The following is a 57,671-nucleotide window of genomic DNA, read 5'->3' as shown; positions in this document are numbered from 1 at the left end:
GTGTAGCAGTGATTCTATTTGGGATTGCTTATCCTAATTTTCAGAGGAGAAGACTCTCTTCTCATACTTAACTTTTTAAAATTCATGAAAAAAGATGTCCAAAAAGGTCAGACCCAGCAGCACCACACAGTTTATCGTGTTACTCACACTTCATCAAAACTGTATGTAGTAGCTATAGGGTCTTGACCTTTTACTTAGGGGGGACATCCCCTCTCTTTTATGTTTGTTGATTTTTATACTCATCATGTATGCACATACCATTCAGATTATTTAACTTTTTGAATCCAGTCCATAAAGTTATTCATTACTGTATCTAAGAATTGAATCGTCGGTTCATGGACTAGCTTTCCAGATTCATCGATTTTTTCATGTACAGCTCCAATAAATACTTCGTTTCCAGGCAAAGTTAATGCAGAAACTCCAGGTGAGTTTAAGATTTGACGAAGTTGCATTTGAGCACGAACTGTACCTAGCGCACCCGGAGAACATCCAACAATCATGACTGGCTTATTCACCATTACTTTATCTCCTCTTGAAAACCAGTCAATTGCATTTTTCAAGAAACCTGATATGGAATGATTGTATTCTGGTGTTGCAATTAAGATTCCATCACTATCAATGATTTTTTTCTTAATGTCCGTGACTACGGACGGCGGATTTAACTCCTTATCTTCATTGTACATAGGAAGATCTTCTATTGGCATAATTTCAATTTCAATCTTGTCCGTATATCTTTTTTGCATAAAATCAGCGATTTTTTTATTATAAGATTCTTTACGATTACTTCCTACAATTGCCACTACTTTCACAATAAAACCCTCCTATCTTTGTAGCTAAGAATAGCCGAACCAAAACGATACAGTTTCACACGAGAATGACGAGAAAGTGGGTTTAACTGTGATCATTTCTGATCATCTTTTTAAATTGTTCCAAACATCCTAAACAATATTCTTTACTCGTCGTTAGTAGTTTGTCTCACATCTTCTACTTTAAATCATGTAAATGACTAAGATTTTACTCTGCATTGAGTGTGAAAAGAGCCGAAATCATTACCTTTACGACAATTTTATTGCACAATAAGAGCTCACCAAGTAACATTACCTAAACTTTATGTATATGCTATAGGACGAAAAAATTGATTTGATGCGATTTACTCATTTTTAAATTAGACTTCCTTTTGAATAACTCTTATTGGATGACACATACTACAACCGAACGTTTTTTTTCATACAAAGAGGAGGTTTGAAAATTGATGCAAAACCAACAAGAACCTATGCACCAAAATATGCATACGGGCGCTGTACCTCAACAACTGAATCATGGCGGCCATGAACTGTTCGATGTTCATGAAGTATTATCAGGAACCATAGGTACACTCAATCAATATATGCTTTTACGCCAGCATGTAAAGGATCCGGAACTCATGGATATGTTGGATCGCCAATATCAGTTTATCCAAGATGAATACAATACTACAGTTGATTGTTTTACGACTGGTGGGAATCCAGCGAAACCGACACAAAGTTATAAAATGAAACAAGGCAACGACTTCATCTTTGGTTTAACACCAACCCAACCGAAGAAACCGCTGCAATCTGTAACAGAAATTACTGATGAGTCCATTTCCGGATTAATGCTCGGAGCTGTAAAGTCATCTGCGGCCATGAAAGCAATGGCCGCTTGTGAAGTGACAAATCCAGTAGTCCGTCGGGTCCTTGCAGATTCGGTTCCCAACTGCATTGAAATGGCTTATGAAATTTCCATTTATCAAAATAAACATCATTATTATCAGGTCCCACAACTGGCAAAACAAGATATGCAGCAAATGCTAAATGCATTCGCACCAGCTACTGCTACTCTGCCACCTCAAACGTCAAATTATAATTTGCCGCATTAACAACATGTCTTAAAGGGTCTGATCTCACACTCTACATACCGTTTATGTGTGATTTACACGTTAAATAAACGATATGTAGAAAATGTGGGGTCTGACCTTTTCTTCATGGGAACCTCATTTGTCTAGCTAAAGCTGCCTAATCGTCTCCATTATTGAATAGCAAAGTAGCCCGTTATTCCTTTAAAGCATTTGAAGCTGACTTCATAATAAGTCAGCTTCCCTAACTACAAAACACAGTATAAAGTACGTGTACGTAACACGATATACTGTGTGTAGAATACGATGTGAATTTTTTTCTTATTCTTTTAATAAATATTCCACTTTATCAATTGCTTCTTGTAATTTTTCACTATTTACGTGATACATCTTTTTCGCTTCTTTATTTTCTGTTCCAAGTGCGAATAATTCGAGGTCTGCTTGGCATTTTTTCATAGTTGCGAGTAATAACGGTTTTTCTTGAGGTGGTGGCACCTGAAGTTTATCATCATATAGATCGACGGTTAATTGTCCATACGTATCAACTTGTCCAAGAAATACATTTTCAAGGAGTACGCCGATTTTTTCCAGCTCGATTTGTAACCAAAGTCTACTTCGCCCAGCAGTAGACAGTGGTTCATTCAGTACTTTTCCATCCATAATAACTGTCTGGGATTCTTTAATCGGTGCAATAGAAAAGTGTAAATCCTTCGCAGTCAATGGCTGATTTTCTTTCTTTAGTAATACACTTAGATCTCCGGTGGCCTCTAATACGGCAAATTCTACATCGGCGACCTGAAAAACTTGATTTTTTCGAAGACCTTTCAACAGCTCATCTGTCGTGTATCTTTCCTTTTTCAAGTTGTCTTCCATAATCTTGCCATCTTTAATCAAAACGGTTCCTTTTCCTTCGAAAATGTTACGAAAGGATTTGCTTTTTAACGAAATAAAACTAGCTAAAAATGGGATCACTGAAATAGTTAGAATAGATAATACCCCTAAAAAAAGACTTGGTTCAAGCCCAATAACAACCGCTGCTCCTATACTGCCTATCGCAATCCCAATGACGTATTCAAAAAAAGACAGTTGAGAGATTTGCTTTTTCCCGAACCATTTTGCCACTAAAAATAGAACAACGATAAATAGTAAGGAACGTACAATTACAGCTAACCAATCTGGCAATTTTTCACACCTCCTACAAACTATACTTTAAAACCCTTTGTATTGTGTTTCCTCTACTTCCATCTCAACAACTCGTTTTTGTATGTCAGCCACTACACCATTCACAATGACCCTCGTCTCGCGAAGCACACGTTTCGCTTCGTCATCTGGGGTCCGTATCGCTAAGCTGAATAAATTCGCTTCAATTCCTTTGAGACTAGCTAGACATTGTTTCACTTCTGATCCGATCGTCATGACATAATGCTCCTTTTCCTTTTAGCCATAGTGATGTAATCACAGTTCCTATTCACTTTCATACTCAATCGACACCGCATGGGCAATACAAGGAATCGTTTCTTTTTGCAAAAAGCTAAGAGGTGATAATAATGCGCCTGTTGCTACTACCAACAATCGTTTAATTTCACCTTTTTTCATCCGATTCAACAGATGGCCATAAACAACTGTGGCTGAACACCCTGCACCGCTAGCCCCTGCTAATACTGGTTGTCCTTGCCGGTAAATCATTAACCCACAATCCTGGTACAGATTGTTATCGATTTTTATACCATGGTTATTTAATAAATCTAGTGAAACTTCATGGCCAATTTGACCTAAATCTCCGGTAACAATAAGGTCATAATAGGATGGATCAATATTACGTTCTTTTAAATGGGCTTCAATCGTATCAACAGCTGCTGGCGCCATTGCGCCTCCCATATTAAAGGGATCAGAAAGCCCCATATCAATCACACGCCCAATCGTAGCTGATGTAACTCTTGGACCAACTCCTGAATCACTTAATAGTGCTGCTCCAGCACCTGTCACTGTCCATTGAGCAGTAGGGGGTTTTTGTCCGCCATATTCAGTTGGATAACGAAACTGCTTCTCAACAGCCGAATTATGACTGGAAGCCCCAGTTAATAAATATTTGGCCCCTTTTGAATTAACGAGGAAGGCTCCCAATGCCAGCCCTTCCATGGAGGTAGAACACGCGCCAAATAATCCAAGATAGGGTGCCCCAATCGTTTTACTTGCAAAGCTAGTTGGCGTAATTTGATTGATTAAATCTCCAGCGAGCAGAAACTGGATTTGCTCTTTTTGAAGTTCAGCTTTTTCCATAGCCTTTTGACAAGCTTCTTCCAAGAGTACTTTATGTGCTTTCTCATAGGAATCTTGTTTCAGCCACAAATCTCCATGAAGAAGATCAAAGTCGTTCGTAAGTAATCCTTCTGCTTCAAATGGACCGCCGACAGTTCCTGTAGAGATAATAACCGGCCTTTGATCGAAAACCCATGTCCGCTGGCCTCTTAGCATACTAAGTCAACCCACTGAATCTGAATTCTCTTCCGATACTCCTGTCGAACAGGTATTAATTGCTTATTTTTCTGATTAAACATACCAACAAACGCCTCTTTCCACACAATTGTCGCTTCGATTTTTATGCTAAAAAAAGAGGTGGTCCTAAAAGGGTCTAACCCCACAAGATTTGTGGGGTCTGACCCTTAAACTTAGGACAGCCTTTTTTCTACTTATCGTTATTGTTTATATTGAGGCTCTTCTTCGATGATTTGTTGAACGCGTGGCGAAAGAGTATCCACAATCGTTTGTGTTTGTTGCGCTGCTTGTTGATACATTTGTTTAGCCTGTTGATTATCCGTTGCCAATGCAAATGTTTCAAAACTAGCTTGAATACCTTTTAAACCCGATAATGTTTGTTGTACTTGATTAATAACAGTCATATAAAAATCCTCCTTTGGTTTAATCATTACAAATAATAGAATGCTTTATCTAAGAACTTTTTATGAGTCCCAAATATAACCACGAAAGAACACTTGACTTTTCACCATACGATAAAGCGCCTTTTTTAATGGCTGTGTTATACAACGCTGGTGATTTTTGGATCACTTTAGTCAGATAACCAAAAAGCATAAAAAAGCCGAACCAAAGACATCGTATCAATCGACGCCTGATTCAGCCTTTTACTTTTACTTTTACTGTAAATGATTTATTTTATTTTCAATTTCACTAATAACCTCATTTGCGGATAATCCGCTCGCTTCAATAACCGAACCCTTAGCCGAAGCCTCTTGTATGCCCATCATATTTGAATCTAGTCCAGTCACAACACAAAAGTCTACGTTTTGTGCGTCAGATTCCTGTTTTAATTCAACAACATCATAGCCCTTTTCACGTAACGCTTCGGAAATATTCGTTAATGATCCCTCAACACCGATTTTTTGCATAGTTACACCTCCTACTTGCTAAGCTTTCCTTTTTTATGCCTATGTATGTATACATTTCTTATCAAATTGAAAAGTGTGTCAGGCAAAGTTCCGCCGAATATCTTCTAAAAAAGTTCGAACCGACGGAGCTAAATAACGATTTCTCATAAACGTTAAATAAACAGTCCTTTCTAATGCTTTAGAATCAATTATTTTATGGACAATCGAATCATCCTTTGGACCAGATAAATAATGTTCGGGGATAATAGTAATCCCCAGATTTTCTCTCACTAATGATAATGCTGTTTCAAAACGTTCAATTTCAAATTTTATCTTCGGAGCCGCTTGTTCAAGTTTAAAGGCTGTTAAAATATCTTCTCTCGTTTGAAATCCTTCCTTACTAATAATGAAAGGTTCTCCTTCCAACTCTTTTAAATGAATGGATTCTTTCTGTGCCAGAAGGTGATTCCTGTGCATCACCAATACTAATCTTTCATTATATAATGGGAAAGATTCAAAATCTTCTTCGCGAATATACTGGTTAGTAATGATTAAATGTGTATGATATTTCCTCAGCGAATCTTTCACAGCTTTTCCACTTAGCACTTCTATCAGCTTAATATTTATAGTAGGGAAACGACCTTGATAGTCATGGATCACTTTTGGAATCCAATGCTTTACTGACTCGATCATGCCAATGATAAGTTCTCCGCTGCCAGTCAGCTTTACTTCTTCCATTTCTTTTTTCAAAATGTTCATTTGGGAAAGAAGCAGAATCGATTTTTCATACAAAATTTTACCAGCATCCGTCAATTCAATTTTTCTTGTACTTCTTTCAAGCAGTGGCGAGCCGACCTCATGCTCCAAATTTTTTATAGCATTACTTAAAGATGGTTGTGAAATATGTAGTTTTTGTGCGGCTTTAGAGTAGCTTAGCTGATCGGAAATCGTAACAAAATAATGCAATTGCTTAATGTCCAAAACAATCTTCCCTTCTTATTTATAGCTTTAAACTATCAATTCATTTAAATTATATATTAGAAATAATAAGTATGTCATTATATAATCAAAAAACAGAACTTATATCAGAAGTTTCAGAAAGGATGAGAAGAATGAAAAAAAATGTTTCTGCTAATTTATGGACTGGCCGAACTGATCATACAGAAAGAAGAAGCAGTTTTCGCTACCATCAAATTGTCGAATTGATTGATTTGGATAAATTAAAAACTTCCCTCGATAACGCTTGTGCATTAATCGGGTTTGAATGTGAGGAAGGAGTTAGACGTAACCAAGGAAGATTAGGTGCAGCAAAAGCTCCGAACGCCATAAGGAAGGCGCTTGCGAATATCCCTTGGAAACTGCAGGATGGTAATCGTATTGTTGATGTCGGGAATATTATATGTCAAAACGAAGAGCTTGAAGAAGCCCAAGAATCATTTGGTAATACAATCTCTGACATCTTGTCAAAATCGGTGACGCCAATTATTTTAGGTGGAGGACACGAAACATTATATGGACATTATTTAGGGGTCCGAAAACATATAGGAAAAGATGCTTCACTTGGAATCATCAATATTGATGCTCATTTCGATCTGCGCTCATATGAAGATCAGCCATCATCAGGTACAATGTTCAGGCAAATATTAGAACATGACAAAAATAGCTATTATTTGGTGCTTGGTATCCAGCGTTTCGGTAACACACAGGAATTATTTGATAAGGCGGACGAGCTCGGCACTCGCTATATGTACGAAGAAGATATGCATGAAGGACATGTAGATGTCATAATTTCTGAATTAAACGAATTCATAGATAAGCATGACCATGTTATGTTCACACTTTGCACAGATGTCTTAAATGCAGCCTTTGCCCCTGGAGTCAGTGCTCCGTCGCCTTTTGGCTTAACACCAATGATTGTCCGAACCCTTATCCGCACAGTTGCATCTCATAAAAAAACTCTCTCCTTCGATATTTGTGAAGTAAATCCGTCTGTAGATGAAAACGGCAGAACAGTTAAGTTAGGTGCTTATTTGGTAAATGAAGCCATAATGGCATTTTTAGGAGGAAACAACAATGACATTAGCACTTGATCAAGTAACGACGATATTTTTGGCAGTGGCATTATTAGTATTAGGAACAGTCATTGTAAAAAAAGCTGGTTTTCTACAAAAATTTTGTATTCCAGCTCCTGTTGTTGGAGGGCTTTTGTTTGCAATCATTGCAACGATCCTAAAGGCAACGGGTCTTTTAGAAATTACATTAGATACCTCACTACAAAGTCTCTTCATGATCACATTCTTCACAACTGTTGGCTTAGGCGCAAGCTTTAAACTCATTAAATTAGGAGGCAAGCTACTCGTCATTTATTGGCTTGCCTGCGGATTCTTGGCCTTAGCACAAAATGCGATCGGTGTCTCCTTGGCTTCGTTGTTCGACATTCATCCATTGATTGGAATGATGGCAGGGGCCGTTTCCATGGAAGGTGGACATGGAGCAGCAGGAGCATTTGGCCAAACCCTTGAAGATATGGGAATTAATTCAGCGTTGTCCATCGGAATCGCTGCAGCCACCTTTGGTCTTATAGCCGGTGGTTTAGTTGGCGGTCCGACTGTTAAATATTTAATTTCAAAATACGATCTTAAACCCACTGAAACAGAAGAAGAGGTAACCAATGTTGAAGAAAAGGATCAAGCGATTACGACAAATACCTTCTTCATCCAAGTTTTACTAATTACATTCTGTATGGCGTTAGGGACGTATTTAGGGGAGCTGTTCTCGACAGCAACTGGCTTTGTCCTTCCTGGTTATGTAGGGTCCATGTTTGTGGCAGTCATCGTCCGCAATATCGTGGATAAACTCAATCCGAAAGCAATTGACATGAAAAGCATTAACCTAATTGGTGATGTGACACTTGGTATCTTCCTGTCCATGGCACTCATGAGTATAAAATTATGGGAAGTAGCTGATCTGGCGCTTCCAATGTTAGTGATTGTGTTTGTACAAGTTGCATTTATCGTCCTGTTCGGTATCTTCATTTTGTTCCGGTTGCTTGGCAAAAACTATGACGCTGCAGTAATGGTAGCTGGTTTTACAGGTCATGGCCTTGGAGCTACACCAAATGCAATGGCTAATATGGCTGCAGTGACAGAGCGCTTTGGGCCTTCACGGAAAGCATACCTCGTCGTTCCAATTGTAGGAGCCTTTCTTATTGATGTATTTGCCATGCCGATCATTATTACGACGATTAATTTATTTAAATAATATTGATGAAAGGGTCTGTCCGATAACGAAAGGGACAGGCCCTTTTAGATTTCTCCCTTTCATACTTGTTCAACTCCTGTTGATATCAACCTCTTCTATTTATTAATATCTATTGAAAACTCGAGAAAAACTGCGAAATATTAAGAAAAACATAAATGGCCCCGTTTTCATTACCTTTGTTTCCGTTTTCTTCATCGTTGTTACCGATTTCAATGACATTGTTAAAATATAGCTTATGTCCGATAATAATAGTATAAGTTAGAGAGGAGATGACACATATGAAAAAGCTTTTAAAATCGTTTAAGGTTGGATTGGATATGTACGCGAAATCACATGATTTAATGTGGAGAAGATAATTGTACATCCAAAAGGGAAACATACTATAAATATGAAAGGGGATAATATATATGAAAAAATTTATAGAATCATTAAAATTTGGCTTGGAATGGTACGTGAAATCACAAGAATTAATGCGGAGAAGGTAATTATTAAACTAAAAGCAACACACCACGCAAATACCACACAAAAGTAAGGATGATTAGATGACTTCCATACAAAAATATCAAAGTGATCCATTAACCAATTCTAAAAAGTAAAAAAGAGAATTGGTTTTTATATGCAAAAGAATGTACGTCGTGAAACATTCACTTCCCTTCAAGTAATATCAAATCCCGCCTTCAACAGCCATCATCCTTTTTACTTCTTTATTCCATGTTTTTCATATAACCTCTTGGCTTTTTGAGATCACCTATGGCTACTTATGATATTTCCAACAATCATCCATTTACTCGTCTTTAACCTTTCTAAACTCAGATGGAGAGAAACTCGTCATTCGTTTGAAAGTATTACTGAAATACGCTATATCAGAATAGCCTAAGCGTTCGGCAATCTCAGATATTCGCAAGGTGCTCGTCTTCAGAATCTTTTTAGCCTCTTCCATTCGAAGTTCCGTCAAATAATCAACAAAATTTCGTTTTACTTGTTGTTTAAATAATTGACTTAGATAACTCGGATTGACATGCACTTTTTTAGCAGCTTCCTTTAAGTTGATTTCTCCAAGTGGAGTTTCCTGGATATACTGAAGAACTTTATCTATTGTTGAAAGAGGAAAGGATTCTTCGACATTCCTGCTATCTATCTGAATTTCCATTCCTTTTTTTAACCAGTTTCCTAAACATTTTTTTAAATCTTCATCATCAATCGGTTTTAACAAATAATCGGTCACCCCTTTCCGCATAGCATCTTGTACAAACTGAAATTCATCGTGAACACTAATAACGATAATATCCACATTCAAATCTAAATCCCGTACTTGCTTAATAAATGTAAGTCCATCCATGATCGGCATACGAATATCGGTTATTACTAGATCTACATTATTTTGTTTGATCCAATCAAGAGCTTCCAACCCGTTTTGGCATTCATGGTCAACATGTATTGGGAGATTCAACTTATTTATCGTCCACTTCAGTGCGGTACGAACCCATCTCTCATCGTCAACCAACAAGATATTTTTCATTCTTGCTCCCCCTCCTCATATGCTTTCCTGATTGGCAAATGCATATCTACTGCTGTTTCAACGCCTTGTGTGCTTTGAATCGTAATCCCATATTCAGAGCCAAACAAGTAAGAAATCCGTTGGTGAACATTTAATATTCCAATATTTATTCCGTTACTGACTGTTGTTGTTTGTTCAATTTTTTTCGTAATTTCGTTTAGAATATCTTCCTGAATTCCAGCACCAGTATCTAAAATACGAATAACGATTGAAAATTCTGAAATTTTAACCACAGATAGTATGATCTTCATTTTTCTCATTGTCTGATCAAAACCGTGCTTAAAACAATTTTCTACTAAAGGCTGCATCGAAAACTTCACAACCTTAAGATCCATTGCCCATTCTGGAATATCAAACATATACTCAAAACGGTCTTCAAAACGAAACTTTTGAATTTGCAGATACATCTCACAAAACTTAATCTCTTCTCCTAGACTTACGGTAAGTGAGCTATTTTTAAGATTATATCTTAAGAGCTTTCCGAGTGAAGAAGACATACAGGCAATGTCCTCCTGATTCTCTTCCAATGCCATTCCTCTAATTGTTTCAAGTGAATTATATAAAAAATGCGGGTTAATTTGTGACTGCAACATTCTTAATTCAATATCTTTTTGTTTGAGATTCATCTCCGTTTCTTTCAACTTAGAAATATATATTTCCTCCAGTAGATTGGATAGTTTTTCAACCGTATTATTAAAGCCCATTGTCAATTGTCCAATTTCATCAGTAGATTCCACTTTCACCCTACCATTGAGATTCCCAGTTTCAACTTCCTTCATAAAATGTTGAAGACGTCGTATTGGACGAATCATGCTATCTGCAAATCCGAATCCTATGAGATAAGCAAAGAAAAGTGCGATGAATATAGTCCAGGTGATGGTTTTTCCTATTTGAATAATACTTTCCGTTAAATCCCCATACGGAACTGCTGTGAAAAATCTCCATCCAAGATTTTGTGATAGAGAATATGTAAAAAAATCCTGTTGATCATTATCTAATAAACCATATCCATCTTCTTCCGTTTTCAAGTTAGACAATTGATCAAATTCAACCTTTTTTCCTAGTTTAGAATAATCGGAGTGGTATACATAATGCCCTTTTGCATCTAAAATAAAAAAATAGCCGTTCTTGCTTATAGTAACCTTATTAGCTATTTCTTCAATCCTCCTGAAATTAATGTCAATAATCAACATTCCTACTGGCTCTAAAGTCTTCGGATTGTATAAGCGCCTTGCGAGTGATATCACAGGCTGCTCATTATTATTTTTTAATTTTAACGTTCTGCTTACTAACATGATCATCCCATTTCTCGGTACCGATGAATACCAATACTCATCTTTAATCTTGGTAGCAGGATAGTAGTTTTCTAACCCAAGCGTATCGATGACTTGATCGTTATCTAAAATGACGGTAATATTTGATATATCCGCTCTGGAATATTCTGCAGCCTTTAAGATAGTTCGTGTAGCCTCTGTAAACTCTTGATTATTTCCAATGTTCTCTGTTTCTAGTTTCAAAAAGTGAGCAAAATGAGGAGAGCTAATAATTTTTAAGCTGGCAATCTCAAAATCTTGTAAATAATACTCAATATGTGACTCTACCTGCTCAATGATTTGTTGGCTTGATTCTCTAAACTCCTCTTCTAGCTTATCAGAAGAAAGCTTGTACGAAATAATTCCAACTGAAAGAACAGGAAAAATCACTAGTATACTAGACAATACCCAGAGCTTCGTCAAAAGTGACTGATTTCTTAACAGAATGAATTTTCTGAAAAAAATAGAAAAATTTCTCCAACGCTTCTTCATTTTTTATCCTTCCCACCACTTAATTATTTGTTGCCGTTTTCAAATCTAATTTTAACCGATATGACCAAACTGGTAAATAGACATGATTATCAAGTTGATTTATTCGCTATGCATGTACTTCATCAATTGTATCACGATTTCTTTAGGAACTTTTTCATGCACAAGTGAATTCAACCTATCACTATACGTGTACAATTCACATTATGCTTGGAAACGCTCTTTCCCATCCTAATATTCCCAGGTTCAAAACAGATTATATTAAATTAATATTGTTATCTTTTCTTCACTAAATTAGTACATCTTCGTCTTCATTCGAAGCTTTTCATTTACAATTCGATCATTCCGTAAATAAGTCTAATTAAGTTTGTTAGTTTTCCACGATATCAAATTAAAATCCCCTTCTTCGCTAAAAAGCTTAAAAGGGGATTTGCCCATCCTATTAATATCTTCTTTTCAATCTTTATTTTGTTTTTGTTAATATATTAACTTTAAGTAAAAATCGTTTTAACATGACAGCTGTTTGAGCACGGGTTGCTGGTTTCTTTGGTTGGATTTCTTTTGCTTGTGTTCCTTGGATGATTCCAAGTTGAACTGCCAATGCTACATCTTCTTTTGACCAATCACCAATCAACTGACGATCTTTAAACTTCGCCAATACTTGATCAGTTAAAATAGTCTCTTCTTTTTTCTCTACAATATTATAGGCACGACCGATTAGTGCAGCCATTTGTTCACGAGTGATGTTCGTATTAGGGCGGAATGTGCCATCAGGGTATCCATTAATCAATCCTGCACTCACCGCTGCCTGTACTTCTTTTGCAAACCAATTATTTTGGTTTACATCACTAAAGTTTACTCCTTTGTCATCTTTCGTTAAACCAAGAGCACGTGCGAGTAATACTGTAAACTCAGCTCGAGTAATGTTTTGTTCTGGTGCAAACATGTCCTTTGTTTTCCCTTTGATGATTCCTTTTGTAGCTAATAATTCAATATCCGCTTTTGCCCAGTGATTTGTGATATCCGCAAATGCTACTTTCTCGGGTTTTGGTCCTGCCTCATTTTTATATGACAAGCCGAAATCGTAAGCGTATGCTACACCATCTTTATTACGATAAACATAAGAAGGATCTTCGTCATAGCCTGGTACATCACCTTTGTTATTGTCAACTGCTTTCTGATTAGCAGGTATCGTGAACGGAAGTTTCCCCGTAGGACTGAATTCTCCACGAATAACATCTACTATCGCCTCAGCCTTCACTCCAAAAGTGCTTATTACCGCTGCCGCTTTTCCTTCCACATTATCAATCAGCCATGGATTCGTCATGTTTAACGCAAGAATAGTCGGAACAGTATCTTGAATTTCATTAATTCTATTCACATCTTCGATTCCATTTTCAGCTCCGATATTCAACTTGGGATTGCTGGCTTCGGGTGTACTAGGACGAACCCAAACAAAAGCATGTGTTGCTTCCTCAAGTTTATTCGTGATGGTAATAGATTTATCATAATTTTGAATAGTTTCAATTAATCCCTTAGTATTCTTTTCATCATTTCCTTTAGAGAAAACTTCGATATAAAGCTTAACATCCTTAATCTTTTTATCATTCAATGGCAATAGATTTTCATCATTGCGCAATAGAACGATTGACTTACGATGCGCTTCATCAGCCTTTTCCTGCGATGTTGGATTAGTTGCAACTTTAAGAGCATTCTCTGGGTCTACATATGGGTCTTCGAACAGTCCTAATTGCATCATTTCTGTCAATAAGAATGTTACTGACACATCAAGTCTCTCTTCTTTAACCAATTTGTCATTAACTGCATTGATTAGATAAGTCGGGTCGGCTTCTCCAGAAAAAATATTAACCCCTGCCTCTAATGCTTTTGCATATCTTTGTTCCTTCGTTAAATCTTCGACACCCCAAGGCATAGAGGTAGTAATACCAGTATCTGTGTTAACGTAACCTTTGAAGCCGAGCTTGTCACGCAATAGTCCTTGAATGATTGCTTTGTTATACGCGAATCCAACTTCTTCAAATCCTCCGTCTAATTGAGGTGCACTATGTTCATTGCTAGGATATGCATAGTATGGCATGATAGACGTTGTTCCAGCTTCAATCGCAGCCTTGAAAGCCGGGATATGATATTTAAGTAGACTACCTTCAGTCGGATAAGGGTTGTACTGACCAAACAAATAATGAGGATCCTTCCCATCTTCGCGAGCCCCACCACCAGGGAAATGCTTCGTTGTTAATGAAACACTGTTTGGACCTAGTTCATCCCCTTGAAATCCTTTAACAACGGCAGTAATCATGTCCGCAGCAAGTTTGGGATGCTCTCCAAATGTACCTTCAGTCCTTGTCCATAGAGGATCTGTGATGACATCCGCCATATACATGTAGCCCTTTCGAATACCGGAAGCTGTCCATTCCTGAGCAGCGATTTGAGCGAATTCCTTTACAAGATCCGCATCGCGCGTTGCTGCAAGACCTAATTCACCCGGCCAAACGGAAAATTCGCCAACTGTTTCACTAATGCCAAAAGTCTTATTCGTGTTGATATGATTCCGTGGATTCGATGTTATGACGGCTGGGATACCTAACCTAGATCCTTCTGCTACTTCTTGTATTTGGTTAAGCCATGTTGCTAAAACATCTGCACTTGGGTTTTGGCGGATAATGAAATAGCGAAGATTACGTTCAAGAATACCCTTTGTAGTCCCTGACGCATCGAGAACCGGTTTATCGAATTTATAATTAGAGTCGCCTGGTTGAGCCCAGCGATTGGTTTCACTCCACTGGTCCGCCTCACTTAATAAGCTGTCTCCTTCTGGCTTCTCGTTCATATAGTGTGAGGAAATAAGCATCATCCCCGCTTTTTCCTCAAGCGTCATCTGTGATACAAGATCTTTTACCCGTTCTTCAACAGGTAGTTGCCAATTTTCATATTTGTCTAGTTTGCCGTTTCCATTTAAATCTTTGTATTCCTTCCCGTTAATATTAAGGTTTTTTTTGATACGAGCATCGAGTTTAGGCACAGCTTTGTTGTCATCGTTATTAGCAGCAGATGCACGATCTACCCCTGCATACGGAAATGCAAGCGAGACTGTCAATAACGAAGCAAACGAAATTTTTGCAACTTTTTTAAAACGATTTGAGACTTCACCCATTTTACCTTCTCCTCCTCATTTCTCTCTAGTAAAACGCTCACAAAATAACAGGATGTAAAATTTCGCTGCTATGTATTAAAAGACAAGATCACCTCCTTAAGTGATGTCTTGCTGTTACACCTTATTTACATTTCAACTAGTCCTGAGTAGATAGATAATTATAGTAACTAAATTGAAAATAGGACGATTCTCTTAATAATATTTATAATTTTCTGTTTTTTATATCGAGACCATTTTATTGTAAGCGCTTTTTTAACATTATACGGCTAGTTTCCCTAGTCTTGTATGTGGTTTTTTTAGTAAAATTTGTGTTTTTTTAAGTATTTAGGTGTTGCTAACTTATAGAAAATCGGACATTCTACCGCGCGTCACCATTCATTCTATTTCGTTTTGTTTTGACTAGTCGAATCTTCCAAATAGAACTTTCCTCTTCACTTTACTCCATGATTCTGACATTATCATAGAATAAAACGAATAAATCCCAGGTCAAAGTCTGACCTGGAATTTATTAATTAATTACTCACTCAATTATTTTACTGCCTCAATAGCATCTAATAAATCTTTATATTTGTCATGATATTGAGCGATGGCAGGTTTAACCGCCTCTTTCCATGGAGTAAGATCTTCTACTTCTGTAAACGTTACACCAGCATCTTTTAATTTCTTTTCAGAATTTTGTTCCCACTTCGCCCATTCTTCTTTTTGGGTTGTTACAGAATCTAGCGCAGCCTGCTTAACGATTTTTTGATCTTCTTCAGATAGTTTATTCCATGCCGTTTGACTAATTAATAGTACTTCAGGTGTGCGTTGATGGTGGTCCAAGATAATATTTTTTGCTTCTTGATAATGGTTAGAAGAATCAAAACTCGGTAGGTTGTTTTCCGCACCGTCGATGATTCCTGTTTGGAGTCCACTAAAAACTTCGCCATATGGCATAGGAGTAGCACTTGCTCCAAGAGCTGAAACTAGATCAATATTAACTTTACTTTGTTGAACACGGAGCTTTTGTCCCTTTAAGTCTGCTAAACTTTTAACTGGCTTAGTCGAATAAAAACTACGAGAACCAGAACTATAATAAGCTAGTCCTTTCATTTTTGATGCTTCTAGGCCATCTAACAATTCTGTTCCTTTTTCACTTTCTAGGAAATTCCACAAATGCTCATCGCTATCAAATACATACGGAAGTCCAAGAACCGATATATCATCATTAAACTCTGCCAGCGGACTAGCGTTAATTCTCGTAAACTCAATTGCTCCCAGCTGAACTTGTTCAAGTACTGATTTCTCATCACCTAATTGCCCTGAAGGGAAAACTTCAATTTTTATCCGGCCATCCGTTCTTTCATTGACTAACTCGGCAAACTTTTTATCCCCTATGACTGTCGGATAATCTACCGGATGATTATCTGCTAAGCGAAAAGTAAACTCCGCTTTCTTTGGTTTGGAATCGCCACTTGCTGGAGCAGCTTCCTCTTTTCCACTACAGCCGGCAAGTAATCCACCAACCATTAAAGCTGTAGCTAATAAGCCTGTAATATGTTTTCTCTTCATTCTCATTACACCCCTTTAATTTTTAAAAATCTATAATTTCACCTATGTCCCAAGTTATTTGACTATTAAACTCGGAAGCCATAATGTCACTTCAGGAATATAGGTGATAATTAACAGAACGATTAATAATGCATAGAAAAATGGAAGCATGGCTTTCGTTCCTTGTTGGATGGAAACTTTCCCAATCGCACAGCCAACAAACAAGACCGTTCCTACAGGAGGTGTCAATAATCCAATCCCTGCATTCAGGATAAGGACAATCCCAAAGTGAACCGGATCCATTCCAAAGCTTGTTACAACCGGTAGAAGAATAGGTGTCATGATTAAAATCATTGGCGCCATATCCATTGGCGCACCTAGAAGTAGCAATAAGATATTAATGATTAATAAAATAACAATTGGATTGTCCGAAAAATTCAAGAACAAATCAGTTACCATAGATGGAATTTGCAAGTAGGCAAGAATCCAGCCGAAGGAAGCAGATGCTCCAATCAGGAAAAATACCATAGAAACCGTTTTCAAAGTACGTTTCAAAATATTCCAAATACTAGATATCGGAGCTTCTCTATAAACAACGAATGCTAGAATAAAAGAATATAAACAAGCTAGTGCACCAGACTCAGTTGCTGTGAACCAACCACTCATAATTCCACCCAATATAATGACTGCAGGGCTTAATGAAAGAAAACCGTGTAAAAGAATTCCACCCCATTGTGATCTTGGTATAAGGTCTGATTTTTCATACCCTCGTTTCCTTGCAATAATATAAGCGGTGATCATAAGGGCAATCAACATAATCGCACCTGGTACTATACCAGCCATAAATAAACTAGCAATTGATACCCCACCAGCCGCTAAAGAATATAATACTAGATTATGACTCGGGGGTACTACTACCCCTTGAATAGCTGATGCTATCGTTACACCTACTGCATAATCCGCTTCATAGCCTTTCTTTTTCATCATTGGAATCATAACAGAACCCACAGAAGAAACATCCGCCACTGCAGAACCTGAGATATTACCGAAAAATAACGAAGCAACACTGTTTACCATGGCCAAACCGCCACGAATCCGGCCAACCATCAAGCCTGCGAGATTTACAATGCGAGTAGCAAGTCCCCCTGCACTCATTATTTGTCCCGTCAAGATAAAAAATGGGATAGCAAGTAGTGAAAAAGAATTTAATCCCTGAACCATTTGCTGTCCAATAATCGGCATTGGAATACCTAAATAAATAACTGTTATCAATGATGAGGCAACCAATGTTAGTGCAATGGGAAAGCGAAGTAATATTAATAGAACAAAGCTTGAAAGTAAAATGATGACTGCAATCGTATTCGTATCCAAATTACATTCCCTCCTCCAGATCTTTATATCTTGTTGTGTCTTGATTGAACAAGTGTAGTAGGGAATAACCGCATATCATAATACCCGTAATCGGCATTGCAACATAAGTAATACCGCTTGGCAGTTTCGTTGCTGGAAGAGTTGATTCCATCATCAATACAGTAAAATCCCAACCTTGAACGACAAGGTACAATCCAAAAGTAAAAATAGAGATACTAATAATTTTATCTAATACTTTGTTAAAGATTTTTGGAAAAAGATTAGTAAAAGAATCAATCCCTAAATGGATGTGCTCTCGAAATCCTATCGCAATCGCCATAAAAGCAAACCAGCCAAGCAATAGTAAGGTCACTTCTTCTGACCAAAAGAAAACAAAGTTAAATAACTTTCTAGTCATCACTTGAGTCGTAACGACTAGTACTAAGGCAATCAGAGATGTAAGGGCGAGTTTCTCAAAAATAGAATCGATGAAAATCCCCACCTTTTTGACATGTTTCATGTGCTTCCCCCCTATTTTATTGATATTACTTGTTTGCCACCCTTACCGAAAACGTTTTCATAAACTAATATTACGAATTATTAGTTTATTTTTAAAGAGAGTTTTTTTAGAAGAATTTGTGTTTTTTTTAGGTGTTAAGCTTTTATTTTCATAATTAATATAGGTATATTTATCTATCTTCTTTTTTTATCCCGGAATTCTACATTAAACATGCGCCCTATGTATGAAATTATTACCACGTCGGAAGTAGAGACAGATCTAAACATATTGAATTTTTTAGTATCATTTTCGTTTATCATATTTCTGGGTAAACACAAGATTCATTAATGCTTTAGCTAAAAGTCCTAGCAAGTAATGATGCCTACTTAGATCTGCCTTGATTAAAACCATTCAAAATTAGGGGCAATCACCAACACCCTACTTCATATATGTAAAAAAGCGTCTATCAGTATTCCATACCGATAGACGACAACTTAATCATTTTTATTCATACGAGCAAGTATCACCATACTAAAAGTAATAAATAAGAAAGCAACAAAAGCTAGTAAAGGGATTGTGATAAACCCTAGCCAGTTAATATATTCTCCTGAACATGGAACACCGCTCGTACACATTTCGAACTGTTGAAGTGCCGGGATTTTTTGAAGACTGTAATGATAACCAGAAACGAGCATCCCCAAAATAGATAGAGGCAGTATATAAGCATAAATTTTACTATTTCCTTCATAAAAAGCCCTTCCTAAAAAAAACACCAATGGATACATGAGAATTCTTTGATACCAGCAAAGCGTGCAAGGGATAAAATGAAGATATTCACTAAAGAAAAGACTCCCTATTGTCGCAATGATGGAAATAATCCAGGAAAATAGTAGTGGTTTATTCATGGATTATTTCTCCTTTGCAGCTTCATCAACCATTTGTTCTAAGTCCTCAAACGTGTTCCCTGTAAACTTTTCCCCGTTAACAAAAATGGAAGGCGTTCCAGTTACGTTCAACCTATTCGCAGTGGACATATCTTTTTTCCAGTTTTTTTCTGAAGAGTTCGCTTTAAATGCATGAACTACTTTCGTTACATCAGAATCATCGACGATTTCTGCCAATGTTTCTTCTAAGAATTTATCAGTAAACACATCTATTTTTTCATACTTTGGATCATCGGGTTGTTTACTGTATAGTAGCTTATGGAATTTCCAGAAGGCTTCATTTCCTAATTCTTTATAAACCGTCTCCGCAAATTTAGCCGAACGGATTGAATCCACATTGATAAATGAAAAATTCATGAAATAAAATTGAGCTTTTCCAGTGTCGATCAAATTCTCTTGAATGTGAGGAAAGAAATTTCCCTCAAAATTCTTACAGACCGGACATTTATAGTCTCCAAATTGGACAATTTGAACAGGAGCAGATGTATCCCCTAATACAGGCTGGTCAGTATAGTCGAAGGCTGCTGTTTCACTTTTTCCGTTAGATAAGAAGATCAAACCGATGATACAAACAGCGATCAAGCCAATTACCCAAAAGATAAATGACGAAGTTTGCTTTTGTTTCTTGTACGTTGTCTTATTCGATTTTTTATTAGCCATTGTATAACCTCCCGTTTTATATGGTATATGCTTTTCTATCATTTTGCATGTGATCTCTCAAAGGGGCTTTCCCGACAATTGTAATCCAAATTTATCTTCCATAACTTCCACACTACATTACGTAGTGTAAATAGGTAAAAAACGTAGTGACAATTACACTATTACGTAATCGTCACGAATATCATCCCCATTAATAGAAGCAATACATAAATCGAAATGACCATCGAGGTCGTTTTAAGCCTTACCGGGATGGCCTTCTTAGGTTCTACTAATTGCTGTAATCTATAGTTGACCGATTCATCCGAAAAATGAACCAAGACCGGGGTAGAGTTTCCTTTGAAATAATTTTTAATTAACTTAAACAACGCACTGCTCAAGCCTAATTCAGAACCCATTCTCTGGATGGCATATTCATCAGCCAATAGTTCACTGATGATTTTATAATTCTGATAAGACCATTTAGTTAGGGGAATAAACCAAATAGATTGAGAAATTAGCTGTAGAATAAAAATCTTCAAGGAATCATCATTCTTTTGGTGAAAAGTTTCATGTTCCACAACAGCTTCCAGTTCATCGCGATCCAATATCTCGATTAAACCACTAGAAAGAACGATTCTAGGTCTTCTAAAACCAAAAGTAAATGCGAGCGACTCCTTATGATCAATGACGATAATATCTTGCTGTTGACGCTCATATTTTCGATTTAAGGCGCTGGTTAATCCTAGATTTTGTTGAGCGAAAATCACTTTTTTAAACCTTTTCAACAACATACATTGTTCAATAATCTTAATCAGCGTGATTAAGATCGTATAGGCGATTAATACATTCAATATTATCGTAACCAAAAAATAATAAAATGAATATTCCTTAAACAAACTAATACAAAACTTAAATACATTCACGTGAAGGTTTACTCCAAATAGAAGGTGAGCGATGTACATCCCCATCTGGCTCCATATCAAAACGGCAATCAAAAGACTCAATCCTATGACAAAAAGGGACCGTTTCTTCCACCACATCACGACTTATCCCCTTTAAGTTGTTTAATCTTTTGTTCCAATTTAACGAGCAAAGTTTGGTCAACTTCTTCCATAGCATCTAGCATATGATTGATAACGACGCCACCAAATTCATCAAGCAGATTCTCTGTAATTTTTTTGGACTGCTCTTTGATAAAGTCTTCTTTGGATTGAACAGGATGAAACAATGAAACCCTGCCTTGTATTCTCTTTTTCAAGACACCTTTTCCCACCAACCGATTCATGACGGTCATCACCGTATTGAAATTGATTGGTTTATCTTGATCCAAACGCTGTTGAACTTCCTTTATGCTTCGTTCATTTTCCCAGAGAAGTTCCATGATTTTTGCTTCTAGGGGTCCAAAGAAGCGATTTAGCCCTACCTCATCGTATTTAAAGTTATTGATATCCATGATCCTCCCCCTCACCACAATACACTACAAATTGTAGTGTATTCACTTCGCCATTTCAAGTTTATTTAATTCGTTAAATGAAGATTACAAAAGTTGATTATTGATAAGCAACCACTGTCTTCCGCAAAGAAATGATGTTCTCGAAAATCAATGGGTCGCAAGTTAAGGCTATATTCGTAAATTCATTTAAACTAGCAAAAGAACGAAGAGAATCAATCTTTTGTTCTTTTTCAAAGGCTGTTTTCGCATAGTTTGTTGCTTTCTTGACCACGGTTGCACAGGACTATAACGGGAAGACAATTGCTCGCAAAGATGGAACGGGTCGTGTAAAAGCCAAAGAAATAGATGTTGTAATTGGTGAATTTATTCATCTGTCTTCTTTGTTGTGTACTGATACAGCAACCAATTATAAGTAGTTTGCAAAAATGAAAAAGTTGCAGGAACCTGTTAATGAACGTCAAAAACAATGTGTAAAGAAAGGAATTTACCATATCCAACACGTCAACAACTTCCATAGACTCTTGAAAAAATGGACGGAAAGATTTCAGGGAGTTGCCACAAAGTATCTAGATAACTATTTATATTGGTTCCGATGGCTTGAACAAGGCAAAAATCTAGCATTTGAAAAACAGTTTGAGCAAATGCTTATTTTGTCGTTCCAAAAATCAAACATTACAACTGTTGAGATGTTAAGAAGTGCATAAGAATAATTGCTATTGCCCCTGTATTTACATTATCGTGTTACTATAAAGAAAATAGTCTCCCTTTCGTATGGGGGAAAGTAGCCGTTGTACATACATAATTTCCATTATAGAAAGAAGTGATTTTTTTGAAAAAACAAAGTAATAAGAGTCAATATATTCGATTAGGTATTATTCTAATCATCGGATTGGTCGTATTTTTTAACACCTGGGAAGATGATGAAATAGGGTTATCTCCTTTAATTGCTCATGCTTTTTTCGTTATTGTAACGTTCATTGTAGGTTTACCTATTATTTTTATAAAAAATCCAGCTAAGTTAAGCACAAAGTTTATATTATTTTTTATAAGCCTCCTATTGGCAGTAATGCTTCCTTTTTTTCATATCGGTTCAATTAAATTGAATATCCAAAATTATTTTAAGAACAAAGAAATCACCAAGGTAGAAACGACCTTTCAAGTAGATTTGAATGAACAGTCGATTTACTCTGTTTTTGAAAATCATGTAATTGTCAATAATTCTAACGGAACCTTGTCTGTTTATGATAAAACAGGTAATGAAGTAAATAAATACCTTATACGAGATATTGCTAAAAAAGCAATAGGTTCATTGCCACTAACTAGTGAGCAGTTAAAACATACATATTATGACGGGTATGAATACAAACCTGTTAAAATAAGCAATACGACCTTTAAAGTTGAATCTGTTATGTATCTAACATTTCGAAATGAATCTTTGATACAACCAGATAACTACGTTCAGAGTCCAGATATGCCTGATGATGCTAAAAACATAAAATATCATCAACTATATAACTTTAATATAAAGTTGAATGATTCTGGAGACATCATATTTAATACTAGTAATATGATACCAGAAGAAGGTGTTCGTACTAGTTATACGTGGTCTCGAGGAGATGCAATCGTTGAAAAACCTGCATCTGTACTTATTTCTAATCTAAAATAACTACTATAAACCTTTAAGCAAATGATAGCAGTTTAATAATACCGTTTTCTGAAAAAATTAGTAAAGAGTTGCAATAGGCAGCTCTTTTTACTTATTTCTACATCTAGAGATTAAAAAAAGGATTAACAGAAATTTTTGAGAAAGTTTATTTTATAAGGGTTGTTGTTTTTTACTAAATTTAATATATAAAGATATAATTATTAACATAGAGCAATGTATATATTTTGGTTCTTTACGAAAAAACATGCATTAAATAATCAGTAAAAACCTAAGCCGATTCATCCCACAAATGAATTCACGGGTGTTCTCGGTTTATTTATAAATTCAACGTGTCTGATGGGACTATCGATATTGATGGTATGATGGTTATTGCAATCGGAGATGGTGTCATTGATTTTATTGATTGCCCTTGTGGTAACAAGTTAATGGATAGAGAATATGCATCATATCTAACGAAGAATGGGGAAACAAAGTAAATTTATGAATTTTTAATATCTTTGATGTCCCCATAGACATAGATTGGTAAGGCGTTACAAATAATACGATTAGAAATCTGGATAATAAACTAACAGGTTCGGTTGACGGGGAGAGTAAACTTATTTACAACCAAATTCGTATAGTGAATCGTATAGGTTTTAGTATTAAATTTGGAATGAAAAAAGCAACTGGTATCAGTTGCTCAGATTGTAGAGAAAAATATACTTACTCTACAATCTGAGGATAGCAATTGCTATCCATTAAACTGTTTTTTCTTTTTTCTATGCTTGTAAAAACGTTCGAAAGCAAGGGCGACTAATGCAATCATTGCAATGTTGTAATAAACTGACTTAAGGGTATAAAAAGAGTCCAAACTACTTATTGCCGCCGCTCCCAATACAAGTGCTATAACAATAAAACTGAAAATTTTATCGTTCATATTTTTTACACTACCTATTTATTAAACAATTTACCATAAATATCCATAATTCTTTCGAAAATCATTAAATAGCTCATTTCTAATTTAGAGTAAAATTCAAATTTATATTCACTAAAAGCAACAATATTTACGAAAACAGCCTTTTCAAAAAAACATTAACTATTAACTTTTTGGCCACTAGTATTCAAGATTTTGGGTCATGGAACTATCGGGCTACATTACCTAAACTTCCAAAAAAACTCCATTGGTTCACCTTGACATTTCGCCTTATGACTGTAAAAATACGTATAAACCGTACGTGTACCTTATTCCAAATGATGAACCACTTTGTTCATTTGATAAAAGAAGGTGAACAAACTTACTAACATCATTAAAGACATTGAGCATCTACTCGTCCATTTAGAAACTATGACTAATAGTCTAAATGATTGGGCTTAAAGGAATCGAAGGTCAATGGCTTAATTGGCCTAATACTATTCCCTTTAACAACTAAACTATTTTTTAATGACTCTATCAATCAGTTCAGTATTTTCTGCCCTTTTAGCTGGTCTATCGATTTCATGTCAATGGAGTCATCCGAAAATAGCGAATTTTTCGTCTCTTCCCTATAAAATAACCCCCCTTAGGAGAACGCAGATCATGATCGTGTTGTATAGCTTACTAATCATATGTTATTTTCTGAATCTATTTATTCATTCAACATTCCTTACCTATATCATTGGTATACTAGCACTTTTCTCTTTGATATTTTCCTTGAAAGCAGCAACAAGATTATATAAAGTCGTTGGTATTATTTTTTTTGTGACCGGATTTTTCATTTTTATCTACCAGCAAAGGTCATTCACTGAAGTTCCACTCTACATGACTACAACGGTTTCGCTGCTTGCAGTGTTCTATGTTCTTCCGTTTATTAACAGCATCATCATTGTTGGCCGGTATGACCAACAAGTAAATAAGTTATTAAGAGTCCGGATTCACCATTTGGGGCAATTATACTATCGTAGTTCTTTTTCCGCCTTTTTATTAGGTGGTTTTCTAAATATCGCTACCCTCCCTTTGCTTAAAACGGTTGTTCAAAAAAATCTTGTGGGAGAAACTCAAAACATCAAAAACCGATTTATTTCACAATCATTGCTTAGAGGATATTCTTTAAGTCTACTGATAAGTCCAATGGAGCTACTTGTTGTCTTAAGTGTTGAGTATACTCACGTACCCTACCCTGTCTATCTACCTTGGTTAATTTTGATTACAGCCGTGCTGTTTATCCTTAATTGGGTAATCGGGTTTAAGTCTTTTAAACGTTATGAATTGCCTAACGAAACAAGTGATAGCAAAACAGAGACTCAGTCAACAACCGAGACAGGGATTAACACGCGGATGTCTCGAAAAATCTTCTCACTTCTTCTCTATTTAATCGGTTTTATGATGATCATTGTGTTAGTCAATCACATCTTAGATATGGGGTTTCTTCAAACAGTCGCTTTGATTATTATTCCCTTTTCATTTGTCTGGGCTCTCTCCATTAGACGATTGAAGTCATATATCGCCTATTGCTTACCATTATGGCAGATCCGAACATTGTCTTTAACCAATAATATGGTACTTTTTTTATCAGTTGGATTCTTTACAAGTAATTTAAATGATTCCATCTTTATGGACTCAATCCAAAAACCGTTTGAATACTTAACAACCACACCTATTTTACTTTTTGTATTTATTCAAATTTTGTTTATTGGACTTGCGATGATTGGGTTTCACCCTCTTGTAACGATAAGTATACTTGGTGGAGTACTTGAACCAATTATACATTCAATAAATCCAGTTAGTATCGGTCTCGTTTTAATGACCTCAGGCTTATCGACTACAATTGCCGGACCTTTTAATCTTTCTGTATCGTTAACCGCTAATCTTCTATCCATCAATTCATACAAAGTTTCGTTTTGGAATTTAGGATATGCATTGATCATGAGCAGCATTGGAACAATCATTGCCATCATTTTATTATAATCTTTCGTATTTATATTATTGAAATCAGGCAATCTTTTACGTTAGCAATTCATCTATCGCAATAAGCAGTCTAAAAAAAAGAATATGCCCAAAATAAGGCATATTCTTGCTATTTAGACATTTGCTGATAAGTTTGTCGCCGTTTTTTAAAGAACAGCCAATCACTGTTCCCTTTTTGATTGACAGTTGCTATACCTACAGCTACAAGGAGCAATGCAATAAAAATATTAATCGTTAAGAGTTCATCCTGAATGAACATAGCGGATAAAATGGTACCGGCAACTGGCACAACAAATTTATAAAGAGACACTTCTCCAGCTTTGTTGTACTTTAGCAATGATGTCCATAATGCGAAAGATGCTGCGGATAGTAATACAGCATAAATTAGCAACCACCAAGCTTTTGGTGTAAAGGTAATAGCATTCGCCTCGAGGCTCGGAGTCCCGATGAGAAGCATAAGGAACGAACCTGCAAACATTTGCCACCCAGTCAATGCAACTGGGTGTATATCAGCGGATAGGCGCTTGGACAAAAAAGTTCCCAAAGCTCCGGCTAATCCTGAAAGTAGCATAAAGCCTTCCCCGAAGAAAGATAAATTAAGTGAGGCATTCTGGCCCCAGTTTGCAATTATAATCCCGACAAACCCTGCAACCAAGCCAAATATTTTTCGCCAATCCAAGCGATCGTCTGAGTAAACAAAATGAGCTAGGAACACGACGAAAAATGTTTCGCTTGAATTTAAAATAGCTGCTTTTATTCCCGAGGTATGAGCCAATCCGTTATAAAAAAAGAAATACTGTAAACTTGTTGATAATAGCCCTAAGCCAATAATGGCAGGCAATTGACGCCATCTCAATTTCAGCGCCTTTTTATTAATGAAGAACATGATAACAAGCAACAGTAGAGACGCCATCATAAAACGCATTCCAGCTAAAACAATTTTTGCTGCTAAATCATCTTCTGCCATGCCTAGTTCTTCATAACTAAATTTTAGAACAGGAAAAGCACTTCCCCATAAGATAGAGCAAAATACCGCAATTGCGATGACCCAATATCTATTTGAAAAGTAGCGCTTACCATGCTTTTGTTGTTTCAAATAGGTCTCCTCCAAATTTCTCCATCCATCTCCGCCATCCGATTATTCGTGAGCGTCTTTCGCTTTTGTTCTATCATCTAATAGTAAAAGAAATACACTTGAAGTCCATGTAAAAGATGTGTCCACTAAACCTTTTCCAGTAAGCGGATCGAAGTTTTCAGCCATTCCCCCAACAAGGGTAAGATCTAGGAATTTATCTCTAATTCGATTCCCTACTTCTTGATAGCCAAAATTTTGCAAAGCATCTATAAAGAGATATGTAACAGGCGCCCAAATTGGGCCGAGCCAATATCCATTTTCTTTATAGTACTTACTATTTACACTTTCAGTAGCTAATCCATACTTCGTTTCAAAATTCCCTTCAAGATCTGATACTAATTGATCCATCATGCTTTTCTCTAATCGATACCCAATAATAACTGGTAGTCTTAGTATTAAGCTTGTTCTAATACTTATTTTCCTACCATCTTTGCCAACTCGTCCGTAAAAACCGTCCTCATCATAAAGCCTCTCCATTAGAAGATCAAAAAGGGCGTCTGCTCTTTCTTTAAATCTCAATGATTCTTCTTTTTCACCTAGAATTTCTGCAAAAGAGGACAGGACATCATAAGTTCGAATTAAAAAACTAGTAAGGTCCGGCGCTTCTACTGGCATACCCATATGAAATAAAGATGCATTATCCCACCCTGAATCATTCCCATGCTTATAGTGTGGCAATCTTCCTTCAACTGTTCTATATTGGTCAAAATATTCCATTACTTTTTTAGTAGACTCATAAACAGTTCTTAATCTATGTTCATCCTTAAAGTAATCATTCATTTTCATTAGCTTTTCATAGACATAAGCAAAGATAGGGGGTTTAATGCAGTTATATGATATGAATTTATCATTTACAAAATCCGGATATGCACCTGACTCGTCTTGAGTCTCCATGAATATTTTCAACTGTGTGTACGCTAGTTCAGGGTAGCTTTTTCCTAAATTCAACGCATTAAAACAATTATCCCATGACCAAATATTATACATCCAAAGCTTCGACATATACATGGCATACTCTTTTAATACCCCATGTGGATGAACAACACTAGACCAAGTGATATAGGCAGCCCTCTCTAAAGAAGGCTGATAATCTGTACTTCCCATTTTCATATTGTCAAACCATTCTTTATAAAGCTGTTCAATTTTTTCTTTTCCTTTATTAAAAGGGGCATATTCCTTTTGTTGATAGACAGTTCTATAGCTTTCGATTACAAACTGCCCACTTTTCATTCGAATATCGATGAAATCATTACCAATAATATTCCAAGGTGCATCAACCGACATTTTACCCGAAAGATTTAAAATCATTAATTTTAATTCCTTCGGATAAATATGGTATTCATACATCCCATCTTCTAATTCCATTAAAGAATCATATTTCCCTTTTGTAGCTCTCAATCTAAATTCTACATTCTGTACTTCAAGATGGATCTCATCTTCTTTGGGAATAATTATTTCTGCATAACCTTCATCATCATCTTTTAAGGAGAATTTTAAAGATGTTTCAGAAGCTTGCACTTCAAATTCCTTTTCAACCCCATCTTTTAAAATATCTATTTTGAATAGGTTTGATGGTGCGTCGTCTCCACCGTGTACATCCCTTATAAATATATCCCCAGAATCCTGCTCCTTGGAAATACAGAAATAAGATCCAAATCTTGAAAAAGGTATTTCTCTTATATCTAATTTCATCATCTTTCTCCTCGTATCGGTTATTAATTGATCAGTAATCTATCAGCGTATCAACAAATTTCAACAATGATTTCTTACTTAAATAAGCAGGGTGTCCCCTGCCTATTGATCCCTACTTTTTATCCCGCATTAACGGAAAGTCAAGACCCCCACCTTCAAGGCTTGAAGGAATCGAAGAAGCGTACCGTAAAAGCCCGATTGGTAAGATACAGTGAAACTTGCCTTTGTGGTTTTCAAAGGTATAGTTGAGGCCCACAGGATGTGGGTCACACAGACGTTGCCGCAGAACGCGGCGTACTTAGTCTGTGATTCATTTTCGGGTTCGTACTGTCGTTTGATCAAAGCGTTTGCTGCGATCTTAGCGACAGTAGAACGGGACTAACAATCAGTGGGGGATGAAGAACCCCCACTGATTGAGGTTTCACTTTATCTAGCTCTGAAAAATTTACTCTCTTCTATAAGGTCTTCGTTATGAATCCTTCTTATTTCGAGTCCTATTTCAAAATCCTCTATTTGCACTCGATATTTTGGAAGCTGCTCTTCACCACAGCTATTACTTCCTAGTCCACTATGTCTATAGTCAATCGTTAAAACATTGTATGGTGATTTTTCAATTTTTCCTCGGTGCTTTGCTTCTTCCAATGCATTTGTTTCATAATTATGGATTGTAAAATCTCTTAACTCTTTAAAATTAAATAAAATCGATTGGTTCCCCTTCGTGAGCGCTAAGAAAGAGGTATCACATCTTGAACCATTTTCCTGTGGATATACATAATCTGTGTGCATTTCCTCTACGCTTTTACGATAAAGACCAATACTTTGGCTTCTCTTACTATCTTGATAACTCTCTGAATCTCCTCTTCCATACCAAGTCACATCATTGTACTCATTGTTAAGATTCATCGAAATTCCTATTCTTGGCAGCATCTGAGGAATTTCATTACCTCTCAATACCTTTTCTCCCTTTAAGTGAAGATTTAAAACACCATCTTGAGTGATTCTATAATGATAGATAAGATTAAAGCCCCATGCTTGGTTTACACTAGACAAATATTTTTTAATCTCAACATCTACAGAACCTTCATTCAGTTGATATTCGATTGAAACAAACTGTTCCTTAGCGTTTTTAAGGAAGTATTTGTTTATCCAATCATCTTTCTTATACATATCATTATCGATGACAGCTCTCCAAAGCGTTAGTTCAGGCCCCTTCTGGATAATTTCCTCACCATTTATTTGATAGGATAAAAGAATTCCATGAACCTTTGAAAAAACTGTTCTGAATTGATCGTTTTCGAGGATCAGCTGTGTCTGATCTTCCTCAATTTTCATTGCAGCATCTAGAGCTTTAGAGATGTATTCTTTTTCTACCTTTGTAGCAGGAATTAGAAAGCTCTCGCTCGTAATAAGATGGCCTTCATTTGCATAGAGGGTGTTCTCCGGCTCTAAATAACTCAAATAAATGCGAGCATCATCGTATTTTAAAGCGTTCTCGAAATTAATAGGTAATGTGATCTCCATTTCGTCCTGAGCGTTTATACTCTGTAAGGAGACCGTCTTTTCTTCAATCAATTGATCAAAAGATTTGACCTTAATGTGTAAAAGGATCCCACTTAGGTTTCTAAAGTCATATCTGTTTTTCACCTTAATCTTTAAATGATTGAGGTCTATCTGTTCAGTAACAATTGGTTCGATGACTTTCTTGTATTCAATCAGTCCAGGTGATGGTGTCCGATCGGGAAATACTAAACCGTCAATACAGAAGTTTCCGTTTGTCGGGAAGTCTCCATAATCGCCGCCGTATAAATAATATACATTTCCATCTTCATCTACTTGTTGAATACCATGGTCATACCATTCCCAGACGAATCCACCTTGCAGTCTTGGATATTTCCTCATTATTTCTTGGTATTCTGTCAATCCACCAGGCCCATTCCCCATTGCATGGGCATATTCGCATAAAATATGTGGCTTTTTCCCTTCAGAGTCTTTACCTATTTCCTCAAGTGCATTTAGCCTTGTGTACATCGTTGTATAAATATCACTATAGGCAGCAACACAATCGCCTTCATAATGCACTAATCTAGTAGAATCCATTTCTTTTATCGCATCATACATCGCTGTGAAGTTTCTACCAGCACCTGATTCATTACCTAATGACCACATGATGACACTTGGATGATTTCGATCTCTTTTTACCATTCTGACTGCTCGATCAACATATTGCTTTTCCCACAATTCATTATCACTGATCCAGTTATAATTTCCTGTGTTTTCAAATCCATGACATTCAAGATCAGCTTCATCAATGACATATAACCCATATTCGTCGCATAAATCATAAAACACATCATTATTCGGATAATGAGCTGTTCTAACGGCATTAATATTATGCTTTTTCATTAAAAGAACATCTTGAAGCATATCCTTATACGTTACAGTCCTACCCATTGTCGGATTGAAATCATGTCGATTCACACCATTAAAGAATATTCTTTTTCCATTTAATCTAATTTCATTATCTATAACATCAATAGATCTGACCCCGAATCTTAATGGGATGATCTCTTTTTCGCCATTTTCTAATTCATATTCGAGGGTAGCAACATATAGATTCGGCTCCTCCGCATTCCATAATAACGGATTTACCATATTTCTTAGCACTTGGAATTTGCCGTCTTCAACTTCTATCGTAAATTCATCTACCTTTTCATCTTTTTGATAAAGGTTAGCCTTCATTTCTGTAACTTCACTAGTTAAAAACTTACCAGCTAATTTTAGAGTAAAATTTTTATAATCTTCGTCTGGTGATGTTTCAATATAAACATCTTCTAAACTATTCTTATTCATTCTAAATAACTCAACGCTTCTAAAAATACCTGAAAGCCACCACATATCTTGATCTTCTAAGTATGTTCCATCCGAAAACTGGTAAACTCTAACTGTTAATCGATTACTTCCGTTTTTTACATATTCAGTTATATCGAATTCTGAAGGCATTCTCGATCCTTTACTATAGCCAACATGTTGCCCATTCACATATAGATCAAATGCTGAATCCACACCATTAAATTTTAAGACGATTTTTTCTTCTTTTATATTTTCTAAAATTAAGTCTTTAAAATAGATACCTGTCGGATTATCCTGTGGTACAAAAGGTGGATTAATAGGAAATGGATAGAGTACATCTGTATAGTGCATCTTTCCATACCCATGTATTTGCCAGCATGACGGAACTTCAATTGAATCTAAACTATTAATCTCAAAATCTTTTGTTTCAAAGTTCAGTGGTGAAAACTCTGGCGCTTCTAAAAAAAGAAATTTCCATTCTCCATCAAGTAACAGATAACCTTTACTCATTTCTTTATTTAATGTAAGCGCCTCACTGAATTCACGATATCTATAAAAATCAGTATGTGCTGAAAGCCTATTTACCCCTGTAAGATGAATATTTTCCCATCTCTTCATTTCACGTTGCATTTCATTTTCCTCCGCATTTTCTCTATAATAATAAATGTTACTTAATTGATCCGCTAACTCCTTCAACAATATATTTCTGCGCAAAGGCAAATACGATAACCGGCGGAATAATCATGACTAAAGTCATCGCCATAATAGGTATGATTTGCAGCTCATGAACACCTCGGAAAGCCGCTAATCCAAGAGCCATCGTATATTTTGACTGGTCATTTAAATAAATTAATGGTCCTAAGTAGTCATTCCAAACTAATAATATATTTAAGACAGCGATCAAAGTTAAAGGCCCCTTCATAATCGGAAGGAAGATTTTATAAAATATTTGGAATTCATTGGCACCATCCATTCTAGCTGCACTTTCCAAATCCTTAGGTATATTCATTAAAAACTGTCTAAGCAAAAAGATATTATAAGCAGAACCGAAGAATGCTGGGACGATTAATGGTTTTAACGTGTTGATCCATCCAAATAAATTAAATTCCATATAAAGTGGAATCATCGTAACATCCCACGGAATCATCATTGTTGACAAAAGAAGGATAAACAAAATATTTTTATATTTAAAATCATATCTTGCAAAGCCATAAGCCACTAATGAACAGGATATGATTTGTCCGATCGTAGTCATCACCGTAACAATGACTGAATTCTTAAAATATGTTCCAAACGGCTGACTTTTCCACGCTTCGATGAAATTGCCGAACTGCGGAACATCCGGGCTAAACTTAGGAGGAAAGCTAAATGCTTCTCCTTCTGTCTTTAGCGCTGTTATTAACGCCCATGCAAATGGAAATAGGAAGTAAAGTGAAAGAATGACAAGAATACTATAGACGATTATTTTATGGCTCTTTGTAATTCTCATTATTTTTTACCTCCTTTTTTCATTTCAGCTTCATAGAACACCCATGTTGATGATGATCTAAAGATGATCATTGTTAATATTAGAATAATAATAAACATAAACCATGCGTTTGCACTTGCATAACCTAGATGATGATGCTTAAATGCGTTGTTATAAACAAATAATCCATAAAAATAGGTTGATTTTAAAGGTCCTCCACCAGTCAAAAGTAAAACTAGGGTTAATTGTTGTAATGCTGCAATAACGGATGTAATGACATTAAAAAGGATGGTTGGTGTTATTGTCGGAATTGTTATACTAAAAAACTGTCTTAACGGTCCAGCTCCATCAATTGATGCTGCTTCATAAAGTTCAGGGGGGATCCCCTTAATATCCGTATAGAATATCAGCATCATTGTCCCTACTCCCCAAGCACTCGCGATAACAATTGTTACGATTGCCCACTTTGGATCAATGAGCCAATTGGGTCCTTCAATACCAATGAGTGATAATAAATAGTTTAAAACTCCAAATTCAGAATTAAAAATCCAACCCCAGATGATTGATACTGCAACGCCTGATACAACAGCAGGAAGATAGAAGAGTGTCCTAAATATCTTCACTCCCTTGACTGGTTGTGTAATGAGGAGTGCAAGCACCAATGCAGAGATTAGGTTAAGTGGTACGAAAATTGCCGCAAATTTAAATGTGATCACTAAGGAATCATAAAACTGAGGGTCAGCTGTAAACATCTTAGTAAAGTTATTAAGTCCAATAAACTTTGCTTCTCCAGTTATCGGCCAATCAAACAAACTCATGATTAATGAAGATACCAAAGGTCCTAAAGTGAACACTAAAAATCCGATGATCCATGGTAGGATAAACAAATATGGTACTCTTTTACGTACTAATGTAAAACTAGGTTGTTTTTCCTTCTTTTTAAACATAAACATTCCCTCTTATTTTAGAATGACCTATGGAAAATAAGATTCCCATCATAGCTTGAAATTGATAACAAGGGCTATGTACTTAAGCCCTTGTTAAGATGATGAGAATATATTCTCACCCGACCGCTTACTTTTTAGTAATGGGTAAACTTTATCCCGCATTAACGGGCAGTAAGACCCCCATCTCAAGACTTAGAGGAATCAAAGAAACTTAGGTGGGGGACAACTGCCCGTAAAAGCCCGATTGGTGAGATACAGTGAAACTTACCGCTGTGTTCTTCAGCGGTTTAGTTGAACCAATCGGGTTCGTAGTGTCGCTTTATCGAAGATTTAGCGACACTAGAACGGGACTAACAATCAGAGGGGGATGAAGACCCCCCCACTGATTGAAGTTTCACTTTATTTAGCAGCTTCATTTAGAGCTTTTTTCGGATCAACTCGTGTACTTGGATTAAAGATTTGCTCAAAGGCAAACCCTAGATTTTCTGATACTTGACTCCAGTTTTCAGTAATAAATGACGCTGGTGTATAGCCTTCACTTTGTTCTAGCATTGAGTAGAATACACTTTTAACTGGATCCTCTTGTAGCTTTTCTTCTTCTACTACACTCTTTAATACTGGTAATTCAAATGCTATTCTTTCTTTATTTGCTTCTTTTCCTGTCCAAAACTTCATAAATTCAAAAGCCGCTTCTTTGTGTTTAGAATCTTTTGACATAGCTATACCTGAAGAACTAACGATACTTACGCTCTTACCATTTTCAAAAGTAGGTATCTCAACAACACCATAATTTATACCTGCTTCTTTTAATGGGGAAAGATACCATGCACCGTTAATAAACATTCCTACTTTTCCTGATTTCATTTCAGTATCCCCTGAACCTTCAGTTGTGATGGCATACCCATCTTTTAACATGCCTTGGAACATATTGAATGTTTCAATTGATTTCTTTGAATTCACATTACCTTTTAAGTTTCCATCTCTATCTACATAAGAAGCACCGTTACCCCATAAGTACATTTCAAAATCATATGGATCAGGTTTACCAGGGAAAGCAAATCCAGTAATCTTCTTGTCCTTATCCGTTAACTTCTTAGCTGTTTCTTGAAGATCTGCCCATGTCCATCCGGCCTGTGGATATTCAAGTCCTTTTTCATCAAAAAGATCTTTATTATAGTAAACAACATGGGTTGTATAGCCTACTGGGAGTCCAAGTGTTTCTCCACCAACAGAGTTATAGTTCCATAAAGATTCATAAAAATCAGACTTGTATTCTTCTCCATTTTTATCAATATAAGAATCAAGTGGTTCTAAAGCATCCTTATATTGCGGATAGTTCCACATATACATCACATCTGGTGCATCCTTTGCACCTATACCCGCAGTGATTTTTGTGTCATATTCCCCTCCATAGGCCTCTAAAACTACTTTTATTTTTTCATGTTTATCATTAAATTCATCGATGAGCTTTTGCTGTAATTGAACATCATTTCCCACATCCCAAGTAGCAAACCTTATCTTTACTTTTCCGTCTTCTGTTGCTTCATCACCATTACTTTTTGTTGAGTTACATGCTGATAATAATAATGCTAGTGCGATAGTAAGTAGTAAAATTAATTTCATTTTGGATAATTTCATATTATCCCTCCTCTGTAGTTTATGACCTTAAGCTTTTTATAATAGACCCACTTCGCACATCGTCCGCTTCTGCTACCATACGAGAAATGAAACTGACAAAGTAAGCACAGGACGATTGGTCGTTTATATCATCAGCGTGAATGTCTCCCCGTATTTATACCTTTTCATCATTTCACACCTTTTACATTCATTCTTTGACAGATCCACCTAAAATCCCAGAGATAAAATGTTTTTGCAGTAATAAGAAAAAGATCATAATCGGAATCGTGGATAAAGTAGTTCCTAGCATCAGTTGACCATAATCGATCCTCGCCATTCCAATTAAACTTGATAATGCAACAGGAAGGGTAAACATTTCTTTTGAATTTAACGTAATAAGCGGCCAGAGTAAGCTATTCCATTGAGACATAAATAGAAAAATACCGACTGCGGCCATCGCAGGTCTTGTAACAGGCAAGATGACTGTAAAAAAAATTTTTAATTCCCCTGCCCCGTCAATTCGAGAGGCCTCCATAATTGAGTCTGGAATCGCCTTCATATTCTGCCTCATTAAATAAATAGCAAATGGAGAAGCAAGGGTTGGTAAAATAATGGCTTGATACGTATTTAACCAATTAAAGGTAACCATCATTTCAAACAAAGGAATCAATGTCACTTGTGAAGGAATCATTAATGTGCATAAAATAATGAAAAAGAAAACGTTCTTTCCTTTAAATTTAAATTTTGCAAAAGCGTATCCAGCCATTGCACTAATAAGCGTGCTAAACAATGTATAAACAAGCGCTATAAATAACGAATTCCAAAATATTCTAGCAATTCCTAATGACTCATTAAGCGTTTGAAAGTTCTTTGCTAAATAATCCCCTGGAAGAAGCTTAGGTGGAACACGAAAAATTTCTCCTGATGGCAATGTAGAACCGACAATCATCCAATAGAACGGTGCAATCGATAAGACAACGCCTGCAATCAACAAAATATAAATGATAATTTTTGAGGATATCTTCTTAGAAGCTACCATTATTCATCACCTACCAATTTCATCTGAATCCAGGAAATGATTGCCGTAATGATGACAAGCACATAAGCAATCGCAGACGCATATCCAAAGTCAAAAAATTTAAATCCTGCTTCATACAAATAAACCGTGATTGTCATCGTAGCATTATTTGGACCGCCCCCAGTCAAAATGAACGGCTCATCAAATAATTGAAGAGTACCGATTGTTGACAAGACAACCGTGAAAATAAATACTGGCTTTAATTGTGGAAGTGTAATCATGAAAAATTGCTTCACTTTACTTGCTCCATCAATACTTGCTGCTTCATATAGGTCAGATGGGATATTCTGTAATCCCGCCAAAAATATGACCATATTATATCCTGCCCATCTCCATGTCATCACAAGGATCACGGAAACCTTCGCCCAAAATGGAGTTGTTAACCAAGGGATGGAATCAACACCAAAGAGGGATAAGAAATAGTTGACGAGTCCGAAATTCTCATCTAATAGAATCATAAAAACAATCGAAGCAGCAACAAGCGCTGTGATAGCAGGCATAAAGTAAGAGATTCGGAAAAACGCCTTCCCTTTTAACATGGAAGAATGCAGCCCCACAGCAATTAGTAAAGAGAGGAAGAGCATGATAGGAACCTGCACAATTAAAATTTGAAAGGTATTTAAAAGAGATTTATAAAATATAGGATCTTGAAATAATCGTGTATAATTGGCAAATCCTATAAATGATTTCTCCACACCACGTACCTCTTGAAAGCTTAAAATAAACGATGAGATGACTGGATAAACGGTAAAAATCAAAATGAGTAGAAACGCTGGTCCGATAAAAAAATATGGAACATTTTTAGGTGTTAATAAACTCTTTCTTGTTTTGACTCGAAAGTTTGTCTTAGCATTTACAACCTTTTCTGTTTGCTCCAACCGAGCCACCTTCCTAACTTCAAGGAATTTTAGAATGAGAGAGCTAAGTGGAGTTGGAACACCCACTCTAGCTCTCTACAACACTATTTCTTTCGTTCATTTTCTAATTGTTTTTTAGCTTCATTTAATCCAGTATCAACCGCTTTATTTTCAAGTAAAATGGCTGCTTGGGCATTACTTATAAGACTGCTGGCTTTTGCAAAATTTCCGTTTACGTTAATTTGTGGAACTTGATCGACAATATCTGCAAACTTTTTAAAAATCGGACTATTGTTAAAGTACTCGTTGTTTTCAGTAAATTGTGGAGCACTATAAGTTTCCTTCAAAGATGGGAAAAGTCCATATTTTTCAAAACCTAACAGCTGTGATTCTGTATCAGTTGTAAAGAATTCAACAAAGGCATAGGCAGCCGATTGATTTTTGCTTGATGAAGGAATCAACACGGATGACCCTCCTACGTTTGCATATCTTGTGCCGCCATCAAAACTCGGAAGATAAAAAGCATCCCATTTCCCTTTCAAATCCGGCGCTTGGTCCATGATGGTACCTGCGTACCATACACCATACGGTACGGTGGCAACACTACCATTTACTGTAGCAGTTACAATTCCATCCCAACCTTTATTGTTTAAAATTAAATCCTCATCATGAAGCTTTTTGATTACTTCCATAGAACGGATAGCTTCCTTAGATTCTAGTGCAATTTTGTCATCGTTATCAAAATAAGAAAGTCCTTGCGACTGCATCATCATTTGGAAGACACCATCATAATTAGGAATATCAATTGGTAATAGCTTCGCACCAGTCGCTTCTTTAATCTTCTTCCCTGCTTCAATATAGTCATCCCATGTTTGGATGGAATTTGGATCAACATTTGCTTTTTCAAAGTAATCAACACGGTAGAACACTCCAGCAGGCCCAATATCCCATGGAGCCGCGATGAAATCTCCATCCTCATTCTGTACAGCTGCAACCTTAGCTAAATTGAACGAATCTTTGTATTTTTCATAACCAAGCTTGTTCAAATTCAAGAATCCTTGTGGAAACTGATGCAAATATCCTGGGATCCTTTCATCCTCCATTAATACAACATCCGGAAGTCCTGAGCCTCTTGCTGCTAGACCAACCGTTAACTTATCATATAGATCAGCGCTATTAAAATCCTCTACCTTTACCTCTACGTCTGGATATTGTTTCTGAAACTTCTCCACTGCTGCTTTCATAGTTGCTGCTGCAACATCCCATCCCCATACAGTAATGGATCCAGACGGGTTTTTAGAATCTCCTATTTTCCCTTCATCCCCCGCTGTTTTATTGGAGCAAGCTGACAGCAATAATAGAAGCATAACTAGCATAACCGACATATACTTTTTCATGTTTTTGCCCCCTATTTAAATGTCGCATTAACAGTTTAGATTATTTAACCAGGTCATAGGCTTTCGTATTTTTCAAATAAGTTCGCCAAGTGATACACCATTTATCTGGATTATCTAAATAATCTTGCTCGTCAATTTTGTGGATCGTACTATTATGTGGGGCAGTTTTGACGATTTCTGGATTTTCATAGGCTTCTTTAGAAATTTGTTCAAGCGCATGAATATATTCATCTAAATCCTCTTTCGAATAGGACTCAGTCGGTTCAAGGGTGAACGGTTGTTTTACGATATATGGGTGGTGGCTGGTCCAGTAGTGGAGACCAAAATCCGTCATCCTTAACGTAACATCCTCTGTTGTGACCCCTGTTTCCTGCGTCAACTGCTCCCAGCTATAACGAACTTGCTCGAGTCGATGCCCCTTGACGTACGGTGCACTAGCCCCGCGAATCGCTAAAACCTTATGATACATATAGTTATTGTTTAATACGGCCATTTTCGCCACTTCTTTAAGACCTTCAGGCCCAAGTGCGCGAATCCAAGCATAAGAACGTAATACCGTTTGAGCTACACCATGGAAAGAGCGAACCTTACCAATAGAATGCGCTAAATCATTCTTGAGCGAATATTTCCCATCATGGTATTCGACAATCGGTGCTGGCAAGTACTCCTTCAACTCTGCTGTTACCCCAAGTGCACCTGTTGCTGGTCCACCACACATATGTGGCGCAGCAAATGTTTTGTGAAGATTAAAGAAACACATATCAAAGCCTGCTTCTTTTGCTCTTGTAATCCCTAAGAGTCCATTCGCATTCGCTTGGTCGTAAAAGCAAAGACCGCCAGCCTGATGAATAACATCCGTAAATTCCTTAATTTTCGAATTGAAAATACCAGTATCTTCTGGGTTTGCGACTACAAAACCTGCTGTTCTTTCCGACACAGCTGCTTTTAACTTTTCAATATCAGGGAAGCCATTTTCATCCGGATGCAAAGTAATTATTTTATAGCCCTTTACAGCTGCCGTTGCCGCTTGAGATGGGTGGGAGAAGATCGTCGTGATGATTTCATCCCGCTTATCGCCTTCACCGTTTTGCTCATGGTATTTCCTTACAATCGAGGCCATCGCAAAAAGGGCTTGTGTCCCGCTGCTTGGCTGGAAGGAGAAATAATCCAATCCCGAAATTTCTCTCATGCATAAATCAAGTTTGTAGAAAATCTCAAGCATCCCTTGAACAGTTTCTTCATTCTGTAACGGATGAAGCTCCATCATTTTAGGATCACGGACTAACAATTCATTGATTTTTGGAATGTATTTCATCGTACAAGTGCCTTGTCCGATTTCAACATTAAAATCCGAGCCAAGCGTTTCTTGAGAAAGTCTGAGATAATGTCGTAATACACGCGCCTGTCCGATTTCCGGAAGATTTGGCTTATTCTTTCTCTGCATTGATGCTGGAATGGCCGATGTTCCATCTCCAACGGATAATGCAACGTTTTCGTTTACTGGCGGCAATTCGACTCCCTTTTCTCCAGGCTGATGGAGTTCAAAAATAATTGGTTCATTCCATTTGGCTTGGTGAAAATCCCTTGTATTGCTTTTACGTTGAATCCTTTGCATATCTGATTGCTCCTCTCTTCTTTTGATTATTTCGCTAGACTGGTCTTAAGCGCTTGCACTAAACCGTCAATGTCCTCTTTCGTATGAACCTCTGTAACACAAAATAATGCCGTTTGACCAAACTCAGGAAACTCTAGTGAAAGGTCCTTCCCGCCAAAAATCTTCTTTTCTATCAATCTTTTATTTATTTGTTCAACGGTATAACCTGTTTGATTAAAATCGACGATAAATTCTTTAAAAAACGGTGACTCAAAATGAGATCCTCTTACATTGGCAATTTGATTTAATTGTTGAACAGCATACTGGCTATTTTGCATAATGGTTTGGCCGACCTCCTGCATACCATCTGGACCAAGTAATGCTAAATAGACTCCGGCAGTAATTCCCCATAATGCTGTCTGCGTTCCAACAGACTCTTTTCCTTTTTCTCGTTGTGCAAATGAAGTTCGTTCATAAGCTACATCGCCAAATCCGTATTCTCCTTCTTTTACAGTTGGGACGATACCAAACAAACGAGATGGATATTCATTGACAAATTTCAGCTCATTATGTGTAGCAATGAAGCCTGCCTGTCCACCGCTGTAATTCATATGCATGCCAAGCGGCTGCAAATCCCCACAGACAATATCTGCACCATAATGACTCGGCGGTGCCAGTACACCAAGAGAAATTGGATCGACCCCTACAACCATTAACGATTCGTTTGCCTTTAATAAATTGGAAATCTCTTGTCCTTGCGCCTCAATAAACCCAAGGTACGATGGATTTTCAAAATAAAGGGCGGCCACATCTTCCGTTAATTTTGTTTTTAAATCTTCTAAGTCCATTGCTCCTGATTTCGTATCAAATTGAACATATTCGAATTCTAATGTTGGAGTACCATAGTTAATGATAATTTTGCTTCGTTCTGGTGCAACCGTTTTAGCTAATAAGACTTTCTTTCTTCCGGTAATACGGGCGGCCATTCGAATTGATGTTGCTGCCGCCTGCCCCCAGTCAAAGGTTGGAACATTGACAACATCCATATCTACTAATTCAGCTAGTAAACTTTGATACTCAAATAGCGCCTGGAACCGTCCATGATCCTCATACGGTTCACCTGCATACGCTGTTAAAAATTCAGAGCGTTGATTTATTTCATCACACACTGCTGGAATAAAATGCTGCCAGCAACCAGCACCTAGAAAGTTTACATATTCCTTTGTACTTGTGTTCTTATTAAGAATTCCTTCAATATGGCGTCTAAGCTCATACTCTGTTAATGCAGGCGGCAACTTTAGGTTTTCTTTAAGTTGCAATTCCTCAGGAATACAAGAGTATAGCTCCATAATCGATTCAACTCCGATTACTTTTAACATCTCAGCTTGTACTTCTGGAACCATATTTGGTATGTAAGGGTGTACCTTTTGTGACATAAAAATTACCTCCTTGTAGTCATATAAAATGAATTTTAGTTAAAGTAAAAAAAATTAAGCTAATCCTCCGCCATCTACAATTAAGTCTGTACCTGTTACCCATGCTGATAAGTCACTTGCAAGGAATAAAACTCCTTTTGCAATATCCCTCGGCGTTCCAAGTCTTTCTAAAGGTCGTCCTTTTGCAGAAGATACTAAAAATGCATCCTCTTGCTGTTTCAATTGCTTTGCTTCTTCCCTTAATAACGGAGTATCAGTATCACCAGGACAAATACAATTCACCCGAATATTTTGCGGTCCATGATCGATTGCCATTGCCTTCGTTAAATTCACAACTCCGGCTTTCGCTGCGCAATAAGCGACTGCTTGATCTCCACCTTTGATTCCCCATCCAGAACCGGTATTAATGATACTTCCTCCACCACTCTCCGCCATAAGAGGAATTAAATATTTTGAAAGGAGATAAACCCCTTTTAAAGAGACATCAATTACTAAATCCCAATCAGATTCTTCCAAATCAACAACTGTTTTTCTTCTAATCACACCAGCATTGTTAAAAAGAACATCGATAGTCTCGTAATTTTTTTCGATATAATCTCTTACGGCGATACAATCGTTCCCCTTTGTAACATCACATTTTAAGAACTCAACCTGATAATCTTTCTTTTGCAGCTCAGCGACAGCCTTCTTACCGTTTTCTTCATTAATATCAAGCATAATGACCTTTGCACCGACTTCTGCCAAAAGTGTTGCTGTAGCTAGACCTATCCCTGAAGCTCCTCCTGTAACAACGCACACCTTATCCTCTAAACCAAAATAATCTTGTGTTAACATCCTTACCCCTCCTAAAATCATTTAGTTAATCTATTTTTGAATAATCATAAATCTCTTTTTTACTGCCTTAGATATTTCTCAGAATCCTTCACAGCATTATTCAATAATATATTTGCATCTTGATTGAGCATGGTGGCATTTATTGCTGCAGATAAATTCCGATTGATTGCATCCCAATTCTTAGTAAGTAGAAAGGCTGGGGTACCATTCGATCTTTCAAGCATTTTGTAGAAAGGTTCTATTAATGGATCTTGTTCTGTTTTCATTTCTTTTACTAAACTAATGCGGACAGGTAAATCAGCCTTCCTCATTTTTACTACTTCTGGTGAATTGTAAAATTTCACAAATTCCCATGCTAAATCTTTATTCTTTGAATCCCTGGCGATCGAAACCGCAGAAGAAGAAATAACACCTTTCACTGGTTTTCCGTTAAATGCAGGCATTTCGACTGTTCCAAAGTTTATATTGGCTTCTTTAAATTCTACTAATGACCAAAATCCACTTTCCCACATCGCAATCTTGCCTGCTATAAAATTCTCCTCACCGCTTTGTTGATTTTTACCATCTACTAGAACAGCACTTGTATCCTGAATCATATCTGCAAGCATGCTTATCGATTCAATGGTTTCTGGGCTATTCATATATCCATAAATACCCATTCCATCATCACTTATAAAGCTTGAGCCATTACTCCAAACGATCCCTTGAAGATCGTACGTATCTGGTTCTTGTCTTACCCCAAATCCATACTGCTCCTTAGTGGGGTCCGTTAATTTCTTTGCTATCCTCTTAAAGTCATCCCATGTCCATCCATCCTTTGGATAGGGAAGGTTTGCTGCATCAAATATATCTTTGTTATAATAGACCACCCTTGTTGTGAAACCTGCCGGGATACCATACAGTTTCCTATACATCGTCGAATGGTTTAAAAGCCCTTGATAATAATCATTCATGTTTATAAAGGGATCTCTGTTAATAAAATTATCTAGTGGTTCAAGATCGTGAAAATAGGCCGGAAAATTCCACATATACATGACATCTGGAGGATTTTTTGCCCCAAATGAAGCAGATAGCTTTTGATCAAATTCATCACCATAGGCTTCGACTTGCACCTTTATATGTGGATTCTTTACTTCAAATTTTTTAGCAATTGTTTTTTGAATTTTTAAAGCCTCTCCTGAATCCCAAGTAGCAAAACGAAGGACAACTTTATCTTTTTGTTCCTTCCTAATTTGATTAGGCTCGCTCCTATTAGAATTATTAGTGGAACAGGCAGCAGTTACGAAAACTAGCATGATTACTAAAAATGTTATCCAAAACTTCTTCATCGTTCGCTCCTCTTTTTTCTTTACAACTAGTAGTAACCGCTTTCATTGTAACTTGAATGAAAGCGGTCTAGAACTTAAAATCATCCTATTCTTTTTGTAATATTGTTTGAACTTTCATGAAATTCTAAGTGACGGGGAAATTTGTTAGCTTACATTCTTCTTTTTGTTCTGTCTATATTCTGAAGGTGCACTTCCAATACATTTTTTAAACCATTTACTGAAATACTTCCCATCCTGAATGCCTATTTTTTCGCCAATTTCTTGTAAAGGAAGCGAAGTATTTTCAAGAAGATTACATGCAGACTGAACTTTAAGCTTTTCGATAAAGGTGATAAAGTTTTCTCCCACTGTCTTTTTAAACATGGTGCTAAAGTGACTCCGGCTTAAGCCAACTTCATTTGCAACATAACTTGATGAAAGAGGTTCATCTAATTGTTGGATGATGATTTGAACAGCCTTTTGAATGGGGAATGGCCAATCATCCATCGAAAGCTTAAATTGTTTTTCAAATTTGAATTTATGGTATAGATTACTAACCCCTTCCATCCACTCATTCATACCTTGATTTAGACCATTCACCTTCCAGCGAATTGCAGGATCAATGGTCCTAGCCTCAACTAGAAGATGCTCAAAATCTTCTTGTGCTTTTTCTGGAATAAAAATAAATAATTGGTCCTGACCACAGTATATTTTCGCAAATTGTTTTTCATCAGAAGACCATTTGTTATGAAATAGTTCATTATTATTAAGTCCGTATACTAAATAAATATAAAAGGATTTCTGCATCCATTGCCAATCTTTAAAAAACAGCTCCCCTAATAGCTTCGGAAAAAAATTATCAAAGCCACATAACCATTCATAAAATCCCTTGACTAGATTAGCAGAACTAACAGGAGTTTGGATATTTGCATGGTTAATTTCATTTTCAAAGCGTCCAAGATATTCTTCAAAATCCTTGTCTTGAAATGCTGTTTTCAAAAGATATCCCGAAGCCCCAATATTCAATCCCTCTTGTGCAAAAGTGAAATCTCGATGGCAGCTTAACAACAATATTTTGGTTGCTGGGGAAATTTGTTTGATGTTTCTGGCAAGCTCAATACCATTCATTTCAGGCATAACTATATCCGTTATCACTACTTCAGGAGAATGCTCCTGAAACAACTCCCAAGCCTTTTGTCCGTTAGGGGCATCAGCAATAACCTCCATACCAAACTTTGCCCAGTCGACCGTTGCGATTAATCCTTTTCTAACAATGAGTTCATCATCTGCAATTAATACCTTTATCATCGACGTTATCTCCTTTTCGGCAGTTTTATAGTAAAAATTGTTTTTACACCAATGACTGATTCGATTGACAGGCCATACTCCATTCCAAAGTGAAGCCTCACGCGTTGATCAACATTATAAACACCGATTCCTCTCCCTTTATCATTTTGATGTTTTGGGATAAGAAGCTTTTCAATAATCTCCTGATTCATTCCTTTTCCATTATCGGTTAAGATAATTTCGAGATGTTCAGGTTTAGCCATAACCACAAGTTCAATTGTCCCCCGACCATCTTCAAATGCATGGAAAAAGGTATTTTCAAATAACGGCTGAAGTGTCATCCTTGGGATTAAATAGTCAAGGCATTCCAAATGGACATCCTCGATATATTCAAATGTTTGTCCATAACGTATTTCTTGGACCTTTAAATAATGCTTGATTGTCTGGAGCTCCTGTTTTATTGGAATTAACTCGTCGGAAAAATTTAAATTTTCATGAAGCACCTCAGTCAAATGATAAATCATCTCTTGAACTTCCTTTGCTCCTAGCAGCCTTGCCTTCCATTGAATAGAGTTTAAAGTATTAAATAATAAATGCGGATTTATTTGATAATGGAAAGCTCTTAATTCTGCCTGCCTTTTTAAACGTTCAGTCGTGCTAATTTGCTCGATTAACTCCTTAATTTGATTGACCATATCATTAAAGCTTTGGGCTAAAACCCCTACTTCATCATGAGAGGTAACTGTTATCTGTGTATCTAAGTTTCCTTCACTGACCCGCTTCATCGAGGATGTTAGACTTTTAATCCTCTTTGTAAGTGGAACGGAAAATACGACAGCCAGAACATAAACAAGAATAATTGAAAATAAAATAGCCAAAATGGTATATCGATAAATAACATTGGATGATTGATAATAATATTCTTTGGGAATGCGAACATGGACATCCCATCCATAGGCATCAAATTGATTATTCCAGACTATATCTGTTTTCAATTCCTTTGGTGCGTTTTTCGTTTTATAGACTACCTGATGCTTACCATTTTTCAGAGTGATAGAAGAATGTAGCTTATTTTCAAGAAACCCAATATAAGAGAACAGCTCCTCAGCATTTGTTTCTATTAATAGTTTACTCCCCTTTAATACTCCAAATTGACTTTCAATAGGCACAACAAGCCCCATTATTTTTTCGTTTTTTTCACCCGTGTAATAATGATCAGAATTATAAAATCCTATCCACAGATCTCCTTCTTTAAGGCTATTAATTTCTTTCCAAAAAGATTTTTGAAGGAGCTTATGTATATCTAGGCGATTATTCCCATAATAGTAGCCTGTATTGGTAATTAAATAGATTCCTTTAGTGTTATACGTCTTATGTGCCTCTAAATATCTTTCAAAGTTTTTGATTTCAATAAATTCAGTATAACTACGAGGGATTTCCTCCTTTAATATAACCAGAGTTGGGTCCGATAAATACTGATTGATATCCTTCGAAACGACATACATTTGCTCAAATGTATTTTCGATTTGTTTATCAAGCTGAGAAACAGCAAATTGCTCATACTCATTATATTGTTTATTCACAATCTCAGAAGACTTCCCATATGATAGAAATCCAAATAAAAGCAATGGAAATAGAGCAACAATTAGAAAAAACAGCACCATCTTCGTACGAATACTGCCGAAAGAAAAGAATATAAATTTTACTATCCGTTGTTTAAAGATATTCCTCACGCCCATCACCTGATAAATAAAAGTAATTAACCTAACCCCATACTATCAAAAATTCCAAAAATAAAGAGTGCTTCTTGAAGTTCACTTAAGTTTCTCTTAAATATTCATTTTCTGGTAACTACTCAGATCTTGGAAGTAAGAAATCTGGAAGGCTGGAAATGCTCTTCTTACACACTAACACCTTAATTGACAAATAGGAATACCAACCTTTATATCCTCCGTAATGCCCAATCTCCAACAATATCCTTTTCTATTACGATTTCCATGTGAAATACATTTACAGTTAGGACGAACTTCTAATGTAAGAAGTTCATTTTTCTTCCCCCTTTTCCGCACATCCATTTACGTCATCCAAAATCATGAGGAAGAATCATAAAAAAACTTCCCTTTCTAATACGCAAAAAATAGCACATTATCTCAGAAAAGTATAGATTTTTTTCCGAAGGAATTTGTTCAGGATCCAATTTAACATTTCTCCTTGAATAAAAAAATGCCCCGCCTTGGTCCGCATTAGACCGTGTCTAAGATTCGGAGTGTAGTTTAGTAGGAAGGCTCTAACTTCTTAAGTAGAAAATTAAACGAATTTATTATCTCTATACATCAGACCTTTTATTTAGGACCATTTGCTAAAGCCCATTCATCTTTTCTCCGCCCTTTCTGCTTTCCACTTAAATGATGGCTAATTACCTGGATCTTAATTGGCAAAAAAATAAACCTACACTACTTTATCCCCTTCCATATTCGTTATAGCTTTCCTTACTTTTAAGTCAGAAAGATTTATTTCTAGACACATAGGAAGTGTACAAACAAGGGAAGATTAAACATAACTTCCAATGAAGATAAGGAGACTTCATCATGTCCAAATATGAAAAAATAAATCCCTCGCCTAAATCAAATTCGCTCGTTATGACGATCAAACAAGCATTTGAGTTAAAAAGAAATCCACTTCCATGGACAAATGCATTTTGCGCTGGACTATGTGCAGCCTTACCTAGTTTGATTGGCTTGATACTGGGGAATTTTCAATACGGCTTGTTGGCTGGGATCGGAGGCTTCACATACCTTTACGTTTTTAATGAGCCCTATGCGCAAAGAGCGAAAAAGCTTTTTTCTGTACTTTTGAGCCTTACTTTCGCCGTTGGATTAGGAACACTTGCCGCCCCTTCCCCGATTCTGTCAGCACTAATAATAGGTGGTATTGGAGCTGTCGCAACGTTTATTTTTGGAACCTTAAGAATTCCAGGACCAGCCGCAGTCTTTTTAGTTTTAGGTTTTGCCATGACGACAGGAATGCCGATAGATCCATCGCTTGCTCCGCTTCGAGCTGGTCTTATTTTTCTTGGAGGGGCTTTATCGTGGTTGATTGCTATGTTCGGCTGGTTTTTCAACCCACATGGACCTGAAGCATCGGCTGTAAAACGAGTATATCGAGAGTTGGCAACTTTCCTCGATTCCGTAGGTACGAAAACATTTAATGATGCTAGAGAAAAAACAGTTGTAGCGATGAAAGAAGCAAACCATACACTTATTTCAGGGTATGTTTCTTGGCAAAGCTCCGATATCTATAAGCGGTTGTACCTATTAAATGAACATGCAAGTACTATTTATTTAGAAGTTCTTGACCGTTCAGTAGAAAAAAATAAAAAACTCCCGTCAGAATTAGGAGAATCCGTTAGAGCTCTAACAAGCTCTATTGAACCTTATAAGAACAGCACCCCTGATAGAATTTTTCAACCAGATCAGGATGATGAAGCCGTGGACCATTTATTCACAAGCATTTATAATGCAGATGCCATCTTGAATGAACCAATGTCTAAGATTGATCGAGAAATACAAATTACAAAACAGTCCATTAAAGCCATTTTTTTAGGTGCTTTTGATAAAAATTCAATTGTCTTTCTATCCGCGCTAAAGTACGGAATTATTCTTACGATTGCTGCCCTGATTGCCTACGCATTTGAATTTAATCGATCCTATTGGATTCCACTTTCCTGCGCTTCCGTTCTATTAGGTTCGACCATTATGAGTACCTTCATCCGTGCGATTCAAAGGTCAGTAGGGACCATTGCTGGCGTTGTAATAGCTAGTCTAATTCTTTCCATTCAACCAGAAGGATTTTTGATTAGCATCATCATCCTGCTTTTAACATTCTTAACCGAACTATTTATTGTACGTAATTATGCCCTTGCTACTATGTTTATCACACCAAATGCTTTAGTGATGGCAGAAAGTACATCGCAGATGCATAACATGCCATTTTTCGCTACAACACGTATTATCGATATTATAATTGGCTGTCTGATTGGTCTACTAGGAGTATTAATGGTTGGTCGGACATCTGCTTCTGGTCTTCTCCCTCATTTAATAGCAAAAACGATCCGAAGCCAGGCACAGTTATTACTCATGCTGTTTTCTGAACAAAGAAAAGACTTTAATTTTGAAAAAAGCCGAGTACATATTAAAATGCATACCAATCTAACCAATTTAAGAACGGTTTATACGACAGCTTTAGGTGAGCATCCAAGCAATAAAAAAAGTTTAGCGTTTTTCTGGCCCGTGATATTCTCGATCGAACAGTTGGGATACTTACTAGAATCCTCCCTGAAAGACTTGAACCGGCCTGTTCTTTCTGACGAAAAACTGTCCCGATTTCTGTATATTTTAGAAACTCTGTCACAAACTGCAGAACATCATCGCCCTTATGTAGTAAAGGATGTTCCTGATATTAGCGGATTTTCCAAAATTCAAAAGGAGATTATTTCCTTACAGAACGCGCTGAAAGTTTGTGAAAAAAATCAAGTAATCAGTTGAATCATTTCCAATATTAAAAGATTAGGCAGTAATAAAAAGGATAATATGCTTAAAGTATAATGACACAAATCCAGAAAATCCATTTTTAAATGAGTACATTCGAAGAGGGTGCCCCAATCGTTTGGGACACCCTCTCTTCACCTTCAAGAATTCACTCTATTTGACATAATTAAGAGATGTGTAAAAAAAACTTTATGTGATCGTTTTGGTCGATTGTGGCTAGTAATATTTCTTTTACGTCTAGATTGTATGTATTCCTAATTGTATTAATCAGCCATAATTCATCTTTGCCGATTCGATTTAATTCATTATGATCAATCTTTCCTTCTTTTATGATCGTTGTTGGATAGTGAAAGGCCTTTGTTTCTATATGTAAATCAGATGGAGTTACGGCTTGATATTGTGGGTTCATAAAAAAAGAAATCGTACCATTCGGTTCCCATAATGCCAATGATACTTTTTTAGGATCTTCAATTTTCTCCTTCCGCAATTCAGTTAACAATATATCGATATTTATCCTCGCCCTATTTAAGCCTTGAGATATAATTTCTCCATTTTCAATAAGGGGGAATGGTGGCGCCTCAACGAATTTTCGAAACGTTCCCCATTTAAGACTTAAGAAAACCCCAGCCAAATATAACAAAACCAATACAGTCATTGTAATCATCGACCCTTTCAAACCTAACTCTGGATCTGATAAGGGGTGAGCAATAATATTGCCAATTATTAAGGCGATAATATAATCAAGTAATCGTAACTGAGAAAGGGATCGTTGCCCCATGAACTTTGCAACAAAGAGTAAAAAGAAGAAAGAAACAATGGCCCTCAAGATCCACTGAATTCCGGTAAGTGATTCCTGGCTTTGGAAAAAATCCATACAAACTCACACCCTCATTTTCTGTTATATCAACGATTTATTGTTATTATTAGCTAAAAGGTAACAAATATGAGGATAAAATGAACTGAATATCGGAGAAAAGTGCAGACAAAAGAAGGTGTCCCATAACGAGATACCTTCTTAATGAAAAGTTTATTATTAACTCCTGTTCTAAAGTCGAATCATAATGAAGAAAAATTATTCAATCCTTGAAGAAAGGTTTATAATCATACCAAATCGGCAAGATCACGTAGAATTTTGTTTTTTTTGAACATATTATCCTTTGACTGCACCCATTGTTAAGCCCCTAGCTAATTGTTTCTGTGTGAACCATCCTAATATTAGTACAGGCAGTACGGATTCGGTTGCTTCTGCTGCCATCTTTGCTCAGAACAAACCTCCTATTGGGTCATGAAAGATGACATATAGACTGGAAGCGTTGCTGCATCTGTGTAACTCATGCTAACAACAGTAAAGAAAAATTCATTCCAAGCAAATGCCATAGATAGAAGTGCTGTCGAAGTCAAGCTCGGTCTTACTAATGAAAGAACTACAGTAAGAATCATTGTAATCCAGTTGCACCATCCAATTGGGTTGCCTCTATAATTTCGTACGAAGTATCATCAAAAAATGATCGCATCATCCATATTGTCAAAGGTACATTCATACCAGCGTAAAGAATAATTAAACCTGTTAAGGAATCTAATAAATGTAAATTTTTAAGGATTAAATATAAGGGGATAATAACCCCAGTGACTAGGGTAGAAATAAACCAGAATGAAAAGTCATCTCTTCTTTATATTTCGGGTTTCCATAGGTGGAAATACGTGTTCCTGATGGTGCCTCCTGTTTCGCCGACTTTTCAATATACTCTTTGCTTGTTGCCCACTTAATAACTTCAAATGCCTCATCTTTATTTTTACTTGCTGATTCAATAGCTAACAACCAAGCATATAACCAACCATTATTATCTTTAGCTTGCTTTGGAGCAAATTATAGACAATTTTGCCAACTACTTGAGAATTATCTCGGTTATTCAAAAATCCTGCTGCAACAGATGCATCGTACCACATTGCTGCTTTACCAGTGGACATAAGAATTAAAACTTCCATGAAACCTGTACTCGTAGCACCTGGCTGCCCTGCATCATGTAGTAAATCAACATAGAATTGAACGGCCTTTTTTGTATTTTTACTATGATTCTCCTCCTGAACCTTTTTTGGTTACGCTTTCAAAAATTGTTCTAACAGAGATACTTAAGGTGGAATGCACCTTAGTTGTCAAATATTTGTCTTTCCGTCTTATGACAAAATTTCACGGTGAATACATATAAAAAAATTAAATTAATTAACTCATATAGAAAAATAAGGATATACTTTAAAACATCATTCAAAAACAGAAGGAGCATAACACTCCTTCTGTTCATAAAAAAAGATACCTGTTACATCATTTCCAAGTAGCAAATAATATGATTGAAACCTACAACTCCAAACCATTCAACAAATTTCTCAACGCCTTTACCTCATCCAGTGTTAAAGTGAGCCCCTTCCCCATCTTTTCATGTTCAGGTGCCCAATCTCGTAGATCAAATTTTGGTTCTTTTCCATTCCAGCTGATCAGATTGAGTTCTTTGTTCCACCCTTTAGGGGATTGCGAGATGGAGCCAATGCTTTCTTTGATTTCATATTTTATTTCCACCATACATATACCTCCTAAAACATAAACTTTCCTTATTCAATTTCGTTTCCCTTTAAATATTCAAGGAAGAAAAATAACAAAACAACTTTGTGTTAAAACGCCACTAACTAGTATTAAAAACGACTTATTTATCATTGGGAAACCAGATTCAATAAAATGGAAGATAACATCTACATTTCACAATAAGCCACATATAACAAAAATTATTCCAATTAATCAGGTATAGCCTTTAAATGAACGTCTCTCTGTCTCAATCCAAAAAGCAGTCAGTCTCTCTTCAAAACTTCTTTCAGGTCATCTTGAACACTTTCTTTAGCCAACTCTACATTTGAGCGGTAAGCAGCTCGGCAAATAAGATGAGCCGCAACCGGAGCAGTTAGGAACACAAAGAAAATGCCCAAAATCAAGCGGATACTAAAATATCCATCGGTTATCCAGAAATAAAGTAATGCCCCGAGAAGCGTACAAAGGACACCTAAAGTTGAACTTTTGGATGCTGCATGTGAACGGGTATACACGTCAGGTAATCGGATTAAGCCGACTGCACTAAGAAAGCTGAAGATCGTGCCGACCAAAATAAGGACAGCAGCAATTACTTCACTTGATACGTTTGCGTTCAATGACAACACCTCTTTCGATAAATCTTGCAAAAGCAATGGTTCCGACAAACGAAAGAATACCGAGTATTAAGATGATTTCTAATAAAGCATGAGTATGAAACAAAACAGAACAAATGGCTACTCCTCCAATTAAGCTAATGCTTATTGTATCTAACGCCTGAACTCGGTCAGGCATGGAAGGCCCCTTTATTACCCGGTAAAGAGCAACCATCATAGAAAGGGTCAAGAAAAATAAAGAAATCATCAAGATTAATTTGAACATTTACGAGTCACATCCTTAATGGCCTTCTCAAATACTTTACTCGACTTAATAACGGCATCGCTCGATTCTGGAATGTCCATCGCATGAATGTAAAATACCTTCGAGTCCGAAGAAATTTCAACCACAACAGAACCTGGGGTCAAAGTCAGAAGTAAGGCGAGTAGTGTAACTTCCAAATCCCCTTCTAAATCCGTTTTCAAGGAGAAAATTCCCGGAGTAATATTGATCCTCGGCCGTATCACTTGTCGAATCACAAGCACACTTGACGTGATCAATTCTCGAATGAAGACGAGAAATAATTTCAAAATAGAAAGAAAAGTACTCAAATAAAAGGATTGAGGAAAAAAGCGACGCATCAGAAACAGAACAAGCATCCCAACTAAATAGCCGCTAAAAAAAGTTAACACGCTCCATTCATCTTGGAGAAACATCCATAAAAGAGCAATAAATAGATTGATTAATACTTGGAAAGGCATATTCATTCACCCCTTTCAATCATTTCAAAAGATACATTACAAGTGCCTCGATCAAACTCTGCAGGCGTGTTTTTACTAACTTTACGCAATCATCTTTTTCACAAGCTAGGCGCTAAATACGGACAGACGAATTAGCTTGTAGCTTGCCTACATTATTTCGAATAATTTCCTAAGCAATAACACCTTATCCTAAGGAGTCACATTTCCCCGAAATACAGCTTCGATATAAAGTTTCGGATTCATTAAACTTTCAGTCGCAAGATTCACATATTCGATAATACCCTCTGCCCCTACTCCTAGAACAATGGTTGCAACCGTTAGAAGGCCTATAGGGAACATCAATCCCTTAGTTGTCCCTTTTTCCATCTCTTCACTTAAGTACGTTTCACCCCAAAAGCCGTTCATAAAGATTTTCATAATAGAAAACAAAACCATTAAGCTCGTAATGAGACCAATTGCACCAAGCCAATAGTACCCTGTTTCAAACGTCCCTTGAGTAATGTAAACTTTGCCAAGAAAACCACTCAATGGTGGAATCCCTGAAAGTGATAGTGCGGCGATAAAGAACAGCCAGCCTAAATATGGATGTGTGCCGATGAGTCCGCTGATTTCTTTGAGCTTACTCGTTCCAGTAAGATGAATCATCGTTCCTCCAATTAGGAAGATGAGGGCTTTAATAATCATGTCATGAATCAGATAGTAAATGGAGCCAGTCATAGCCACCGGTGTAAAGGATGCCAAACCTGCCATAATGAAGCCTACCCCTACCATGACGTTATACGTAAGGATCTTTTTAATATCCCAATAAGCAATTGCTCCGATGGCCCCTAATAGCATCGTCAATGCACCTAAAACGCCAATAATTAAATGAGTGATTTGTGGCTCATGATAAAATACAAGCGTGAACATACGGAATAAGGCGTATATCCCTACTTTTGTTAATAATCCTGCAAAAAGCGCAGCGATGGCAGTTGGCGGGGCACTATAAGAGCCTGGCAGCCAAAAGAATAGGAATAGGGCAGCTTTCATACTAAATACAATTAAAAACAAAATCGCAACGGTTGTCATGAGTCCATCCTGTCCTGCTTCGGCAATACGCACAGACAGATGAGCTAAATTCAAGGTCCCTGTCATCGCATACAAATACGCAATCGCCACCAGAAACAGGAAGGACGAAACGATATTTGTCAGAACATATTTAATGGACTCCCGTAACTGTTTTTTTGTCCCCCCTAAGGTAATAAGCACATAAGACGAGATCAACATAACTTCAAAACAAACGTATAAGTTAAATAAATCTCCAGTCAAAAAGGAGCCATTAACCCCTGTAATGAGGAATAAAACCATCGGGTAAAAATAAGACGCTTCACGCTCTTTCCCAATGGAACGGAAAGCAAATAGTAAACAACAGAACGAAACGACACTTGTTGTGAGAAGAAGCAAGGCGGAAAACATATCTGCCACCATGCTAATCCCAAAAGGCGCCTGCCATCCACCTAACTGAAGGGTTTGGATCCCCTTCGCTCTAATTTGCGCCATCAGAAAAACAGATACAGCTCCAGTTGCTAAAATGGCAAAGATACTAAAAGCCCGTTGAAACCGAATATTTTTCCGAAAGATAATCATAATCATCCCAGTAAGTAACGGTATAATAATTGGTAGTAGTACAACATTATTCATCTTCATTACCTCTCAATTGCTCCGAATCATCCGTGCCTACAACTTGATACGTGCGATAACATAGCACTAAAAAAAGCGCAGTCACTGCAAAATTAATGACGATTGCTGTTAGAATTAACGCCTGGGGTAAGGCATCTGTATAAGAAAGGTTATTCCCTCCTAATAGCGGGAGACCACCTTTCTTTAGTCCACCCATCGTAAGAATGAGTAAATTGACCCCATGACTGATTATGGATGCTCCTAATACGATCCTTAACAAAGTTTTCGACAAAATTAAATACGTGCCTATTGAAAATAATAGTCCAACAAGGATAGACATTAATGTTTCCATCTTATCGATCCTCCGCAATACTCAGAATAATCGTGACAGCTGTTCCAATGACAGCCAACGCGACTCCAAAATCAAAAATAACAGCGGTGGCAAGTTCTGTCTTCCCGAAAATAGGCAGATTGAAATAATCGAAAGTTTGACTTAAAAATGGGGCATCAAAAACCACACTGCCTAAACCAGTGAGTACAGCAATTAATACTCCACTCGCTGTCACCACCTTAAAATCGATTGGAATGTTTTCACGGACCCATTCAATATCAAAAGCCAGTAATAGCAGAGTCAAGGCTGAAGCAAAACCAAGGCCTCCTATAAATCCTCCACCAGGGTCATGATGACCAGCGAAGAAAAGATCAATAGAGAATGTCAGGATAATCACGACAGCCGCTTTTGTAACTGAATGTAAGATGACATCATTCGGCTTCTTCATTCCTTATCCCTCCCTGTTAATCGAAGTTTTATTAATGTGTAAACCCCTAGACCAGCAATACACAGAACAGAAATTTCCAGCATTGTGTCAAATCCACGGAAATCAACCAGGATTGCGTTTACGATGTTTTTAGCACCAGCAAGCTCATACGAGTCCTCAAAATAGCTTGAGATTGGTTCAAAGAGACGGGTTCCATTGGCAGACAACGCCATAATGGTTACAACCATGCCGACGCCAATAGAAACAATAAGGTTCGTCGCTTTGAATCGCATTCGACCGATATTCTTGCTGAGTTCTGGTAGATGATAAAAACATAATAAGAACAATGCAGTTGTCACCGTTTCAACAACCAACTGAGTAAGAGCTAAATCCGGTGCACGGAAAATAACGAAGAGCATGGAAACCAGATAACCAAGGGCACCAACAGCAATTAAGGAAGTCATCCTTGATTTTGAGAAAAGTACGGTACATGCAGCGATGACCATCCCTGCTACTAATCCACCTTCATACATATTAATCGGCGCATCATTTGAAGAATCAAAGGATATGCCATTCAACAGCCAAATAGCCCCGCCCAACATCAGAATCATAAACGTGAATATATAGACTAAATAGTCACGGATAGAGCCCGTCATATAGCGGTTCGTCAACCGATATGAAATAGATTCGATTTTCTCAATTCCCTGATTATAGAGATGATCTAATGTTAATGCTTGAGGGAAAATCCCATAGATTCTGATCCATTTTTTCAAAAAGATGAACATGAATACACCTAATGCTACAACGCCAATTGTCATGAATAACTCTGTATTCCACCCATGCCAAGCACTAATTTGTACATGAGCGCCACCATTTTGAGCAAAGTCCGGCAAGATTGCGACGACGGCAGGCTGAAGAAGATACTTTGAAACGACATTTGGGAAAAAGAAGATGGCAATAACAAGAGAAGCTAATATGATCGGTGGAATCAACATCCCGATTGGCGCTTCATGTGCTTCCTTTTCCAGCCTCTTTGGTTGATACTTCCCTGTAAATGTTTTAAATACGAGAATCATACAATAAATAAACGTGAAAACACTGGCTACCCATGCAATCACAGGAAATAGCATTCCGAAAGTCTCCATATTAAACACATTCAGATGTGCGGCCTGTAATACGCCTGTGAAGAACAGTTCTTTGCTTAAAAAACCGTTAAATGGAGGCA

52 protein-coding genes and 1 pseudogene (2 of these 53 cut by a window edge) are annotated in these 57,671 nt (G+C 36.8%); 8 read left to right on the top strand and 45 right to left on the bottom strand.

Annotated features, from left to right (window positions below):
- A protein-coding gene (locus AC625_RS04240) for an EamA family transporter (RefSeq protein ID WP_049680146.1) crosses the window boundary here: on the top strand, positions 1-71 show its 3' end. It extends 811 nt beyond the left edge of the window; the window shows 71 of its 882 coding nt (coding positions 812-882); its start codon lies beyond the left edge, outside the window; it ends in the stop codon at positions 69-71.
- Positions 72-266: 195 nt separating this feature from the next.
- Here AC625_RS04240 and AC625_RS04235 read toward each other — a convergent pair whose 3' ends face one another.
- On the bottom strand, positions 267-809 hold the full coding sequence (locus AC625_RS04235) for an NADPH-dependent FMN reductase (RefSeq protein WP_049680145.1): 543 nt from the start codon (positions 807-809) through the stop codon (positions 267-269).
- A gap of 443 nt (positions 810-1,252) precedes the next feature.
- Here AC625_RS04235 and AC625_RS04230 point away from each other — a divergent pair, with 443 nt between their 5' ends.
- Complete coding sequence (locus AC625_RS04230; protein WP_049680144.1) at positions 1,253-1,897, top strand: spore coat protein; 645 nt, start codon at positions 1,253-1,255, stop codon at positions 1,895-1,897.
- A 297-nt stretch (positions 1,898-2,194) separates the two neighbouring features.
- Here the strand turns inward: AC625_RS04230 and AC625_RS04225 are convergent, their stop codons facing one another.
- The 6 genes from AC625_RS04225 to AC625_RS04200 form a co-directional block, all read right to left on the bottom strand.
- Entirely contained in the window at positions 2,195-3,055 is an 861-nt protein-coding gene (locus AC625_RS04225; RefSeq protein WP_049680143.1) for a DUF421 domain-containing protein, read from the bottom strand.
- A 27-nt stretch (positions 3,056-3,082) separates the two neighbouring features.
- On the bottom strand, positions 3,083-3,289 hold the full coding sequence (locus tag AC625_RS04220; RefSeq protein ID WP_049680142.1) for a DUF1657 domain-containing protein: 207 nt from the start codon (positions 3,287-3,289) through the stop codon (positions 3,083-3,085).
- Between the two features lie 48 nt (positions 3,290-3,337).
- A complete protein-coding gene (gene spoVAD, locus AC625_RS04215) occupies positions 3,338-4,348 on the bottom strand; it encodes a stage V sporulation protein AD (RefSeq protein WP_049680141.1) in 1,011 nt (336 codons plus the stop codon).
- A gap of 221 nt (positions 4,349-4,569) precedes the next feature.
- On the bottom strand, positions 4,570-4,773 hold the full coding sequence (locus tag AC625_RS04210; protein WP_049680140.1) for a DUF1657 domain-containing protein: 204 nt from the start codon (positions 4,771-4,773) through the stop codon (positions 4,570-4,572).
- 252 nt (positions 4,774-5,025) lie between these two features.
- The gene (locus AC625_RS04205) at positions 5,026-5,277 is read right to left on the bottom strand and encodes a YkuS family protein (RefSeq protein WP_049680139.1); all 252 of its coding nucleotides are present in this window, start codon (positions 5,275-5,277) and stop codon (positions 5,026-5,028) included.
- Positions 5,278-5,355: 78 nt separating this feature from the next.
- The gene (locus tag AC625_RS04200; RefSeq protein ID WP_049680138.1) at positions 5,356-6,237 is read right to left on the bottom strand and encodes a LysR family transcriptional regulator; all 882 of its coding nucleotides are present in this window, start codon (positions 6,235-6,237) and stop codon (positions 5,356-5,358) included.
- A gap of 122 nt (positions 6,238-6,359) precedes the next feature.
- Here AC625_RS04200 and hutG point away from each other — a divergent pair, with 122 nt between their 5' ends.
- Both hutG and gltS read left to right on the top strand, forming a co-directional pair.
- Complete coding sequence (gene hutG, locus AC625_RS04195; RefSeq protein ID WP_049683588.1) at positions 6,360-7,346, top strand: formimidoylglutamase; 987 nt, start codon at positions 6,360-6,362, stop codon at positions 7,344-7,346.
- On the top strand, positions 7,330-8,517 hold the full coding sequence (gene gltS, locus AC625_RS04190; RefSeq protein ID WP_049680137.1) for a sodium/glutamate symporter: 1,188 nt from the start codon (positions 7,330-7,332) through the stop codon (positions 8,515-8,517). Before hutG ends, gltS begins: the two co-directional genes overlap by 17 nt.
- Before the next feature lie 784 nt (positions 8,518-9,301).
- On the opposite strand, the gene AC625_RS04180 is transcribed toward gltS, so the two are convergent.
- The 10 genes from AC625_RS04180 to AC625_RS04135 form a co-directional block, all read right to left on the bottom strand.
- Positions 9,302-10,036, bottom strand: a complete 735-nt coding sequence (locus tag AC625_RS04180; RefSeq protein WP_049680135.1) for a response regulator transcription factor — start codon at positions 10,034-10,036, stop codon at positions 9,302-9,304.
- Complete coding sequence (locus AC625_RS04175) at positions 10,033-11,880, bottom strand: sensor histidine kinase (protein WP_049680134.1); 1,848 nt, start codon at positions 11,878-11,880, stop codon at positions 10,033-10,035. Before AC625_RS04175 ends, AC625_RS04180 begins: the two co-directional genes overlap by 4 nt.
- 460 nt (positions 11,881-12,340) lie before the next feature.
- Complete coding sequence (locus tag AC625_RS04170; RefSeq protein WP_053178006.1) at positions 12,341-15,049, bottom strand: S-layer homology domain-containing protein; 2,709 nt, start codon at positions 15,047-15,049, stop codon at positions 12,341-12,343.
- Positions 15,050-15,577: 528 nt separating this feature from the next.
- Entirely contained in the window at positions 15,578-16,600 is a 1,023-nt protein-coding gene (locus AC625_RS04165; protein WP_245644933.1) for a TRAP transporter substrate-binding protein, read from the bottom strand.
- Positions 16,601-16,654: 54 nt separating this feature from the next.
- A complete protein-coding gene (locus tag AC625_RS04160) occupies positions 16,655-17,950 on the bottom strand; it encodes a TRAP transporter large permease (RefSeq protein WP_049680132.1) in 1,296 nt (431 codons plus the stop codon).
- A gap of 1 nt (position 17,951) precedes the next feature.
- On the bottom strand, positions 17,952-18,449 hold the full coding sequence (locus AC625_RS04155) for a TRAP transporter small permease (protein ID WP_049680131.1): 498 nt from the start codon (positions 18,447-18,449) through the stop codon (positions 17,952-17,954).
- A 473-nt stretch (positions 18,450-18,922) separates the two neighbouring features.
- On the bottom strand, positions 18,923-19,333 hold the full coding sequence (locus AC625_RS04150; protein WP_049680130.1) for a disulfide oxidoreductase: 411 nt from the start codon (positions 19,331-19,333) through the stop codon (positions 18,923-18,925).
- A gap of 3 nt (positions 19,334-19,336) precedes the next feature.
- On the bottom strand, positions 19,337-20,032 hold the full coding sequence (locus tag AC625_RS04145) for a DsbA family protein (protein WP_049680129.1): 696 nt from the start codon (positions 20,030-20,032) through the stop codon (positions 19,337-19,339).
- Between the two features lie 161 nt (positions 20,033-20,193).
- Entirely contained in the window at positions 20,194-21,051 is an 858-nt protein-coding gene (locus tag AC625_RS04140) for a M56 family metallopeptidase (protein ID WP_049680128.1), read from the bottom strand.
- Positions 21,051-21,464, bottom strand: a complete 414-nt coding sequence (locus tag AC625_RS04135; protein WP_049680127.1) for a BlaI/MecI/CopY family transcriptional regulator — start codon at positions 21,462-21,464, stop codon at positions 21,051-21,053. The genes AC625_RS04140 and AC625_RS04135 overlap by 1 nt, the downstream gene beginning before the upstream one ends.
- Positions 21,465-21,736: 272 nt before the next feature.
- On the opposite strand from AC625_RS04135, the pseudogene AC625_RS04130 reads away from it, so the two are divergent.
- Together AC625_RS04130 and AC625_RS04125 are read left to right on the top strand one after the other, a co-directional pair.
- A pseudogene (locus tag AC625_RS04130) lies at positions 21,737-22,168 on the top strand (IS1595 family transposase); the annotation flags it as partial.
- 125 nt (positions 22,169-22,293) lie between these two features.
- Positions 22,294-23,130 (top strand): hypothetical protein, encoded by an 837-nt coding sequence (locus AC625_RS04125; protein WP_049680126.1) that lies wholly within the window; start codon positions 22,294-22,296, stop codon positions 23,128-23,130.
- 730 nt (positions 23,131-23,860) lie between these two features.
- Here the strand turns inward: AC625_RS04125 and AC625_RS04120 are convergent.
- Positions 23,861-24,046, bottom strand: coding sequence for a hypothetical protein (locus AC625_RS04120; RefSeq protein WP_049680125.1), 186 nt, complete (start codon positions 24,044-24,046; stop codon positions 23,861-23,863).
- Between the two features lie 639 nt (positions 24,047-24,685).
- On the opposite strand from AC625_RS04120, the gene AC625_RS04115 reads away from it, so the two are divergent.
- A complete protein-coding gene (locus AC625_RS04115) occupies positions 24,686-26,053 on the top strand; it encodes a hypothetical protein (RefSeq protein ID WP_049680124.1) in 1,368 nt (455 codons plus the stop codon).
- A 109-nt stretch (positions 26,054-26,162) separates the two neighbouring features.
- Here the strand turns inward: AC625_RS04115 and AC625_RS04110 are convergent, their stop codons facing one another.
- The 15 genes from AC625_RS04110 to AC625_RS04040 all read right to left on the bottom strand — a co-directional run bounded on the left by AC625_RS04110 (position 26,163) and on the right by AC625_RS04040 (position 47,285).
- Entirely contained in the window at positions 26,163-27,149 is a 987-nt protein-coding gene (locus tag AC625_RS04110; RefSeq protein WP_049680123.1) for a DMT family transporter, read from the bottom strand.
- Between the two features lie 42 nt (positions 27,150-27,191).
- A complete protein-coding gene (locus AC625_RS04105; protein ID WP_049680122.1) occupies positions 27,192-28,880 on the bottom strand; it encodes an amylo-alpha-1,6-glucosidase in 1,689 nt (562 codons plus the stop codon).
- A gap of 426 nt (positions 28,881-29,306) precedes the next feature.
- Entirely contained in the window at positions 29,307-32,360 is a 3,054-nt protein-coding gene (locus AC625_RS04100; protein ID WP_049680121.1) for a glycoside hydrolase family 2, read from the bottom strand.
- A gap of 37 nt (positions 32,361-32,397) precedes the next feature.
- Positions 32,398-33,219 carry a carbohydrate ABC transporter permease gene (locus AC625_RS04095; RefSeq protein WP_049680120.1) on the bottom strand — a complete coding sequence of 274 codons (822 nt, stop codon included), beginning with the start codon at positions 33,217-33,219 and terminating at the stop codon, positions 32,398-32,400.
- Positions 33,219-34,145: a carbohydrate ABC transporter permease gene (locus tag AC625_RS04090; protein ID WP_049680119.1), complete on the bottom strand. Its 927-nt coding sequence runs from the start codon at positions 34,143-34,145 to the stop codon at positions 33,219-33,221. Before AC625_RS04090 ends, AC625_RS04095 begins: the two co-directional genes overlap by 1 nt.
- A gap of 399 nt (positions 34,146-34,544) precedes the next feature.
- A complete protein-coding gene (locus tag AC625_RS04085; protein ID WP_049680118.1) occupies positions 34,545-35,783 on the bottom strand; it encodes an ABC transporter substrate-binding protein in 1,239 nt (412 codons plus the stop codon).
- Between the two features lie 187 nt (positions 35,784-35,970).
- Positions 35,971-36,801 carry a carbohydrate ABC transporter permease gene (locus AC625_RS04080; RefSeq protein ID WP_049680117.1) on the bottom strand — a complete coding sequence of 277 codons (831 nt, stop codon included), beginning with the start codon at positions 36,799-36,801 and terminating at the stop codon, positions 35,971-35,973.
- A complete protein-coding gene (locus tag AC625_RS04075; protein ID WP_082190937.1) occupies positions 36,801-37,718 on the bottom strand; it encodes a carbohydrate ABC transporter permease in 918 nt (305 codons plus the stop codon). The genes AC625_RS04080 and AC625_RS04075 overlap by 1 nt, the downstream gene beginning before the upstream one ends.
- Positions 37,719-37,801: 83 nt before the next feature.
- Positions 37,802-39,094, bottom strand: coding sequence for an ABC transporter substrate-binding protein (locus AC625_RS04070; RefSeq protein WP_049680116.1), 1,293 nt, complete (start codon positions 39,092-39,094; stop codon positions 37,802-37,804).
- 40 nt (positions 39,095-39,134) lie between these two features.
- The gene (gene gcvPB, locus AC625_RS04065; protein ID WP_049680115.1) at positions 39,135-40,709 is read right to left on the bottom strand and encodes an aminomethyl-transferring glycine dehydrogenase subunit GcvPB; all 1,575 of its coding nucleotides are present in this window, start codon (positions 40,707-40,709) and stop codon (positions 39,135-39,137) included.
- Positions 40,710-40,735: 26 nt separating this feature from the next.
- Positions 40,736-42,124 (bottom strand): aminomethyl-transferring glycine dehydrogenase subunit GcvPA, encoded by a 1,389-nt coding sequence (gene gcvPA, locus AC625_RS04060; protein ID WP_049680114.1) that lies wholly within the window; start codon positions 42,122-42,124, stop codon positions 40,736-40,738.
- A 54-nt stretch (positions 42,125-42,178) separates the two neighbouring features.
- The gene (locus tag AC625_RS04055) at positions 42,179-42,958 is read right to left on the bottom strand and encodes an SDR family NAD(P)-dependent oxidoreductase (protein ID WP_049680113.1); all 780 of its coding nucleotides are present in this window, start codon (positions 42,956-42,958) and stop codon (positions 42,179-42,181) included.
- Positions 42,959-43,017: 59 nt separating this feature from the next.
- Positions 43,018-44,286, bottom strand: a complete 1,269-nt coding sequence (locus tag AC625_RS04050; protein WP_049680112.1) for an ABC transporter substrate-binding protein — start codon at positions 44,284-44,286, stop codon at positions 43,018-43,020.
- Between the two features lie 144 nt (positions 44,287-44,430).
- On the bottom strand, positions 44,431-45,573 hold the full coding sequence (locus AC625_RS04045; protein ID WP_049680111.1) for a response regulator transcription factor: 1,143 nt from the start codon (positions 45,571-45,573) through the stop codon (positions 44,431-44,433).
- A 5-nt stretch (positions 45,574-45,578) separates the two neighbouring features.
- Entirely contained in the window at positions 45,579-47,285 is a 1,707-nt protein-coding gene (locus tag AC625_RS04040; protein WP_245644932.1) for a sensor histidine kinase, read from the bottom strand.
- Between the two features lie 855 nt (positions 47,286-48,140).
- Between AC625_RS04040 and AC625_RS04035 the strand changes: the two genes are divergently transcribed.
- Entirely contained in the window at positions 48,141-50,096 is a 1,956-nt protein-coding gene (locus AC625_RS04035) for an FUSC family protein (protein WP_049680110.1), read from the top strand.
- Between the two features lie 169 nt (positions 50,097-50,265).
- Here AC625_RS04035 and AC625_RS04030 read toward each other — a convergent pair whose 3' ends face one another.
- From AC625_RS04030 to AC625_RS03985, 12 genes are all read right to left on the bottom strand, one after another.
- Positions 50,266-50,973 (bottom strand): DUF421 domain-containing protein, encoded by a 708-nt coding sequence (locus tag AC625_RS04030; RefSeq protein ID WP_049680109.1) that lies wholly within the window; start codon positions 50,971-50,973, stop codon positions 50,266-50,268.
- A gap of 401 nt (positions 50,974-51,374) precedes the next feature.
- On the bottom strand, positions 51,375-51,539 hold the full coding sequence (locus AC625_RS26400) for a hypothetical protein (protein ID WP_156187411.1): 165 nt from the start codon (positions 51,537-51,539) through the stop codon (positions 51,375-51,377).
- 190 nt (positions 51,540-51,729) lie between these two features.
- On the bottom strand, positions 51,730-51,918 hold the full coding sequence (locus AC625_RS04025) for a hypothetical protein (RefSeq protein ID WP_049680108.1): 189 nt from the start codon (positions 51,916-51,918) through the stop codon (positions 51,730-51,732).
- Complete coding sequence (locus AC625_RS26395) at positions 51,912-52,067, bottom strand: hypothetical protein (protein ID WP_156187410.1); 156 nt, start codon at positions 52,065-52,067, stop codon at positions 51,912-51,914. Before AC625_RS26395 ends, AC625_RS04025 begins: the two co-directional genes overlap by 7 nt.
- 385 nt (positions 52,068-52,452) lie before the next feature.
- Positions 52,453-52,674 (bottom strand): YdbC family protein, encoded by a 222-nt coding sequence (locus AC625_RS04020; RefSeq protein ID WP_049680107.1) that lies wholly within the window; start codon positions 52,672-52,674, stop codon positions 52,453-52,455.
- A gap of 263 nt (positions 52,675-52,937) precedes the next feature.
- Positions 52,938-53,291: a Na+/H+ antiporter subunit G gene (locus AC625_RS04015; RefSeq protein ID WP_049680106.1), complete on the bottom strand. Its 354-nt coding sequence runs from the start codon at positions 53,289-53,291 to the stop codon at positions 52,938-52,940.
- Positions 53,269-53,553: a Na(+)/H(+) antiporter subunit F1 gene (locus AC625_RS04010; protein WP_049680105.1), complete on the bottom strand. Its 285-nt coding sequence runs from the start codon at positions 53,551-53,553 to the stop codon at positions 53,269-53,271. Before AC625_RS04010 ends, AC625_RS04015 begins: the two co-directional genes overlap by 23 nt.
- Positions 53,541-54,029, bottom strand: coding sequence for a Na+/H+ antiporter subunit E (locus AC625_RS04005; protein WP_049680104.1), 489 nt, complete (start codon positions 54,027-54,029; stop codon positions 53,541-53,543). Before AC625_RS04005 ends, AC625_RS04010 begins: the two co-directional genes overlap by 13 nt.
- A 189-nt stretch (positions 54,030-54,218) precedes the next feature.
- On the bottom strand, positions 54,219-55,709 hold the full coding sequence (locus AC625_RS04000) for a Na+/H+ antiporter subunit D (RefSeq protein WP_049680103.1): 1,491 nt from the start codon (positions 55,707-55,709) through the stop codon (positions 54,219-54,221).
- Positions 55,702-56,040: a Na(+)/H(+) antiporter subunit C gene (locus AC625_RS03995; RefSeq protein ID WP_049680102.1), complete on the bottom strand. Its 339-nt coding sequence runs from the start codon at positions 56,038-56,040 to the stop codon at positions 55,702-55,704. The genes AC625_RS04000 and AC625_RS03995 overlap by 8 nt, the downstream gene beginning before the upstream one ends.
- 1 nt (position 56,041) lies before the next feature.
- The gene (locus AC625_RS03990; protein WP_049680101.1) at positions 56,042-56,467 is read right to left on the bottom strand and encodes a Na(+)/H(+) antiporter subunit B; all 426 of its coding nucleotides are present in this window, start codon (positions 56,465-56,467) and stop codon (positions 56,042-56,044) included.
- Positions 56,464-57,671: the 3' portion of a Na+/H+ antiporter subunit A gene (locus AC625_RS03985; RefSeq protein WP_049680100.1), read on the bottom strand. The gene runs 1,198 nt beyond the window's last position; 1,208 of the gene's 2,406 nt are visible here — the last part of the coding sequence; its start codon lies off the right edge, out of view — the gene reads right to left on this strand; it ends in the stop codon at positions 56,464-56,466. The genes AC625_RS03990 and AC625_RS03985 overlap by 4 nt, the downstream gene beginning before the upstream one ends.

This window comes from Peribacillus loiseleuriae, assembly GCF_001183985.1.
Taxonomy (GTDB): Bacteria; Bacillota; Bacilli; order Bacillales; family DSM-1321; genus Peribacillus; species Peribacillus loiseleuriae.
Note: the sequence above shows the minus strand (reverse complement) of the source record. Positions and strands in the feature narration are given on the sequence as shown.

Excerpts from the sequence above, each read along its gene's own strand:
- AC625_RS04230 (WP_049680144.1), top strand. The coding sequence starts at position 1,253 with ATGCAAAACCAACAAGAACCTATGCACCAAAATATGCATACGGGCGCT.
- AC625_RS04220 (WP_049680142.1), bottom strand. The coding sequence starts at position 3,289 with ATGACGATCGGATCAGAAGTGAAACAATGTCTAGCTAGTCTCAAAGGA.
- spoVAD (WP_049680141.1), bottom strand. The coding sequence starts at position 4,348 with ATGCTAAGAGGCCAGCGGACATGGGTTTTCGATCAAAGGCCGGTTATT.
- AC625_RS04210 (WP_049680140.1), bottom strand. The coding sequence starts at position 4,773 with ATGACTGTTATTAATCAAGTACAACAAACATTATCGGGTTTAAAAGGT.
- AC625_RS04205 (WP_049680139.1), bottom strand. The coding sequence starts at position 5,277 with ATGCAAAAAATCGGTGTTGAGGGATCATTAACGAATATTTCCGAAGCG.
- hutG (WP_049683588.1), top strand. The coding sequence starts at position 6,360 with ATGAGAAGAATGAAAAAAAATGTTTCTGCTAATTTATGGACTGGCCGA.
- gltS (WP_049680137.1), top strand. The coding sequence starts at position 7,330 with ATGACATTAGCACTTGATCAAGTAACGACGATATTTTTGGCAGTGGCA.
- AC625_RS04180 (WP_049680135.1), bottom strand. The coding sequence starts at position 10,036 with ATGAAAAATATCTTGTTGGTTGACGATGAGAGATGGGTTCGTACCGCA.
- AC625_RS04175 (WP_049680134.1), bottom strand. The coding sequence starts at position 11,880 with ATGAAGAAGCGTTGGAGAAATTTTTCTATTTTTTTCAGAAAATTCATT.
- AC625_RS04170 (WP_053178006.1), bottom strand. The coding sequence starts at position 15,049 with ATGGGTGAAGTCTCAAATCGTTTTAAAAAAGTTGCAAAAATTTCGTTT.
- AC625_RS04165 (WP_245644933.1), bottom strand. The coding sequence starts at position 16,600 with ATGAAGAGAAAACATATTACAGGCTTATTAGCTACAGCTTTAATGGTT.
- AC625_RS04155 (WP_049680131.1), bottom strand. The coding sequence starts at position 18,449 with ATGAAACATGTCAAAAAGGTGGGGATTTTCATCGATTCTATTTTTGAG.
- AC625_RS04150 (WP_049680130.1), bottom strand. The coding sequence starts at position 19,333 with ATGAATAAACCACTACTATTTTCCTGGATTATTTCCATCATTGCGACA.
- AC625_RS04145 (WP_049680129.1), bottom strand. The coding sequence starts at position 20,032 with ATGGCTAATAAAAAATCGAATAAGACAACGTACAAGAAACAAAAGCAA.
- AC625_RS04140 (WP_049680128.1), bottom strand. The coding sequence starts at position 21,051 with ATGTGGTGGAAGAAACGGTCCCTTTTTGTCATAGGATTGAGTCTTTTG.
- AC625_RS04135 (WP_049680127.1), bottom strand. The coding sequence starts at position 21,464 with ATGGATATCAATAACTTTAAATACGATGAGGTAGGGCTAAATCGCTTC.
- AC625_RS04120 (WP_049680125.1), bottom strand. The coding sequence starts at position 24,046 with ATGAACGATAAAATTTTCAGTTTTATTGTTATAGCACTTGTATTGGGA.
- AC625_RS04115 (WP_049680124.1), top strand. The coding sequence starts at position 24,686 with ATGATCGTGTTGTATAGCTTACTAATCATATGTTATTTTCTGAATCTA.
- AC625_RS04105 (WP_049680122.1), bottom strand. The coding sequence starts at position 28,880 with ATGAAATTAGATATAAGAGAAATACCTTTTTCAAGATTTGGATCTTAT.
- AC625_RS04100 (WP_049680121.1), bottom strand. The coding sequence starts at position 32,360 with ATGCAACGTGAAATGAAGAGATGGGAAAATATTCATCTTACAGGGGTA.
- AC625_RS04095 (WP_049680120.1), bottom strand. The coding sequence starts at position 33,219 with ATGAGAATTACAAAGAGCCATAAAATAATCGTCTATAGTATTCTTGTC.
- AC625_RS04090 (WP_049680119.1), bottom strand. The coding sequence starts at position 34,145 with ATGTTTAAAAAGAAGGAAAAACAACCTAGTTTTACATTAGTACGTAAA.
- AC625_RS04085 (WP_049680118.1), bottom strand. The coding sequence starts at position 35,783 with ATGAAATTATCCAAAATGAAATTAATTTTACTACTTACTATCGCACTA.
- AC625_RS04080 (WP_049680117.1), bottom strand. The coding sequence starts at position 36,801 with ATGGTAGCTTCTAAGAAGATATCCTCAAAAATTATCATTTATATTTTG.
- AC625_RS04070 (WP_049680116.1), bottom strand. The coding sequence starts at position 39,094 with ATGAAAAAGTATATGTCGGTTATGCTAGTTATGCTTCTATTATTGCTG.
- gcvPB (WP_049680115.1), bottom strand. The coding sequence starts at position 40,709 with ATGCAAAGGATTCAACGTAAAAGCAATACAAGGGATTTTCACCAAGCC.
- gcvPA (WP_049680114.1), bottom strand. The coding sequence starts at position 42,124 with ATGTCACAAAAGGTACACCCTTACATACCAAATATGGTTCCAGAAGTA.
- AC625_RS04055 (WP_049680113.1), bottom strand. The coding sequence starts at position 42,958 with ATGTTAACACAAGATTATTTTGGTTTAGAGGATAAGGTGTGCGTTGTT.
- AC625_RS04050 (WP_049680112.1), bottom strand. The coding sequence starts at position 44,286 with ATGAAGAAGTTTTGGATAACATTTTTAGTAATCATGCTAGTTTTCGTA.
- AC625_RS04045 (WP_049680111.1), bottom strand. The coding sequence starts at position 45,573 with ATGATAAAGGTATTAATTGCAGATGATGAACTCATTGTTAGAAAAGGA.
- AC625_RS04035 (WP_049680110.1), top strand. The coding sequence starts at position 48,141 with ATGTCCAAATATGAAAAAATAAATCCCTCGCCTAAATCAAATTCGCTC.
- AC625_RS04030 (WP_049680109.1), bottom strand. The coding sequence starts at position 50,973 with ATGGATTTTTTCCAAAGCCAGGAATCACTTACCGGAATTCAGTGGATC.
- AC625_RS26400 (WP_156187411.1), bottom strand. The coding sequence starts at position 51,539 with ATGATTCTTACTGTAGTTCTTTCATTAGTAAGACCGAGCTTGACTTCG.
- AC625_RS26395 (WP_156187410.1), bottom strand. The coding sequence starts at position 52,067 with ATGTCCACTGGTAAAGCAGCAATGTGGTACGATGCATCTGTTGCAGCA.
- AC625_RS04020 (WP_049680107.1), bottom strand. The coding sequence starts at position 52,674 with ATGGTGGAAATAAAATATGAAATCAAAGAAAGCATTGGCTCCATCTCG.
- AC625_RS04010 (WP_049680105.1), bottom strand. The coding sequence starts at position 53,553 with ATGTTCAAATTAATCTTGATGATTTCTTTATTTTTCTTGACCCTTTCT.
- AC625_RS04005 (WP_049680104.1), bottom strand. The coding sequence starts at position 54,029 with ATGCCTTTCCAAGTATTAATCAATCTATTTATTGCTCTTTTATGGATG.
- AC625_RS04000 (WP_049680103.1), bottom strand. The coding sequence starts at position 55,709 with ATGAATAATGTTGTACTACTACCAATTATTATACCGTTACTTACTGGG.
- AC625_RS03995 (WP_049680102.1), bottom strand. The coding sequence starts at position 56,040 with ATGGAAACATTAATGTCTATCCTTGTTGGACTATTATTTTCAATAGGC.
- AC625_RS03990 (WP_049680101.1), bottom strand. The coding sequence starts at position 56,467 with ATGAAGAAGCCGAATGATGTCATCTTACATTCAGTTACAAAAGCGGCT.